Annotated in this window: 52 protein-coding genes, 1 pseudogene and 3 riboswitches (2 of these 56 only partly in view); of the genes and pseudogenes, 40 read left to right on the forward strand and 13 right to left on the reverse strand. The window is 30.3% G+C overall.

Annotated features, from left to right (window positions below; all coding sequences use genetic code 11):
- Positions 1-50: the 5' portion of an NUDIX hydrolase gene (locus tag BR69_RS0115490; RefSeq protein WP_034850010.1), read on the reverse strand. The gene continues 655 nt to the left of window position 1, outside the view; only the first 50 of its 705 coding nucleotides appear in the window; the start codon lies at positions 48-50; the stop codon falls past the left edge of the window.
- Positions 51-412: 362 nt separating this feature from the next.
- Positions 413-586, forward strand: a riboswitch (Lysine riboswitch).
- Positions 587-752: 166 nt separating this feature from the next.
- On the opposite strand from BR69_RS0115490, the pseudogene BR69_RS20690 reads away from it, so the two are divergent.
- The 5 genes and pseudogenes from BR69_RS20690 (at position 753) to BR69_RS0115515 (ending at position 8,527) form a co-directional block, all read left to right on the forward strand.
- A pseudogene (locus BR69_RS20690) lies at positions 753-2,193 on the forward strand (amino acid permease).
- A gap of 718 nt (positions 2,194-2,911) precedes the next feature.
- Complete coding sequence (locus BR69_RS0115500; RefSeq protein WP_027634000.1) at positions 2,912-4,918, forward strand: sigma-54 interaction domain-containing protein; 2,007 nt, start codon at positions 2,912-2,914, stop codon at positions 4,916-4,918.
- Between the two features lie 245 nt (positions 4,919-5,163).
- A complete protein-coding gene (locus BR69_RS0115505; RefSeq protein ID WP_027634001.1) occupies positions 5,164-5,898 on the forward strand; it encodes a gamma-glutamyl-gamma-aminobutyrate hydrolase family protein in 735 nt (244 codons plus the stop codon).
- A gap of 28 nt (positions 5,899-5,926) precedes the next feature.
- Positions 5,927-7,225 carry an APC family permease gene (locus BR69_RS0115510; RefSeq protein WP_027634002.1) on the forward strand — a complete coding sequence of 433 codons (1,299 nt, stop codon included), beginning with the start codon at positions 5,927-5,929 and terminating at the stop codon, positions 7,223-7,225.
- 27 nt (positions 7,226-7,252) lie between these two features.
- Positions 7,253-8,527, forward strand: a complete 1,275-nt coding sequence (locus tag BR69_RS0115515; protein WP_027634003.1) for an L-cysteine desulfidase family protein — start codon at positions 7,253-7,255, stop codon at positions 8,525-8,527.
- Between the two features lie 234 nt (positions 8,528-8,761).
- On the opposite strand, the gene BR69_RS0115520 is transcribed toward BR69_RS0115515, so the two are convergent.
- Both BR69_RS0115520 and BR69_RS0115525 read right to left on the reverse strand, forming a co-directional pair.
- Entirely contained in the window at positions 8,762-9,151 is a 390-nt protein-coding gene (locus tag BR69_RS0115520; RefSeq protein WP_027634004.1) for a DUF1284 domain-containing protein, read from the reverse strand.
- 12 nt (positions 9,152-9,163) lie between these two features.
- Positions 9,164-9,715, reverse strand: coding sequence for a biotin transporter BioY (locus tag BR69_RS0115525; RefSeq protein ID WP_027634005.1), 552 nt, complete (start codon positions 9,713-9,715; stop codon positions 9,164-9,166).
- Between the two features lie 447 nt (positions 9,716-10,162).
- On the opposite strand from BR69_RS0115525, the gene BR69_RS0115530 reads away from it, so the two are divergent.
- Together BR69_RS0115530 and BR69_RS0115535 are read left to right on the forward strand one after the other, a co-directional pair.
- The gene (locus BR69_RS0115530; RefSeq protein WP_027634006.1) at positions 10,163-13,399 is read left to right on the forward strand and encodes a ligand-binding sensor domain-containing protein; all 3,237 of its coding nucleotides are present in this window, start codon (positions 10,163-10,165) and stop codon (positions 13,397-13,399) included.
- A 409-nt stretch (positions 13,400-13,808) separates the two neighbouring features.
- A complete protein-coding gene (locus tag BR69_RS0115535; RefSeq protein ID WP_027634007.1) occupies positions 13,809-14,159 on the forward strand; it encodes a RidA family protein in 351 nt (116 codons plus the stop codon).
- A 55-nt stretch (positions 14,160-14,214) separates the two neighbouring features.
- On the opposite strand, the gene BR69_RS0115540 is transcribed toward BR69_RS0115535, so the two are convergent.
- From BR69_RS0115540 to BR69_RS0115560, 5 genes are read right to left on the reverse strand one after another with little or no spacing between them, the layout of a single operon-like run.
- On the reverse strand, positions 14,215-15,261 hold the full coding sequence (locus BR69_RS0115540) for an ABC transporter substrate-binding protein (RefSeq protein ID WP_027634008.1): 1,047 nt from the start codon (positions 15,259-15,261) through the stop codon (positions 14,215-14,217).
- Entirely contained in the window at positions 15,254-16,060 is an 807-nt protein-coding gene (locus tag BR69_RS0115545) for an ABC transporter permease (RefSeq protein ID WP_027634009.1), read from the reverse strand. The genes BR69_RS0115540 and BR69_RS0115545 overlap by 8 nt, the downstream gene beginning before the upstream one ends.
- Entirely contained in the window at positions 16,054-16,896 is an 843-nt protein-coding gene (locus BR69_RS0115550) for an ABC transporter permease (RefSeq protein WP_027634010.1), read from the reverse strand. The genes BR69_RS0115545 and BR69_RS0115550 overlap by 7 nt, the downstream gene beginning before the upstream one ends.
- Positions 16,897-17,943, reverse strand: coding sequence for a spermidine/putrescine ABC transporter ATP-binding protein (gene potA, locus BR69_RS0115555; RefSeq protein ID WP_027634011.1), 1,047 nt, complete (start codon positions 17,941-17,943; stop codon positions 16,897-16,899). It abuts the gene before it with no gap.
- Positions 17,944-17,966: 23 nt separating this feature from the next.
- Positions 17,967-18,506: a helix-turn-helix domain-containing protein gene (locus BR69_RS0115560; protein WP_027634012.1), complete on the reverse strand. Its 540-nt coding sequence runs from the start codon at positions 18,504-18,506 to the stop codon at positions 17,967-17,969.
- A 782-nt stretch (positions 18,507-19,288) separates the two neighbouring features.
- Positions 19,289-19,477, forward strand: a riboswitch (cobalamin riboswitch).
- A gap of 501 nt (positions 19,478-19,978) precedes the next feature.
- Between BR69_RS0115560 and BR69_RS0115565 the strand changes: the two genes are divergently transcribed.
- From BR69_RS0115565 to BR69_RS0115665, 21 genes are all read left to right on the forward strand, one after another.
- Positions 19,979-21,118, forward strand: a complete 1,140-nt coding sequence (locus BR69_RS0115565; protein WP_027634013.1) for a 1-propanol dehydrogenase PduQ — start codon at positions 19,979-19,981, stop codon at positions 21,116-21,118.
- A gap of 182 nt (positions 21,119-21,300) precedes the next feature.
- On the forward strand, positions 21,301-21,648 hold the full coding sequence (locus BR69_RS0115570) for a BMC domain-containing protein (RefSeq protein ID WP_027634014.1): 348 nt from the start codon (positions 21,301-21,303) through the stop codon (positions 21,646-21,648).
- A 9-nt stretch (positions 21,649-21,657) separates the two neighbouring features.
- Positions 21,658-22,092, forward strand: coding sequence for a EutP/PduV family microcompartment system protein (locus BR69_RS0115575; RefSeq protein ID WP_027634015.1), 435 nt, complete (start codon positions 21,658-21,660; stop codon positions 22,090-22,092).
- Positions 22,093-22,110: 18 nt separating this feature from the next.
- Entirely contained in the window at positions 22,111-22,683 is a 573-nt protein-coding gene (locus tag BR69_RS0115580) for an ANTAR domain-containing response regulator (protein ID WP_027634016.1), read from the forward strand.
- Entirely contained in the window at positions 22,676-24,097 is a 1,422-nt protein-coding gene (locus BR69_RS0115585; protein WP_034850011.1) for a sensor histidine kinase, read from the forward strand. Before BR69_RS0115580 ends, BR69_RS0115585 begins: the two co-directional genes overlap by 8 nt.
- Before the next feature lie 120 nt (positions 24,098-24,217).
- The gene (eutA, locus tag BR69_RS0115590; RefSeq protein ID WP_027634018.1) at positions 24,218-25,651 is read left to right on the forward strand and encodes an ethanolamine ammonia-lyase reactivating factor EutA; all 1,434 of its coding nucleotides are present in this window, start codon (positions 24,218-24,220) and stop codon (positions 25,649-25,651) included.
- Positions 25,652-25,669: 18 nt separating this feature from the next.
- Positions 25,670-27,034, forward strand: coding sequence for an ethanolamine ammonia-lyase subunit EutB (locus BR69_RS0115595; protein WP_027634019.1), 1,365 nt, complete (start codon positions 25,670-25,672; stop codon positions 27,032-27,034).
- 14 nt (positions 27,035-27,048) lie between these two features.
- Complete coding sequence (eutC, locus tag BR69_RS0115600) at positions 27,049-27,933, forward strand: ethanolamine ammonia-lyase subunit EutC (RefSeq protein ID WP_027634020.1); 885 nt, start codon at positions 27,049-27,051, stop codon at positions 27,931-27,933.
- A 16-nt stretch (positions 27,934-27,949) separates the two neighbouring features.
- Complete coding sequence (gene eutL / locus BR69_RS0115605) at positions 27,950-28,603, forward strand: ethanolamine utilization microcompartment protein EutL (RefSeq protein WP_027634021.1); 654 nt, start codon at positions 27,950-27,952, stop codon at positions 28,601-28,603.
- A 12-nt stretch (positions 28,604-28,615) separates the two neighbouring features.
- Positions 28,616-29,275, forward strand: a complete 660-nt coding sequence (locus BR69_RS22325; protein ID WP_027634022.1) for a BMC domain-containing protein — start codon at positions 28,616-28,618, stop codon at positions 29,273-29,275.
- Positions 29,275-30,750: an acetaldehyde dehydrogenase (acetylating) gene (locus BR69_RS20695; protein ID WP_051623643.1), complete on the forward strand. Its 1,476-nt coding sequence runs from the start codon at positions 29,275-29,277 to the stop codon at positions 30,748-30,750. Before BR69_RS22325 ends, BR69_RS20695 begins: the two co-directional genes overlap by 1 nt.
- A 60-nt stretch (positions 30,751-30,810) precedes the next feature.
- On the forward strand, positions 30,811-31,095 hold the full coding sequence (gene eutM, locus BR69_RS0115620; RefSeq protein ID WP_027634023.1) for an ethanolamine utilization microcompartment protein EutM: 285 nt from the start codon (positions 30,811-30,813) through the stop codon (positions 31,093-31,095).
- Positions 31,096-31,159: 64 nt separating this feature from the next.
- Positions 31,160-31,918, forward strand: coding sequence for an ethanolamine utilization cobalamin adenosyltransferase (locus BR69_RS0115625; protein WP_027634024.1), 759 nt, complete (start codon positions 31,160-31,162; stop codon positions 31,916-31,918).
- A 10-nt stretch (positions 31,919-31,928) separates the two neighbouring features.
- On the forward strand, positions 31,929-32,555 hold the full coding sequence (eutD, locus tag BR69_RS0115630) for an ethanolamine utilization phosphate acetyltransferase EutD (protein ID WP_027634025.1): 627 nt from the start codon (positions 31,929-31,931) through the stop codon (positions 32,553-32,555).
- Positions 32,556-32,577: 22 nt separating this feature from the next.
- The gene (locus BR69_RS0115635) at positions 32,578-33,258 is read left to right on the forward strand and encodes a TIGR02536 family ethanolamine utilization protein (RefSeq protein WP_027634026.1); all 681 of its coding nucleotides are present in this window, start codon (positions 32,578-32,580) and stop codon (positions 33,256-33,258) included.
- Positions 33,259-33,274: 16 nt separating this feature from the next.
- Positions 33,275-33,547 carry a EutN/CcmL family microcompartment protein gene (locus BR69_RS0115640; RefSeq protein WP_027634027.1) on the forward strand — a complete coding sequence of 91 codons (273 nt, stop codon included), beginning with the start codon at positions 33,275-33,277 and terminating at the stop codon, positions 33,545-33,547.
- Positions 33,540-34,088, forward strand: coding sequence for a BMC domain-containing protein (locus tag BR69_RS0115645; protein WP_027634028.1), 549 nt, complete (start codon positions 33,540-33,542; stop codon positions 34,086-34,088). Before BR69_RS0115640 ends, BR69_RS0115645 begins: the two co-directional genes overlap by 8 nt.
- A gap of 24 nt (positions 34,089-34,112) precedes the next feature.
- Positions 34,113-35,201 (forward strand): ethanolamine utilization protein EutH, encoded by a 1,089-nt coding sequence (eutH, locus tag BR69_RS0115650; protein WP_027634029.1) that lies wholly within the window; start codon positions 34,113-34,115, stop codon positions 35,199-35,201.
- 3 nt (positions 35,202-35,204) lie between these two features.
- Positions 35,205-35,678, forward strand: a complete 474-nt coding sequence (locus BR69_RS0115655) for a cupin domain-containing protein (protein WP_027634030.1) — start codon at positions 35,205-35,207, stop codon at positions 35,676-35,678.
- A 318-nt stretch (positions 35,679-35,996) separates the two neighbouring features.
- A complete protein-coding gene (locus BR69_RS0115660) occupies positions 35,997-37,445 on the forward strand; it encodes a TldD/PmbA family protein (protein WP_027634031.1) in 1,449 nt (482 codons plus the stop codon).
- Positions 37,435-38,766, forward strand: coding sequence for a TldD/PmbA family protein (locus tag BR69_RS0115665; protein WP_027634032.1), 1,332 nt, complete (start codon positions 37,435-37,437; stop codon positions 38,764-38,766). Before BR69_RS0115660 ends, BR69_RS0115665 begins: the two co-directional genes overlap by 11 nt.
- A 78-nt stretch (positions 38,767-38,844) precedes the next feature.
- Here the strand turns inward: BR69_RS0115665 and BR69_RS0115670 are convergent, their stop codons facing one another.
- Positions 38,845-39,204, reverse strand: a complete 360-nt coding sequence (locus BR69_RS0115670; protein ID WP_051623644.1) for an SdpI family protein — start codon at positions 39,202-39,204, stop codon at positions 38,845-38,847.
- Positions 39,205-39,698: 494 nt separating this feature from the next.
- Here BR69_RS0115670 and BR69_RS0115675 point away from each other — a divergent pair, with 494 nt between their 5' ends.
- The 4 genes from BR69_RS0115675 to BR69_RS0115690 all read left to right on the forward strand — a co-directional run bounded on the left by BR69_RS0115675 (position 39,699) and on the right by BR69_RS0115690 (position 42,825).
- Positions 39,699-40,649, forward strand: coding sequence for a hypothetical protein (locus BR69_RS0115675; RefSeq protein ID WP_027634034.1), 951 nt, complete (start codon positions 39,699-39,701; stop codon positions 40,647-40,649).
- Between the two features lie 113 nt (positions 40,650-40,762).
- Positions 40,763-41,320: a hypothetical protein gene (locus BR69_RS0115680; RefSeq protein ID WP_027634035.1), complete on the forward strand. Its 558-nt coding sequence runs from the start codon at positions 40,763-40,765 to the stop codon at positions 41,318-41,320.
- A gap of 151 nt (positions 41,321-41,471) precedes the next feature.
- Positions 41,472-41,993: an ECF transporter S component gene (locus BR69_RS20700; protein ID WP_034850013.1), complete on the forward strand. Its 522-nt coding sequence runs from the start codon at positions 41,472-41,474 to the stop codon at positions 41,991-41,993.
- A complete protein-coding gene (locus BR69_RS0115690; protein ID WP_027634036.1) occupies positions 41,986-42,825 on the forward strand; it encodes a pyridoxamine kinase in 840 nt (279 codons plus the stop codon). The genes BR69_RS20700 and BR69_RS0115690 overlap by 8 nt, the downstream gene beginning before the upstream one ends.
- A gap of 284 nt (positions 42,826-43,109) precedes the next feature.
- On the opposite strand, the gene uvsE is transcribed toward BR69_RS0115690, so the two are convergent.
- Together uvsE and BR69_RS0115700 are read right to left on the reverse strand one after the other, a co-directional pair.
- Complete coding sequence (gene uvsE / locus BR69_RS0115695) at positions 43,110-44,069, reverse strand: UV DNA damage repair endonuclease UvsE (protein ID WP_027634037.1); 960 nt, start codon at positions 44,067-44,069, stop codon at positions 43,110-43,112.
- A gap of 284 nt (positions 44,070-44,353) precedes the next feature.
- Entirely contained in the window at positions 44,354-45,208 is an 855-nt protein-coding gene (locus BR69_RS0115700) for a YkgJ family cysteine cluster protein (RefSeq protein WP_027634038.1), read from the reverse strand.
- 236 nt (positions 45,209-45,444) lie between these two features.
- On the opposite strand from BR69_RS0115700, the gene BR69_RS0115705 reads away from it, so the two are divergent.
- The 7 genes from BR69_RS0115705 to BR69_RS0115735 all read left to right on the forward strand — a co-directional run bounded on the left by BR69_RS0115705 (position 45,445) and on the right by BR69_RS0115735 (position 55,081).
- Positions 45,445-47,922 (forward strand): ABC transporter substrate-binding protein, encoded by a 2,478-nt coding sequence (locus tag BR69_RS0115705; protein WP_027634039.1) that lies wholly within the window; start codon positions 45,445-45,447, stop codon positions 47,920-47,922.
- Between the two features lie 440 nt (positions 47,923-48,362).
- Entirely contained in the window at positions 48,363-50,381 is a 2,019-nt protein-coding gene (locus BR69_RS0115710) for a methyl-accepting chemotaxis protein (protein ID WP_027634040.1), read from the forward strand.
- A gap of 63 nt (positions 50,382-50,444) precedes the next feature.
- The gene (locus BR69_RS0115715; protein ID WP_027634041.1) at positions 50,445-51,452 is read left to right on the forward strand and encodes a pyruvate kinase; all 1,008 of its coding nucleotides are present in this window, start codon (positions 50,445-50,447) and stop codon (positions 51,450-51,452) included.
- Between the two features lie 110 nt (positions 51,453-51,562).
- Positions 51,563-51,741: riboswitch (cobalamin riboswitch) on the forward strand.
- A gap of 148 nt (positions 51,742-51,889) precedes the next feature.
- Complete coding sequence (locus BR69_RS0115720) at positions 51,890-52,822, forward strand: ABC transporter substrate-binding protein (RefSeq protein ID WP_027634042.1); 933 nt, start codon at positions 51,890-51,892, stop codon at positions 52,820-52,822.
- 173 nt (positions 52,823-52,995) lie between these two features.
- Entirely contained in the window at positions 52,996-54,045 is a 1,050-nt protein-coding gene (locus tag BR69_RS0115725) for a FecCD family ABC transporter permease (RefSeq protein ID WP_051623646.1), read from the forward strand.
- Between the two features lies 1 nt (position 54,046).
- On the forward strand, positions 54,047-54,832 hold the full coding sequence (locus tag BR69_RS0115730; protein WP_027634044.1) for an ABC transporter ATP-binding protein: 786 nt from the start codon (positions 54,047-54,049) through the stop codon (positions 54,830-54,832).
- Positions 54,833-54,859: 27 nt separating this feature from the next.
- A complete protein-coding gene (locus tag BR69_RS0115735; RefSeq protein ID WP_027634045.1) occupies positions 54,860-55,081 on the forward strand; it encodes a hypothetical protein in 222 nt (73 codons plus the stop codon).
- A 207-nt stretch (positions 55,082-55,288) separates the two neighbouring features.
- On the opposite strand, the gene BR69_RS0115740 is transcribed toward BR69_RS0115735, so the two are convergent.
- A complete protein-coding gene (locus tag BR69_RS0115740; protein ID WP_027634046.1) occupies positions 55,289-56,095 on the reverse strand; it encodes a DUF368 domain-containing protein in 807 nt (268 codons plus the stop codon).
- Between the two features lie 91 nt (positions 56,096-56,186).
- Positions 56,187-57,248, reverse strand: coding sequence for a 4Fe-4S dicluster domain-containing protein (locus BR69_RS0115745; RefSeq protein ID WP_027634047.1), 1,062 nt, complete (start codon positions 57,246-57,248; stop codon positions 56,187-56,189).
- A gap of 219 nt (positions 57,249-57,467) precedes the next feature.
- Here BR69_RS0115745 and msrA point away from each other — a divergent pair, with 219 nt between their 5' ends.
- Positions 57,468-57,671 carry the 5' portion of a peptide-methionine (S)-S-oxide reductase MsrA gene (gene msrA / locus BR69_RS0115750; RefSeq protein WP_027634048.1) on the forward strand. Its footprint extends 330 nt past the window's final position, so only the first 204 of its 534 coding nucleotides appear in the window; its start codon is at positions 57,468-57,470; its stop codon lies off the right edge, out of view.

Consider the following 57,671-nt stretch of genomic DNA (forward strand, 5'->3'; position numbering starts at 1 on the left):
TCATATGAATCTCTTTCCTTTATTATTTCTTGTAAATTCTTTTTATTCATTGTCATCAGTCTCCAATTTGTTTTTAATTTTATATTGATCTTACTTTTAAATAGTTAGAATAGGCTATATTAAGTTTATTGTAGGATTATTTTACATACAATAGAATAAACAAACCTATATAGTTTCAAAGAGTTAGCAATCCTATAAAGAATAAAGATATATTTTTATATAAGATTAAAGGAATGAAAAAATATTTTTTATATAAAACTATTGAAGTTTTAGTGTATTAGTAGTTCTTTTATTCTATATACATTATACTGTAAATGGGAAATGTTTACATATATATTTATGTTTATAGTCCTATAAATAAAGACTTTACATATATAATTTATAGGAGTATAATCTTAAATCATAAGTGAATAACTGGGATAGAGGTGCGAAATTTAAGATTACTATTGCAGAGGTAAGCACGTTGAAGTAATAGGAAAGGAAATTTCGCCGAAGTATATAATTAATGCTTTAATATTATATACTGGTTTTGCATATAACATATGTAGGACTGTCACAAGTAGTTTTGTGGAGGGCTATCATTCTTGAATAATAAGTGGGATTAATATAAATCCTGTTTTTAACTCTGAATGTATTTCTTCAGGGTTTTTTATTTTGCCTTTATTATTTATTTAAAATTAGTTCTGTTCATGGAAAAGTTATATTATCTTGGTTATAGCTTATCGGAAATAATACCGATAAGGGGGAGAAAAATGTTAAATACATCAGAAAAAAATGAGAAGATACAAGAGACGAGAGAACTTAAGAGAAGCTTAAGTGCTAGACACTTAAATATGATTGCTATGGGGGGATCCATAGGAACAGGTATATTTTTATCCTTGGGAGATACTATTAAAGAGGCAGGGCCAGGAGGAGCTTTAGTTGCTTATGGATGTATAGGAATTATGGTATATTTTTTAATAACTAGCCTTGGAGAAATGGCTACATTTATGCCGGTAACAGGATCCTTTGAGACTTATGCAACTAAGTTTATAGATCCATCTTTAGGGTTTGCTTTAGGATGGAATTACTGGTATAACTGTGGCAGCAGAGATGGTAGCTAGTGGTCTTGTAATGAAGTTTTGGTTCCCTAACGTACCAGCAATAGTATGGAGTATAGTTTTTTTAATGCTAATAGTTATATTAAACTTATTATCTACAAAGGCCTATGGAGAATCAGAGTATTGGTTTGCAAGTATTAAGGTTATTACTGTAATTATATTTATAGTAATTGGACTAGCTAATATAATTGGTATTATGGGAGGAGAAGCAGTAGGGTTTAAGAATTTCACCATAGGAGATGCACCATTTGTAGGAGGTGCTAAATCTATATTTATGATTTTTTTAATAGCTGGTTTTTCTTTTCAAGGTACTGAATTAGTGGGAATAGCTGCTGGAGAGAGTGAACATCCAGAAAAGACTATACCAAAGGCAATTAAAACAATATTTTGGAGAATTTTATTGTTTTATCTAGGCACAATATTTGTAGTGGGAGCCTTAGTACCTTATACTGAAGCGGGGGTTGAAACAAGTCCTTTTACTATGGTATTTGAGAGAGTAGGTATATCTTTTGCAGCCTCTTTAATGAATGGAGTAATATTAACCTCTATTCTATCCTGTGGAAATTCAGGCATGTATGCTTCAACTAGAATGTTATATGCTATGGATAAAGATGGGAAAGCACCTAAGTTTTTATCAAAGGTTAATAAAAGAGGGGTTCCTGTAAATTCACTAATAGCAACAACCTTAGTTGCATCAGCTTGCTTCTTAACTGGAGTTTGTGCAGAGAATACTGTTTATGTATGGCTAGTGGCAGCCTCAGGTCTTGCAGGATTTATATCTTGGTTAGGTATAGCAGTATGCCATTACCGTTTTCGTAAGGCTTACATATATCAAGGAATGGATTTAAACAAATTAAAATATAAGGCAAAACTTTTTCCGCTAGGACCTATTTTAGCATTTATATTATGTATAGTTGTGGTATTAGGACAAGGTCTTAGCTACTTACAACAAGAAACCATAGATATAAGTGGGTTAATAGCTGCATATATAGGTATTCCTATCTTTATAGTGCTATGGATAGTATATAAGGTTAAACATAAAACTAAAATGGTTTCCCTTGAAGATGTAGATTTAAATACTAATCATAAGTAATATAGTTTTTTAATTCATATATGAGTTAACTTTTGAAAGTTGTAGGTTTTAAAATTTGTATAAAACAAGTTTTTAGGCATAAGCACTATATCTAGGGATTTTAAATATCTATTTTATAAAAATAATAATAATTCCTAGTTTTTGGTTAAAAAGGCTTTATCATAATATAAACTATGATGAAGCCTTTTGTAAGATTAAATTTAATTAAAATGTAGTTTTACTTAAATGAAGTATGGTTAAAAAGTTTAAAACGAAACCATATTTAAGAATAGAGTTCATTAGTAGGTACTTTATATCCCCATCTCTTGTACATGGAGCAGAACTTAATTCAAGGAGTTCTATTTAGGGATTTTATTAGAGTTAGAATGTCTTTAGAATCAAAGTTTGTTGAAAGTCAAGCATTAAAGGATTTTCTACATAATTCAATGGCTTTCTATAAATAAGAGTCTTTTAGTGAAGGAGTTACTATTTCAACGGCTATTTTAATCATTTGAATGTTATTATTATATATTTAGACTAACAATTTACTATTGTTCTCTTATTTAATTATAGCATGCAAAATTATTTATGGAATATTTGAGATAAATATATAAATATTACTTTTAGCTTAAAACCCTTATATATTAGGGTATAATGTAAAAATGGTATAATGGATTTTAAAGAGAAAAATATAAATATAATTTATAGGTTTAAACATAATAGGATTTTTGGAGGAAATATGAAGTCTATAGGAATAATAACAGATAGAGTGGGTTATCTTACTAAATTTCTAGAATGTAATATAAAAGAGGTGCTTGGTGATGATATAGAAATTAATAGCTATTTCCTAGATCATTTAAATGAAGGAGATTTAATAGAAGATAAGGTTGTCCTTGTTATGATAAGAGAAAGAGCTTATGAAATAAAAAAATATGTAAGTGTAAAAAGTAAAATAATAGTAGTAAATAGAACTTTTCAAGAAAAGGATATATATAAAGTATTTTCTATTCCAGAAGGAACTGATGTATTGGTAGTTAATGATAATGAACAAACTACCTATGAAACAGTATCCTTATTTTATGAGATAGGAGTAAATCACTTAAATCTTATAGCCTATATAGACGGAGAGGATTATTCTAATATCAATATAGCTCTTACCCCGGGGGTTAGTGAGAGGATTCCAAGATATATAAGGGAAACTATAGATTTAGGAAATAGATATATAGATATATCTACATTTATACAAATAATAAGTGTTCTTGATATAGATACTATTGATATAGGAAAAAGGCTTATTAAGTATTCAGAGAAAATAATAAGTCTAGATGGGGGCATTAGAGATAAATATAAGGAGTTATTTTTAAAAATAGAAGAACTTGACGCCATATTAAATATATCAAGGGATGGTATAGTATTCACCAATGAAAAGGGGATAATAAAAGTTTTTAATGAAAGCTTTAAAAACATTTTAGATTTAAAGGGAGATCTTCAAGAGTTTTCAGTAGAGGACATATTTAAAGAAGATCTTGAAAAAATTATAAAGGAAGAAGAAGTTTTAGATGAGGTTTTCCAGTTTAAAGACAAATATATAAATGTTAAGAAAACTAGTATATATAACTTAGGAATAAAAAAAGGAAGTTATTATAATATTCAAGAGATAACTTACATAAAACAGTTAGAGCAAAATCTTACAAGGCAGATAAAAGCAAAGGGACAAATTGCTAGGTATTATTTTCATCACATAAAAACTAGTTGTCCTTCTATGATTCAATGTATAAATCTTTCTAAGAAAATATCTAAGTCAGATCTTACAGTATTAATAATAGGAGAAAGTGGAACAGGAAAAGAACTTTTAGCTCAGTCCATGCATAATGAATCAGAAAGAAGTAAGCAGCCTTTTGTAGCTGTAAACTGTGCAGCTATGCCAGAGAATCTTTTAGAAAGTGAATTATTTGGTTATGAAAAAGGGGCATTTACAGGAGCATTGAAGGATGGGAAAAAGGGTCTTTTTGAAGTTGCTAATAATGGAACCATATTCTTAGATGAGATAGGAGATATGCCACTTCTTCTTCAAACAAAGTTATTGAGAGTTTTACAAGAAAGGCAAATAATGCCGGTAGGGTCTGAAAAAATTATAAATATAAATGTAAGAGTTATAGCAGCTACTAATAAGAACATTCTTAAGATGATAAAAGAGGGGAAGTTTAGGGAGGATTTATATTATAGACTTAATGTACTTCCTGTAAGTGTTCCACCTCTTAGGGAAAGAAGAGAAGATATAATAACTCTTTTAAATCATTTTATTGGAAGAGATATAGAAATAGAGGAAAAAGCAAAGCAGAGCTTACTTTCTCATAGATGGCCAGGAAATATAAGAGAACTTCAAAATGTAGCATCTTATATTTCTTTAATGTGTGAGGAAAAGGTTAGAGCTTCAGATTTACCTCTTACCATAGAAAAGGAAGAGAGAAACTACAATTATGAGGAGGATATTTTAAGAAATAAATGTGATTTCTATAAATCCTTAGATATTCTTAAGGTAATAAATAACTTTAATGATAGAAATGAAACTCTAGGTAGAGAGCGGATAATAAGTATATTTAATCAAAGAAATATGAAACTTTCTGAGGGAGAGGCTAAGAAAATTTTAGTTATTTTAAAAGAATTAGAACTTATAACTTCTTCAGTGGGGAGAAAGGGAAGTGAAATAACTGATAAAGGAAAAGAATTTATAGCTTTTTATTAAGAGTATAATAGAGTAGAAATAGGTTTATTAATAGGAACGATATATCCTGTTAATAAACCTATTTATTTTTAAAAAGGTTTATTAAATAAAAAATAATAGGATATAGAAAAACACAACCCTTGATAATGTTTACAAAACAAAGGTTTTAAAAATTTTTATTAAAAAAATAAAATATAAGTTAATTTTGGCATGACCATTGCTGATTATAATAATTACACATATGTGATTATATTAGGAGGTAAACTATGAAGAGAAAAGCTAGAATAGGTATATCAGGTAGCATAATTGTAGATGAGGGAGGAATGTTCCCAGGTTATGAAAGAGCCTATGTTAATGATGACTATGTTAAGTCTGTTATAAAGGCAGGAGGAATTCCAGTAATACTACCACTAATAAAAGATGAGGAGGATATAAAAGCACAGCTTGAAATGGTAGATGGAATTATAATGTCAGGAGGACATGATGTAAATCCTTTATTATATGGAGAGGAACCTTCTCAAAAACTTGGAGGAATATTACCAAAAAGAGATGACTTTGATATGAAGTTAATAAAGGTTGCTATGGAAATGAAAAAACCTCTTCTAGGAATTTGTAGAGGACATCAAATACTAAATGTAGCAAATGGAGGAACCTTGTATCAAGATTTATCTTTTATAGATGGATGTTATGTAAAGCATAATCAAGGATCTCTTCCAAGTATAGCAACTCACACTGTTAATATGAAAGAGGGAACAAAGCTAAGAGGTATTTTAGGAGAAGAAACTCATATTAATAGTTTTCACCATTTAGCAATTAAGGATGTGGCAGAAGGATTTATACCATGTGCTTTTGCAAAGGATGGAGTAGTAGAAGCTATAGAAAAAGTAGGGGAAGAATTTATAATGGGAATACAATGGCATCCAGAAATGATGTCAGGAGAAAGTGAGAATATGGCTTTAATATTTAAAAGACTTATAGAGGAAGCTACAAAGAAAATTTAGAATTTATTTGGGGGAAAGGAGATTTCTTATGGATAATAAGAAAAAATTAGGTTTTTGGAGTATTGTACTTTTAGGGATAAATGCAATTATAGGATCGGGTATATTTTTATTACCTAATCAAGCTATGATGTTAATAGGACCAGCAAGTATGCTAGTAATAGTATTTGATATGTTACTTGTTGTTAGTATTGCAATGTGTTTTGCAGAAGTGGGAGGAATGTTTAAGAAAAATGGTGGACCTTATGTTTATGCTAAGGAAGCCTTTGGTGATTTTATAGGATTTGAAGTGGGATTTATGAAATGGGCCATAAGTATAATAGCTTGGGCAGCTATGGCTGTAGCCTTTGCCACAGCTTTAGGTAAGGTATGGCCAGTAGCCACTGATAAGACAGTAAGTAATGTCATAGTAGTTTGTATTTTACTAGGACTTGGAATAATAAATATATTAGGCGTAAATATATCTAAGGCATTAAATAATATAATAACTATGGGGAAATTAATACCTCTTGTAATGTTTGTAGCCATTGGGATATTTTATATAAAGGGAAGTAATTTTACACCGATTTTTCCAAGTGGTCAATATGAGGCAGGATCTTTTGGAGCGGCAGCACTTTTAATTTTTTATGCATTTACAGGATTTGAGTCTATAGCAGTAGCTGCTGAGGATATGGATAATCCAGAAAAAAATGTGCCAAAAGCAATAATAACAGTTATGATAATAGTTTCATTATTTTATTTATTAATACAAGGTGTATCCATAGGGATATTAGGAGAAGGATTAGCTAAGACTCAAACACCAGTGGCAGATGCAGCAACCTTGTTTTTAGGATCTTTTGGAGGAGCTATAGTTAGTGCGGGTACATTAATATCAATAGGTGGAATAAATATAGCAGCATCTTTTATAACTCCAAGAAGTGGAGTAGCTTTAGCAGAAGATGGCTTACTTCCAAAGGTTATAGCTAAGAAAGGAACTAGGGGAACACCTTATGTTGCTATAATTATAACAGTAGCTTTAGCTATACCGATAGCTTTATCAGGAAGCTTTACAAAGCTTGCAGCTATAAGTGTTGTTTCAAGATTTGCTCAATATGTACCAACTTGTCTTTCTGTAATAGTTTTAAGGAAGAAGAGACCAGAGCTTAAAAGCTCATTTAGAGTTCCTTTTGGTCCAGTAATACCAATAATTGCAGTTGTGGTAAGTGGATGGCTTCTTGTACAATCATCTATGGAAAAAATATTATGGGGACTTGGCGGATTAGTAATTGGAATACCTATATATTTTATAATGAAAAGTTATAATGAAAAACAAAATAGAACCATAGGATAAAGCAAGAGATTAGAAAGGAGAGGTACTTTGGATAAGAATGGATATATTAAACTTTTAAGGGAAGAGGTTGTACCAGCTTTAGGATGCACAGAGCCTATAGCTATAGCCTATGCCACTTCTAAATGCAAGGATTTATTAGATGATACAATAGAAAGCATAGAATTATTTTTAAGTGCAAACATAATAAAAAATGCTTTAGGTGTTGGAATCCCTGGGACAGGAATGATAGGGATTGATATAGCAGCAGCCTTAGGATATATAGGTGGAGATTCTAAACTAGAGCTTCAGGTATTAAATAAGATTACTAAAGAAGACTTAGAGAAGGCAAAAGCTATGGTTAATGAGGGGATAGTAAAGACTACCATAAAGGAAAATTGTGATAAGCTTTATATAGAAGTTCACTGTAAATCTAAAAAGCACTTAGCTAAGGTAATTATAAGTGGAAATCATAGCAATATAGTTAAAATAGAACTGGATAATAATATTATTTTAGATAATGAGACTAAAAATGGTAAAAATGAAGAAAAGAATATAGAAAGAAAAATTACCATAGATAAAATTTATGATTTTATAACTACAGTAGACTTTCATAGTATTAAATTTCTCTTAGAAGGAGCTGCTATGAATAAGATTGTATCAGAAGAAGGATTAAAAGGAGACTATGGTCTTAATGTAGGTAAAAAGCTTTTAAACCCTAAAACTTTAGTTTTAGGGGGAGAAACACTACAAAATAAAATTGTAGCTAGTACTGCTGCAGCATCTGATGCTAGAATGTCTGGATGTACTATGTCCATAATGACTACAGCAGGAAGTGGAAATCAAGGCATAACTGCTACAGTACCTTCTGTTATTTTAAGTGAGGAATTAGGTAAGAGTGATGAAGATTTAGCAAGAGCTTTAGCCCTTAGCAACCTTGTAACTATACATGTTAAATCCTTTATTGGAAGATTATCACCCTTATGTGGTGCTGGTATAGCAGCCTCAATAGGGTCATGTACAGCTATCACTTATCTTCTGGGTGGGGAACTTAAAAACATAAATTATGCTATAAAAAATATGATAGGTGATATTTCAGGAATTATTTGTGATGGGGCAAAAACCACCTGTGCTTTGAAAATTGCTACTGGAATTAATGCAGCTATACAATGTGCAACCTTAGCATTAAATGATATAGAGCCAAGAGAAAGTGATGGTATAGTCCATAAGGATGTTGAGGAGACTATAAAGAATTTAGGTACCCTTGGTATAAGGGGAATGGAAAGTACGGATAAAGTTATCTTAAATATGATGTTAGAAAAATAATTAAATGGTTTATTAATGGTGTATGACAAAACTTAATTAAAATAGTATTATGGGCTTAAATATAAACAGTAGATAGGTTTGGGTAAAAACAAATTTATCTACTGTTTTTTATAAAATATTAGTGAATTTAGGAAAACCTACTTATTTTAAGATAAAAAAATATTACTGGAGAATTTTGCTTCCAGCAATATTTATAGTTTAAATATATAAATAATACAGAAGTAAATATTTAGGCTAACTAAATATTTTTTCTCTGCATATTCCAAGTTTATACCATTCACAACTTTTACAAATACTTTCAAAAACATCAGATGTAATTTCGTCTTTTATAAATCTTATAGTATCATGAAAGTTATAAATTTTATCAGGCTCTAAATTAAAGAAGGAAATAACCTTATTATCCATAGCCATTATTTTTTCATCAGCAATACAGTTAAAATCATTTATTTTGTTAGGACAGCACTTGCATATAGAATCATTATGAGCTTTTAATTGAAATAATATTGAGGAATCTGAATTTAACTCATTATAAATCTTGTCCATATTTTCAGTAAAAGTTTTATCGTAACCATTTCCTATATATGCTTGAAGGCATAAAAGGTGATGAGCTCTTAGTTTAATCATTTACTCTCTCCTTTAGCTTAACTTTAAAGATAGAGATTTTACTAATCTTTTTCTTATTTGGAGTCCTAAGAATGCAGCTAAAAATACCATGACAATGTCCTTAGCTATAAAAGGATAGAAACCATATACTAATGCTGTGGATAGAGAAAGATTAGAAATATAAGATAACTGAATAACTCCAAAGGCATAATCTATAAGAACACCTATAAATGCTAAGACAAAGAATAATATATTATTCTTTTTTTCAACACCAAAGCCAATTAAGTAACACATAATAGGGAAGCCGATTAAGTAACCACCAGTAGGTCCTACAATTGCTCCTAGACCACTAGACATTCCAGAAAATACAGGGATACCTATGGCACCTAGTAAAAGGTAAATTATAAGAGATAAAAACCCTAATTTTCTGCCAAGTATAGTTCCTATTAAGACTACACCGAAAACCTGAAGTGTAATAGGAACAGAAGTAAATGGTAATGGAATAGATATTTGAGATAACACTGCCATTATGGCAGCAAAAAGTCCAACTATTATAATTTCATTTAAAGTAAGTTTATTATTCATGTTAATCCTCCCATGTAAACTTTATAATAAAAGTAAGTTTACATTAATTTTATAAAGTTTAAACCATATTGTCAACTTAAATTTAAAATGGATTTACAATATAGTTAAGAGGATAATTATTTAAAATTTATATAAAAAAATTAAAGGAATTATTTAAATTTATATAGAAGTTTCCTATAAGAATATTATTAATAAGGGAAAATAATCATTATAAGAAGAGGATTTATGAAACCTTATAATGGTTTAAGGGGGGTTACTGACTAATATTGTTGTAAATTTAACAATTATCATTATATGCATAGGGATATAGTAGGATTAATTTTATATAATAATATGAAATTAAAAAGTATACAAGAAAAAAATACTCTTTTTCTTGTATATATTGATAAAATATGACAATATAATTATATATATAATTTTTAAGATAAAATAGAAGGTGGAGGACAAATGGGAAAGGCTGTTAGGAAGATAAATAAAGTTCTACTTTTTATATTAATATTTAATTTAATGTTTTCAATTAAGAGTGTAAAAGCTAAACCTATTAATAAGGACTTTATATTTAATAGAATAACTTTAGAAGATGGTATATCCCAAGGATCCATAGAAGATATTATTCAAGATAGACATGGATATCTTTGGTTTGGTACTGCAGATGGATTAAATAGATACAATGGATATGAATTTAAGGTGTATAAATATAAAGAGGATGATAATAATAGTCTTACCTCAAGTTATATAGGTGCCTTAATAGAGGATAAAGAAGGATTCCTATGGGTTGGAACTAACCAAGGATTAAATAGATTAGATACTTATGATGATACCATAAAGAGATTTGTAACTTCTCATAAAGAAGAAAATAGTATATCTAACAATAATATAATATCTTTGCTAGAGGATAGCAAAGGAAATATATGGATTGGAACTGAGAAGGGATTAAATAAATACAATAAAAAAGAAGAAAGGTTTACAAGATATTTAGAAGAAAACAGTAATTTAAGTAATGACTTTATTAATTCCATATATGAAGATAAGGATGGATTTATATGGATAGGTACTAAGAATGGATTAAATAGATTAGATACTAAAAATAATGTTATAGAAAATTATTATAGTGGACAAGACAACAATGGTTTAAATGGAAACTATATAAATAAAATATATGAAGATAGATCAGGTTATATATGGATAGGTACCATGGATCATGGATTAAATAGATATGATAAAAAAAATAAAAGTTTCAAAAACTATTATAGTTATAGAAAGGATGAAGATAGTATTTCTTCTAATATAATACAAGATATCTATGAGGATTCTAGTGGAGATATATGGATTGGAACTAAAGGTGGACTTAATAAATATAATAGGGGAAAAGATAGCTTTACTAGATATAAATCTATTAATTATGATAATAAAAGTTTAGTAGATAATAATGTAATGAGTATATACGAGGATAGAACAGGTCTTATATGGATAGGTACTTATAATGGTATAAGTTATTTTAATCCTCATTCATTATTTAGAAATTATAATAAGTCTGAGAATGATGATAATTCCCTAAGTGACAATATGATAAGTGGAATATACGAAGATAAAGAGGGCATACTTTGGATTGGTACCATAAGCCAAGGGCTTAATGAAATGGATAGAGATAAGGGAAAGGTAACAAGGTATAGGTATGACAGAAGAGATGATTATAGTATAAGTGATGATAGAATACTTGGGATTACAGGGGATAAAGAGGATAATATATGGATTGCTACTAATTATGGGCTTAATAAATATGATAAGAAAACAAATAAATTTAAAAGGTTTTTGTATAATAAAGATGAAGAAAACTCTATTGTAAATAATGAACTAAGATATTTATATGTAGATAATAAAAATGTCTTATGGATTGGAACACGTCATGGACTGTCTTCCTTAGACATAGGCACAGAAAAGTTTACAACATATAATAATATATTAAAGGATGCAGGGGTAGAAGATTTACATATAGTATCTATACATGAAGATAGGGAAGGGGTTTTATGGCTAGGAGCTGCTACTGATGGAGGACTTATAAAATTTAATAGAAATAACAATAAGGTAGAGAGTTATAAATATAAAAAGGATGATGATAGAACCCTAAGTTCTAGCAGTATAAGAGGAATAAATGAAGATAAAGAAGGAAATCTTTGGATAGCTACAAGTCATGGAGTTAACCGGTTTAAAAAGGAAACAGGGGAAGTTAAAAGATTTACTGAAGATAGTGGACTTATCAATAATTATAGCTATGGAATTCTTATGGATGAGGAGGATAATCCGTGGATAAGTACAAATTATGGCTTAGCTAAATATGATAAGGATAAGGATAGGTTTATAAATTTTACAGCAGCAGATGGTCTTCAAAGTAACGAGTTTAATGTATATGCTTTTTTTAAGAATAAAAATCAAGAGATGTTTTTTGGAGGAATAAATGGATTAAGTAGTTTTTTTCCAAAAGATATTTTAAGTAGTGTAGAGAATAATAAAGTAGTTATAGAGGAATTTTTAGTTAACGGAGAGGCTAGACCTATTAATAACGCCGTGAAATTAGGGTATAATGAAAATTATTTTTCTATAGACTTTTTTATTCCAAGTTACAATAAGCTTAGAAAAACCCAATATGCTTATATGTTAGAAGGTATGGATAAGAAGTGGGTTTATACTGATGACAGACATTTTGCTTCCTATACTAATGTTCCAGGTGGGGAGTATACGTTTAAAATAAAAGCTATGAATAAGGATGGAAGCTGGTCAGAGGAAACAGAACTTAAAATTCATATAGGAACTCCTCCCTGGAAGTCATGGTGGGCATATAGTATATATATTTTAGTAATAGTTATAATTATATATTTAATATGGAATTATGTTAAAATACTAGAAGGCTTAGTTGGTATTAGAACAAAGGAGTTAAATAATAAATTAGAGGAAAATAGTATTCTTTATAGTAAGCTTTTAGAAAATGAGCAGTGTAAAAATGATTATTTTCTAAATCTTTCTCATGAACTTAAAACACCATTAAATGTTATCTTATCCACTATACAACTTATAAATAGTAAAATTGATATAAATAATCTTACTAAGAATGATATAGCTAAGTATATGGGGATTTTAGGTAGGAATTCAACCAGGCTTCTTAGAACAATTAATGATATTATAGACACCTCTAAGATAGAGGCTGGAAGCTACAAAATAAACCCCCAAAAGCAAGATATTGTTTATATGGTGGAGGAAGTGGCTCTATCTATGAAATCATATATAGAAAGCAATGGAATTAACCTTGTAATAGATCCTTATGTAGAGGAAAAGTTTTTATACTTTGATGCTACAGAAATGGAGAGATGTATTGTTAATCTAATCTCTAATGCAGTAAAGTTTACTAACAAAGATGGATATATATATCTTTATATATATGATGAAGGTGATCAAGTTAAAATATCTGTAAAGGATACAGGGATTGGTATATCAGAAGAGAATCAAAAGATAATATTTAATAGATTTGTTCAAGTTATGGACAATGGGATTAGTGTTAAAAAAGGTAGTGGAATAGGTCTTACATTAGTGAAATCTTTAGTGGAGTTACATAATGGAACAATAGAGGTTAAAAGTGAGATCAATAAGGGCAGTGAGTTTATAATTACCCTACCTAGTGAAGCGTCTTAGGAAAACTATCTTAACTATGTAAATATAAATTTTTATAATTATAAAAGGGGTATAGTGATATTAAAGTTCTTCTAAGAGAGGATTAGAATTAATTCTTAAGCTTAGGAGAACTTTATTTTTAATATTAAAAAGTATGCAGCGTAGTTGTAAAAATTATGGATTTTACATAGGGGTTTGAAAACCATTTCTTAAACTGTTATAATAAAAAAGTAAAAATATATAAGAGTATTCCAAAAGTTATAAAGAATACTTGGGGATTAAAGTAAAACTTAATTTATACAAGATTTTATTCTGTATAAGTTAAACTGCTCCAAGAACTTTATAATCCTTGTTTTTATCTTTAGTTCCTATAGAGTATTAGGGGAGTAAGGCAAGGAAATAAATTTAGAGAAAATTAGGGGGAAGAAATATGACAGTAGAAAGATATGAAGGAACAGGAAGAATGAGTAGGGTTGTAGTTCACAATGGAACTATGTATTTATGTGGACAAACATCTGGGGAGAAGGACCAAGACATAAAGGCTCAAACAAGTGCAGTACTTAAAAAAGTGGAAGATCTTTTAGATAAATATGGATCAGATAAAAAACACATATTATCCACTACAATATACATAAAGGAAATGAGTTTATTTAGTGAAATGAATGAAGTTTGGGATAGTTGGGTAGAGAAGGGTTTTGAGCCAGCTAGAGCGTGTGTAGAAGCTAAAATGGCTAGAGAAGAGATTCTAGTTGAAATGTCTGTTATAGCAGCAGTTAAATAAAGGATAAATTAATTAGGCTGGAGTTTTACTCCAGCCTAATTTTATATAATTTCTATTATTTAGATTTAACCTTTATCCAAGCTTCTTCATATTTTTTTATATCATCCTTTAAATAAGAATAATACTCTAATCCTTTTAATGATTCCTCATCAGGGTAAGCTACCTTATCCTCTTGTTTTTCTTTATCTAATAAATCAAAAGCAGCTTTATTAGTTGTAGAGTAGCCTATATATTCAGAGTTTTGTTTTGCATTCTCTCCATCAAGTAAAAAGTTTATAAGTTTTTCTGCATCTTCTTTATGAGGAGCTCCCTTAGGAATACACATAGCATCTATCCATATATTGCTATGTTTAGGAATTACATATTTAATGTTAGGATTCTTATCCTTGATTAAAACTGCATCTCCAGACCAAGCTACAGCAAGAGCTGCTTCTCCTGCAGCCATTCTTTCCTTCATTTCATCTATCATATAAGCTCTAACTAAAGGCTTTTGCTTTATTAGTTCTTCTTCAGCCTTTTTAATTTCTTCATCTTTTATAGAATTTAGAGAATATCCAAGCTTCTGAAGAGCAATTCCCATGGACTCTCTCATAGAATCATACATTATAATTTGGTTTTCATATTTAGAATTCCATAATATGTCCCAATCATTTACGGGTTCCTTAACTTTAGTTGAATCATATAAAATACCTACAGTACCCCACATATAAGGAGCAGTATACTCATCATTCTTATCATGAGGAAGCTTATGGAACTTAGTATCTATATTTTTTATATTAGGGATATTATCGTAGTTTAGTTTTTCCATCATATCTTCACCAATCATTCTTTGAATCATGTAGTCTGATGGAATTACCAAATCGTATGAGTTAGCTCCTGATTTAAGTTTTTGATACATTTGTTCGTTAGTATCAAAGCTCTCATAGTTTACCTTTATACCAGTTTCCTTTTCAAACTTTTTTAATAGGTCTTCATCAATATAGTCTCCTTGATTTAAAAAGTTTATTGTAGCTCCTGAAGACTTTTTATTACATCCTATAAAAATAGAAGTTATCATAACTGTACTTAGGGCAACAGCCACTAATTTTTTTATTTTATTCAATAGAACCACTCCTTACAATAGAATCCTTTTTATTTATAAATAATAATAGTATAAGTACCAATAAGAACATTATAGTTGATAAAGCGTTTATTTCAGGTTTTATACCACGTCTTGCCATGGAATAGATCTCTATAGATAAATTAGTAACTCCAGGACCAGTGGTGAAAAAGCTTATTACAAAGTCATCTATTGACATAGTAAAGGCTATTAAAAAACCAGAAATAATACCAGGTTTTATTTGAGGAAGTATTATTTTTCTCATGGCATAACTTGGAGTAGCTCCAAGATCTAGGGCAGCATCCTCTAAGTTTAAAGGAAGTTGTTTTAATTTAGGTAGTACTGATAAAATTACATAAGGTATATTAAATGTTATATGTGCTAAAAGCATGGTTAAAAGTCCAAAGCTTATATTCATAAATCCTCTTAAGAATATAAATAGACACATTAAAGATATACCAGTAACGATATCTGGGTTTAAAACAGGAATATAGTTTATATTTAATAATAGTTTTTTCCTAAAACCCTTACTTTTATGAATACCTATGGCACTTATTGTACCAATAATAGTAGCTATTATTGATGATACAAGGGCTATGCCTAATGTATAGTATAGTGCTGTTAATATTCTATCGTTGTTTAAGAGCTCGCTATACCATTTAAGGGTAAAGCCATTCCAAGTAGCCATAGACTTAGAATCATTGAAAGAAAACACTATAAGTACAGCTATAGGAGCATATAGAAAGAAAAAGATTAGTCCTATATAGGCTTTTGTGCCTATTTTTTCAAGTTTTCTTAGCATATGTTCCCACCACCTTCCTTAGAGTCTTTATCGTATTTAGACATTATTGCCATAGAAATTAATATAATTATTATCATAAATATAGATAGGGCAGAACCGAAATTCCAATCATCCATAGTAGTAAATTGCTGTTCTATAAGGTTACCTACTAGCATATATTGCCCTCCACCTAAGAGTCTAGAGATTACAAAGGTAGTAACTGCTGGCATAAATACCATAGTAATACCAGATGCTATTCCAGGAACAGAAAGAGGAAGAATAATTTTTTTAAATGTTTGCCATCTAGTAGCTCCAAGATCAGAAGCAGCATTTATTAAGTCTTTGTCCATTTTTATAAGCACTGTATAAATAGGTAGTATCATAAAAGGCAAAAAGTTATAAATCATACCAAGTAGTACTGCACCATTATTATAAAGTAGATTAAGTTTAGATAAACCTATTTTAGAAAGAAGAGTATTTATTATACCGTTATTTCCTAGTATGGCCATCCAAGAATAGGTTCTAAGTAGAAAGTTCATCCACATAGGAAGTATCATTAAAGTTATAATAAGATTTCTTCTTTTTTCTCCAAGCTTTGAAACAAAGTAAGCTAAAGGATAGCCTATTAATAGACATAAAAATGTTGATATTGCTGCAAGGTATAAGGATAGCCCAAAAACCTTCATATAAGTAATATCAAAGAGCCTTTCAAAGTTTGCAAAAGTAAAACTATAAGAATCTCCAGTTTTTTGTGTGAAGCTAAAAAATAATACTATAAGTAATGGAAAAATTATAAATATAAGACTCCATACAAGGTATGGAGATGAGTATAGGATACTTTGATTTTTCTTTTTCATCTATACATCACTCTCTTTATTTATAATGTGAAGGTCAGATGGAGTGATATCCATTCCTATTTCTGTTTGAGCTTCCACACACTTAGTATTATGAAGTATCCATTTAACTCCATCAACTTCAACTTCAATTTCATAATGAACTCCTTTAAATATAACAGAAGAAACTCTTCCTTTTACCATTCCTTTATCTGGTTCCACAATTTTTATGTCTTCAGGTCTTATGACTACTTGGACAGGAGTGTTGTTTCCAAAACCTTTATCCACACATTGGAATAACTTGCCTGAGAATTTAACTTTAAAATCCTCTAGCATAATTCCAGATAGAATGTTGCTCTCTCCTATAAAGTTTGCTACAAAAGCATTAGAAGGTTCGTTATATATATCTTCTGGGGTACCCATTTGTTGTATCTTTCCATTATTCATAACTATTATGGTATCAGACATGGTTAAGGCTTCTTCCTGATCATGGGTAACAAATACAAAGGTTATTCCTAATTTCTTTTGTATTTTTTTAAGCTCCAATTGCATCTCTTTCCTAAGCTTTAAGTCAAGAGCTCCTAAAGGTTCATCTAATAGTAAAACCTTTGGTTCATTAACAAGAGCACGAGCAATGGCAATTCTTTGTTGCTGTCCTCCGCTTAAGGAATCTATTTTTCTTTTTTCAAATCCTTCTAAGGAAACTAGTTTAAGCATTTCCTTTACTTTTTTGTCTATTAAATCCTTAGAAACCTTTTTTATTTTAAGTCCAAAGGCTATATTTTCATAAACATTCAGATGAGGAAATAGAGCATACTTTTGAAAAACTGTATTTAAAGCTCGCGCGTAAGGCGGAACAGAGCTTATATCAGTGTTTTCAAATATAACATTACCACTATCAGAAGTCTCAAAGCCTGCTAAGATTTTTAAAGTTGTGGTTTTACCACATCCAGATGGACCAAGCAAGGTCAAAAATTCATTTCTCTTTATTTCTAGGTTTAAATTATCTAAAACCGTATTATCTCCATAGGCTTTAGATATATTTTTTAACTCAATAATGTTTTCATTCAAAATAAACACCTCTTTCAATTAAGCTAAAATGTAGGTGGAGTACTTATCCATATTACTTTTGCAGGAGTTCGTCCACTATTAGATATATAATGATTAGCCTTAGGCTTAAAGTAAAAACTTTCACCTTTTTTCACCTTTACAATTTTTTCTCCTAAGTGTAGATATATACTTCCAGACAGTACATAGCCGAATTCCTCTCCCTCATGGGGATTATCTTCTGCAAACTTTCCACCAGGCTCTAGAGTAACCATTATTGGCTCCATTTCATTCTTTTGAGCGTTAGGTACCAGCCACATTATATGGTATTTAAGCTCTGCATTATCTGTTTCAAACATATCTTCTTCAGAAAAAGCTATTTTTTCTGTTTGATGGTCACTAAAAAATTCTTGAAGATTTGTTCCGAGAATATCTAGTAAATCTATTAAAGTAGCAATAGATGGAGAAGTAAGGTCGTTTTCAAGTTGCGATATAAATCCCTTTGAAAGTTCACACCTATTTGCTAGTTCTTCTTGAGTTAGCTGTTTTTCGATTCTTAGCCTTCTTATCTTATCACCAATTTGCAAATCTCACACCTTCTAAAACATATATTTTTACAATCAATATTTCTAAACTTTTAGTTTAAAATTTCTAAACAACAAGAAATATTATATATATTTTAGAAGAAAAAATCAATATTTTTATAAAAAAATATTTTTAATAAATTATGCTGTAATCCTATATTAATAAGGTGTTAAGGTAGAAGCTTAAAGGCTGGGGTTTATAAAAAAAGTAACTGCAGTTTAGTATAAGTAATCACAATTGTTTTTAGTAATTAAAATTACAAAATGCAGCTACTAAGAATTTAGTTTACATATACTAAGAATAAAAAAGGCTATAACTACGGTTATTGTATATTTAAAATAGTTTTTACCATGGAAGTTAAAGCTTTAAAAGAAAAGCTGTAAAAAACAGTGTTATAATGAGTATAGTATATAAGTAATAAAAAATTTAGTATAATTTAACTTAATTTAAGATATTTTAAGTTAATTTAAAGAAATTCCTTTGTTAAACTAAATAAAGGAATAAAACTATTTGTAAACTTTTTAAATATAGATCTCTTTAATTAAAGGACTAACAATATAGGTTTTATGATTTTTTAAAATATAGACAACCTATTGAAGAGTATAGAAAAAAATATAATACTGTATAAGGATAACATATAATAATATGATGAGTTTAGACAAGATAATTTAATTAATAAATGATACTAATATATAATTAAGATAGATAAAAAATCATTGAACTATTGTCTGATAAAGATTAAAAATAAAATTACAGATTATTGTTGAATAAATAACATTACTTTGATATAATCACATTGTAAGATAAATATAAATGAATATGTACTATTTATATAAGGAATATGGTGAGAAACCATAGCAGCCCCCGCTACTGTAATCGTGGACGAGGAGTTATAACCACTGGAATATTTTCTGGGAAGGAACTCTAAGGTTGAAACGAAAGCCAGGATACTTATTAAGTAGTGTGACTTGAGAAAGCTTTTCTTCGGAGGGAGGACTAAGCATAATATTGTTATGTATATTATGCATTCCACAGAGGGTTTCTGTGGAATTTTTATTTTAATTAGACCTAAAATAGTACATTGTTCTATTCTACTATATAAATATAATCAATGAAGATTTATAAAATCAATGGAGATTTTAATGGTAGAATAAGTGGTCTCATGTATATATCAAGGGTGATATATACATGTTGACAATACTTTTTTTAAATAGTATATTAAGATTAAACACAATGAAGTGGATGAGCAAGGGTGCTCCATAGATATCTATGGAGCACCCTTTTTTTATCTTACAGAATATGTTTTATAAAATGAGACTTAATTTGGTTCTAGTTTTTACTCTGTATGAATTGTAGTTAAATTAGGTTATATACTGTGCAATTTTTATTTTCAGCTCTAAAAATATAGTTGTTAGAATTGCAGAGTATAGGATAAATAAAATTATTTTAATAATTTGAGGAAAGGGGATAAAGAATGAATAATTTTAGTATAAAAACTAAGGTGTATTTTGGACAAGGAGCTTTGGAAGTTTTACATACTATAAAGGAAAAGAAAGTATTTATAGTTACAGATCCTTTCATGGTAAAGTCAGGAATGATAGACAATATTGTAAATCCTTTAGAAAGCAATAAGGTAGAATACTCTATATTTAGTGATATAGTACCAGACCCTCCTATTGAAACTGTTGTTAAGGGTATAGAGGAAATGTCGAAAATTAATCCGGACATTTTAATAGCTCTTGGAGGGGGATCTGCCATAGATGCTGCCAAGGCAATAAAGGATTTTTCATTAAAAATAGCTAATACTAAGGAAGTTGAGTTTATTGCAATACCAACTACTAGTGGAACAGGATCAGAGGTTACAGCTTTCTCTGTTATTACAGATAAGGAAAAGGGTGCTAAATATCCTCTAGTTTCTGATGACTTAGTTCCAGAAGTGGCAATACTAGATCCAGAACTTGTTAAAAGTGTACCAAACTTTATAACAGCAGATACAGGTATGGATGTACTAACTCATGCTTTAGAAGCTTATGTATCCACTAAAGCTAATGACTTTACAGATGCTTTAGCAGAGAAGGCTATAAAACTTGTGTTTGAAAACCTAGTAGAGGCATATAACAATGGTGGAAACTTAGTTGCAAGAGAAAAAATGCATAACGCATCATGCTTAGCTGGTATGGCATTTAACATGGCATCTCTTGGAGTAAATCATGGTATAGCTCATGCTATTGGTGGAAAACTTCACATACCTCATGGAAGAACTAATGCTATACTTCTTCCTCATGTAGTTGAATATAATGCTGACATTAAAGGCTACAATGATGTTAAGTATTCAGAGGCTGCAAAGAAGTATGCAGAGGTTTCAAAACTTTTAAACCTTCCAGCAGGAAATGTAAGATCAGCTGTTAAAAGTTTAATTAGTGCTATAGAAAAGCTTCAAAAGGATATGAAGATGCCAAAAACTTTAGCTGATTGCAAAGTTCAAGAGGCTGACTTTAGTAAAGTAAAAGAGGAGATAGCTGAAATGGCACTTAAGGATGCATGTACAGCTACTAATCCTAAAAATCCTACTAAAGAAGATGTTATTAAAATTTTATTAAAAATAAGAAAATAAATTTAATAAAATTCATAGACAAATATATTGACTAAAAACAAAAAAAAATGTATAATTTGATTATGCACAAGGGAGTGCATATGAATTAATTATTGGATAGCAATGAGGCTACTTGAAAATGAGTTTTTATAACTTTATTTTTAAGAGCCTCTTTTATTTTACTATAAAGGTAGTTGATAGTTATGAAGGACGAAAAGCAGAGAGTAATTCAGGAATATGTTCCTGGAAAACAGGTTACTTTAGCTCATATAATAGCAAACCCTAATGAGGAGCTTTATAAGAAACTAGGTCTAGTTTCTAATGAAAGAAATGCAATTGGAATATTAACTATAACTCCTGGGGAAGCTTCTATAATAGCTGCGGATATAGCTACAAAGGCTGCAGGGATTTCTTTAGGTTTTGTAGATAGATTCAGTGGTTCAGTGGTTTTAACAGGGGATGTATCTTCAGTGGAATCAGCTCTAAAGGAAGTTACAGAGGTGCTTGAAAACCTTTTGAGTTTTTCTTCTACAAAAATATCAAGAACTTAGGAGAAAGCTATGAAAAAACTCATATTAATAGGAAGAACCGAAAGTGGGAAGACTACTCTTTGTCAGAAGCTTCATGATATAAAAATCGAATATAAGAAGACGCAAGCTGTAGAAGGTTATGAAAATGCTATTGATACTCCAGGAGAGTATATAGAAAATAGATTCTATTATCAGGCTCTTATGGTAACATCTGCTGATGCTGATGTTATAGGTCTTGTTCAAGATGTAACAGATGATAGAAGTTATTTCCCTCCAGGGTTTGGTGCTAGTTTTTCAAAGCCTATTATAGGAATACTTACAAAGGTTGATCTTGTAGATGATGAAGATATTTTAAAGGAAAGAGAACAATATTTAATTGATGCTGGAGCAGAAAAAATATTCAGGGTCTCGCCAAAAGAGGATATAGGCACTCAGGAATTAGAGAAATTCTTAAATGGAATTTAGCAGAGGTGAATGCTTAAAATGAAAAAAACTATTGTAATAGTCGATGATGAACCTATTACTAGAATGGATATAAGAGATATTTTAGAGGCAGAAGGCTACGAAGTAGTAGGAGAAGCTTCCGATGGTTTTGATGCCATTGAGTTATGTAGAAAATATTCACCAGACTTAGTTATAATGGATATACAGATGCCTATCTTAGATGGGCTTAAAGCAAGCAAAAAGATAAATATGGAGAACCTAGCAGGAGGAATTATACTTCTTACTGCATTTAATGACAAAGGTTTTGTTGAGAAAGCAAAAAATGTTGGGGCCTTCGGATATTTGGTTAAACCCTTAGACGAAAAATCTTTTATACCTACCATTGAGATGTGTCTATCAAGGGGAGAAGAATTTAAAAGTCTAAAGGTGGAACTTAAAAAAGCAACAAAAAAGCTAGATGAGAGAAAAGTTATAGAAAAGGCAAAAGGAATTCTAATGAAGGAACTTAAAATTACAGAGGATGAGGCATACAGTAAGCTAAGAAGTTTAAGTATGGATAAGAGATGTTCTATGATTAATATTGCAGAGACTATAATAATTACCTATGATTAATGAAGATATATATATTCTTTCAAAGAAATATACAGATTTAAATCAAGATGAAATAAATAAAATCATAGATGTATCAAAATCTCTGAATCTTATGGCTGACTTTTATGATTGTGACATTTTTATAGATGTGTTATCAAAATATAAAGAAGAGGCTATAGTACTTGTTCATGGAATACCTTCAAGTGGTAAATCCTTATACTCATCTACAGTAGTTGGAAAAGTAGCATCAAAGGAAAGAGAGCCAGGGGTTTTAAAAACTTTTGAAACTGGATTACCATCCAAGGATATAAAGGCAATAACCCAAGAAAACAAGTTTGTTAAACAAAGAATAGTACCAATAGATCATTTAGGTAAGACTATAGGAGTTCTAATTCTTGAGCAAGATATAAGTAGTGAAATAACTAAGGACTTTAATTTAGAGAATAACTCTAAGTATGAAGAGTCACTTATGACTACATTTAATAGTTTAAACAACTTAAGTTTTTCTTTAACTAACTTTTTAGATGATGCAATACTAATATTCAATAATGAAGGACTTTTAAAAGTGAAAAATTTCAAGGCAGAAACCTATTATAAAAATCTAGGATATGATTTATCGAGCTACAATATTCATTATGATGACTTACTTATAGGCAGTGAAAGTTTTATTACTGTATTAGAAGAATTAATATCTAAGGAAAATAGTATAATATCCAAGGAAGCACAGGTTAATGAATCTTACTTTAGCTTTAAAACAATTCTTTTAAATCATAAAGAATTAATTTTAGTTGTGATTATAAAGGATATAACAGATATAAAAGAAAAAGAAGCTCAAATTGTTTCTAAGTCTGTTGCATTAAGGGAAATACATCATAGGGTTAAAAATAATCTTCAAACTATAGCTTCTCTTTTAAGACTTCAAAGTAGAAGGTGTGAAAGTGAAGAGGCAAAAAACTGTTTGAAGGAAAGTGTAAGTAGAATACTTGCAATAGCATCGACCCATGAGTTGCTATCCCAAGAAGTATCAGATAATGTGAATATTATAGAAGTTATAACTGCTATAACAAACAATATAAAAAGAAGTTTTAATAATAGTAGTAAGATTATAGATATCAATGTTATTGGAGAAGATTTTCAAATAGACAGTGATAGAGCAACATCTATATCCCTTATAATAAATGAACTTATTCAAAATTCTTATGACCATGGGTTTAAGGATAAGGAAAAAGGTCATATATATGTAATAGTTGAGGGAAATAGTGATAAAAAGCAGATGGCTGTAATTGACAATGGAGTAGGGTTTAAAGAAGATACAAGTAGTAAAAGTCTTGGACTTACCATTGTGAAAAGCTATGTGAAGGACAAATTAAGAGGTGAAATATCCATAGACTCTAGTGATAGAGGAACAAAAGTGAAAATAGACTTTAAAATGTAACTAGGCTACGTTGTAGTGGCTAAGATTTAAGCAAAGAGGCTTAAGGTTATAACAAAAGGGAGAGTTAAAACCCCTTTACTAAGTTATAACTTTAAGCCTTTTTAGTTTGGAGGTGTAAAAATGAGAGAGGAACTTTTAAGTGTTGGTATCGATATTGGTACTTCAACAACTCAGTTAGTTTTTTCAAAGTTAATAGTGGAAAATACAGCCTCTAGCTTCTCAGTACCTAGAATTTCAATAGTTGATAAGGAAATTATATATAGAAGTGAGGTATACTTTACTCCATTAATTTCTAATACAGAAATTGATGCCTTAAAGGTTAAGGAGATAGTAGAACTTGAATATAAAAAAGCTTCTATAGATAAAGATGAAATAAAGACAGGAGCAGTTATTATAACAGGAGAAACTGCAAGAAAAGAAAATGCCAATGAGGTTTTACATACCTTAAGTGGTTTTGCAGGAGATTTTGTTGTGGCAACAGCAGGACCTGATCTTGAAAGCATTATTTCTGGAAAGGGTGCAGGAGCACACATTTATTCAAAGGAAAGGTCCACTACTGTTGTTAATATTGACATTGGTGGAGGAACAAGTAACTTAGCTGTATTTAACAGAGGAGATGTAAGAGAAACAGGATGCCTTGATGTAGGTGGAAGACTTATTAAGGTAGACAAGGCTTCAAAGAAAATAACTTACATATCCCCAAAGATTGAAAAAATCATAAAGGATAAAAACTTCAATATAAACCTTGGAGATATAGCTACAAAAGAAAACTTAATGCCAATTATAAATGAAATGGTAACATATCTTGAAGCCAGTGTTGGTCTTGCAAAACAGGATGACTATTTCAATTATATAGTAACAAATAAATCTATAGCATTAAAAGAGAAAATAATATGCATATCCTTCTCAGGAGGAGTTGCAGATTATATATATAATGAGCATCCTATTACTGATTATTTTCAGTATGGGGATGTGGGGATTCTACTGGGAGAAGCTATTAAGAAGTCTAGGTTATGTAGTGACTTAAAACTTTTAAAGTCCCTAGAAACTATAAGAGCCACAGTGGTAGGAGCTGGTTCTCACACCACAGAAATAAGTGGAAGCACCATAACTTATACTCAAGATAGCTTCCCTATGAAGAACTTACCAATTATAAAACTATCTCTAGAGGATGAATCTCAAGGGGTGGAAGAATTTAAATTAGCCATAAAAGAAAAGCTACAATGGTTTAAGCTAGAGAATGACCTTCAGAAGGTAGCCTTAGGACTTAAGGGACAGAAAAATCCTAGTTTTAAGGATATTCAGAAATATGCTGAAGGTATATGTAAGGGACTTGAAGAGGTTATCTCAAGAGAACTTCCTTTAGTGATTGTTGTAGAAAGTGATATGGCAAAGGTTCTTGGACAAGCTATTTACTCCTTAATGGATTTCAAAAAGGATGTAATATGCATAGATAGTATAAAGGTAGAAAATGGAGATTATATCGACATTGGAAAACCAATTGCTGAAGGAAAAGTTTTACCTGTAGTTGTAAAAACATTAGTTTTCAACTAATTGGAAGGAGGATACAAAGTGATTTTAAAGACAAGGCTATTTGGACGTGTTTATGAATTTAAGACAATAAACGAAGTAATGGCAAAAGCTAATGAAGAAAAATCAGGAGATAAATTAGCGAGGGTGGCTGCAGAATCAGCAGAAGAAAGAGTAGCAGCAAAGGTTGTTTTATCAAACCTTACTCTAGCAGATTTAAGAAATAATCCAGCTGTACCTTATGAAATAGATGAGGTAACAAGAATAATACAAGACTCAGTAAATGAAAAGATTTATGGAGAAATAAAGGGCTGGACAGTATCAGATTTTAGAGAGTGGATATTAGATGAAAATACAACAGGGGCAGATATAAGAAGAGTATCTAGAGGATTAACTTCTGAAATGGTAGCTGCTGTAGCTAAGATAATGTCTAACTTAGACTTAATATATGGAGCAAAGAAGATAAAGGTAACAGCTCACTGTAATACTACTATAGGAGAAACAGGAACTTTATCTGCAAGACTTCAACCAAACCACCCAACAGATGACCCAGATGGAATATTAGCTTCATTAATGGAAGGTTTAACTTTTGGAATAGGTGATGCTCTTCTTGGACTAAACCCAGTTGATGACTCTGTTGAAAGTGTAACTAAGGTCTTAAAGAGATTTGAAGAGTTTAAGCAAAAGTGGGAAATACCAACTCAAACTTGTGTACTTGCTCACGTTACAACACAAATGGAAGCTATTAAGAAAGGTGCACCATCAGACTTAATATTCCAATCTATAGCAGGATCACAGAAGGGTAATGAAGCCTTTGGATTTACTGCAGACACAATAGAAGAAGCTAGACAACTTGCATTAAAACATGGAACTGCATCAGGTCCAAACGTAATGTACTTTGAAACAGGACAAGGTTCTGAGCTTTCTTCAGAAGCACACCATGGTGTGGACCAAGTAACAATGGAAGCTAGATGTTATGGATTTGCAAAGAAATTTGATCCATTCTTAGTAAACACTGTTGTTGGATTTATAGGACCAGAGTATTTATATGATGCTAAGGAAGTTACAAGAGCAGGTCTTGAAGACCACTTCATGGGTAAACTTACAGGAATACCAATGGGATGTGATGCTTGTTACACAAACCACATGAAAGCTGACCAAAATGATATAGAGAATCTATCAGTACTACTTTCTACAGCAGGATGTACTTACTTTATGGGAATTCCTCATGGAGACGACGTAATGCTTAACTATCAAACAACTGGATACCATGAGACAGCAGCTTTAAGAGAACTTTTAGGATTAAAACCTACAAAGGAATTCGAAAGCTGGATGGAAAAAATGGGATTTGTTGAAAATGGTAAGCTTACAAGCAAGGCTGGAGATGCATCCATATTCTTAGGATAGGAGGACTGTAATTTATGAATGAAAATCAATTAAAAGAAATGGTAGAAAAACTATTAACAGAAATGGTTGGAGAAACCAATAAAGAAACTATAGAAAAAGCTACTAAACAATGTGCTGAATCTTTAGTAAACAGCGATGAGTGTCTTCCAGACATTACAGAAATAGATTTAAAGAAACAGCTTCTTGTTGAAAATCCAAAGGATGAAGAAGGATATCTTAAGATGAAGGCTAAAACTCCAGCAAGACTTGGAGTTGGAAGAGCAGGTGCTAGATATAAGACTATAACTGCATTAAGAGTTAGAGCAGACCATGCAGCAGCACAAGACTCAGTTTTCTCTTATGTTTCTGAAGACTTTGTTAAGAAGAACAACTTAATATCAGTTGAAACTCTATGTAAGGATAAGGATGAATACATAACTCGTCCTGACCTTGGAAGAAAGTTTTCAGAGGAAACTCTTAAAACTATAAAAGAGAAGTGTGGAACTGGTAAAAAGGTTCAAGTAATGGTTGGAGATGGATTAAGCTCCGCTGCTATAGAAGCAAACCTTGAAGACATACTTCCAGCTATAAAGCAAGGACTTAAGGTTTATGGTCTTGAAATGGGAGAAATCTTATTTGTAAAACACTGTAGAGTACCTGCTATGGACCCTGTAGGTGAAGTTACAGGAGCAGACGTTGTTTGTCTTCTAGTAGGAGAAAGACCAGGTCTTGTAACTGCAGAGTCTATGAGTGCATATATAGCATATAAGCCAACAGTTAATATGCCAGAAGCTAGAAGAACTGTTATATCAAACATCCATAGTGGTGGAACTACAGCAGTTGAAGCTGGAGCTCACGTAGCAGAACTTATAAAGACTATGATAGATAAAAAGGCATCTGGAATAGATTTAAAACTTTAAGGATGGAGGGAAACATATGAAACATCAAGCAATTACCCCAGCTGTTCTAGGCGTAAAACTAATATCAAATGTAAGCCCAGAAATGGCAGAAAAATTAGAACTTGAACCACATCATAAAAGTCTTGGGTTAATAACTGCTGACTGTGATGATGTTACTTATACAGCTTTAGATGAAGCAACAAAGGCTGCTGATGTAGAGGTTGTTTATGCAAAATCTATGTATGGTGGAGCAGGAAACGCATCCACAAAGCTAGCTGGAGAAGTTATAGGAATAATTGCAGGACCTAACCCAGCAGAAGTTAGAAGTGGAATGAATGCAGTACTTGATTTTATGGAAAATGGATCTCATTTTATAAGTGCAAATGAAGATGGATCTATACCATATTATGCACACTGTGTATCTAGAACAGGTTCTTATCTTTCTAAGGTAGCAGGTATAAACGAAGGAGAAGCCTTAGCTTATTTAATAGCTCCTCCACTTGAAGCAATGTATGCTTTAGATGCAGCTTTAAAGGCAGCAGATGTTAGAATGGCTACTTTATTTGGACCTCCATCAGAAACTAACTTTGGAGGAGCCCTACTTACAGGAAGCCAATCAGCATGTAAGGCAGCTTGTGATGCTTTTGCAGATGCTGTACAATTTGTTGCTGAAAATCCAACAAACTATTAATAAGGATAGCTAATGGATATAAAAGCTTTAGGATTAATTGAAGTAATAGGATACTTAGGAGCTATTGAAGCAGCAGATTCTGCTTTAAAGGCTGCTAATGTAGAACTTATAGGCTGTGAAAAGATAAAAGGTGGTATAGTTACCGTTAAAATAACAGGAGATGTTGGAGCTGTACAATCAGCAGTAGATGCAGGAGCTAAGGCATCAGAAAAACTTCAAGTATTCCGTCACAGTCATGTAATCCCAAGATTACATGAGGACACATTAAAGATACTTTTAAAAGATAAGAAAGATAGTGAAGATAAAAATGGTCATATAGATATGGCAGATAATAGTTCTAAGGATTCTTTTAAAGAAGAATTAGAGGAGATAAAATCCTTAGATAAAGAAGATACCTTAACTACAGAAGCCGTAGTTAATAAGGCTACTCCTGAAGAAGTGAATAAGGCAGAAATAATCTTGACATCTAAGGATGAAACAGACATGAAGGATTCTTCAAATAATATAGATAAGATTCCTTCCATAGAAGAACTTAAGGATTTAAAGGTTAAAGATCTTAGAAGACTAGCCTCAAAACTTAAGATTTCATCTATGACAAATAAGCAAATTAAATTTGCGAAAAAAGATATGCTGATAGAAAAGATATCGGATTTTCTTAAGGAGGAAAGCTAATGGAATTATTAGATAAAGATCTTGTTTCTATACAAGAGGTAAGAAACTTAATAGCTAGAGCTAAGAAGGCTCAAAAAGAACTTGCTAAAATGAGCCAAGAGCAATTAGATAAAATAACAAAGGCTATATCTGATGCAGGATATGAAAATGCAGTTAAACTTGCTAAAATGGCAAATGAAGAAACTGGATTTGGTAAGTGGGAAGATAAGGTAATAAAAAATACATTTGCATCTAAATCAGTATATGAGTCTATGAAAGATTTAAAAACTGTTGGTATTTTAAGTGATGATAAGGAAAAGAAGGTAATGGAAGTTGGAGTTCCAATGGGAGTTGTAGCTGGATTAATACCTTCAACTAACCCTACATCTACAGCTATATATAAAGCTATGATATCAATAAAAACAGGAAATACTATAGTATTTTCTCCACACCCAGGTGCTAAGAACTGTATATTAGAAACAGTTAAAGTAATAAGTGAAGCAGCAGAAAAAGCTGGATGTCCAAAAGACGCTATATTATGTATAACTGTACCTACTATGCAAGCTACTGATGTATTAATGAAGCATAATGATGTATCAGTAATATTAGCTACAGGTGGTTCAGCAATGGTTAAGGCTGCTTATTCTTCAGGAACACCAGCTATAGGAGTTGGTCCAGGAAATGGTCCAGCATTTATAGAAAAGAGTGCTAATGTTTCTTTAGCAGTTAAGAGAATATTAGATTCTAAAACTTTTGATAATGGAACAATCTGTGCATCAGAGCAATCCATAATAGTTGAAGAATGTATGGAAGAGACTGTAGTTAATGAGCTTAAAAAGCAAGGAGCATACTTCTTAACTAAGGAGCAGAGTGTTCAGCTTTCTAAATATATAATGAGAGCTAATGGAACAATGAATCCTCAAATAGTTGGTAAGAGTGTTGAAACAATAGCAAAACTTGCAAACATTGATGTTCCAAAGGGAGCAAGAGTGTTAATTGCTTATGAAACAGAAGTTGGACCTAAGGCACCATACTCAAGAGAAAAACTTGCACCAATCTTAGCATTCTATGTAGAAAAGAACTTAGAAAATGCTATTGAAAGATGTGTAGAAGTATTAAACAATGAGGGTGCAGGACATACTTGTGGAATTCACTCTGAAAACCAAGAAGTAATAAGAGAATTTGGACTTAGAGTTCCAGTTTCAAGAGTACTTGTTAATACTCCAGGAACTTTAGGTGGAATAGGAGCTTCAACTAACATAGTACCAGCTCTTACTCTAGGATGTGGAGCTGTTGGTGGAAGTTCAACTTCTGACAACATAGGACCACTAAACTTAATTAACATTAAGAGAATAACTTATGGAGTTCGTGAAATAGAGGACCTAAGAGGAGATAAGGTTGAAGAAGTTAAGACTTCAGAAACTTTAGGAAATGTTTCTCAAAATGAAGAGCTAATAAACTTATTAGTAAAGAAAATATTAGCTGAATTAAAATAGTAAATCAAAATAATTAAAATAAAAAAATAAATTTATTTAATCTTAAGGAGGAATTTTATTATGGCAAGCGCAAACGCATTAGGAATGATAGAAACTAAAGGATTAGTAGGAGCAATAGAGGCAGCAGACGCAATGGTTAAGGCTGCTAACGTAACACTTGTTGGAAAAGAGCAAGTAGGAGGCGGACTAGTAACAGTTATGGTAAGAGGAGATGTAGGAGCTGTTAAGGCTGCTACAGATGCAGGAGCAGCAGCTGCTGAAAGAGTTGGAGAATTAGTATCTGTTCACGTAATACCAAGACCACACTTTGAAGTAGACGCTATACTACCAAAGGTTACTGAATAATATTTTAAAATAGATGTGCTGAAATTTTCAGCACATCTATACATCTAGTAAGGGATGTGAGACAATGAGCCTTATTACAGAAAGTGAACTCAGAAAACGATTGAAGAAAGATAACTTAAAAGAGTTAAAAGAACTTCAAGTTTTAAAAAAAGACATAGTTACCCCTTCTGCTAAATCCTTTTTAACAGAGCATAACATAGAATTAAAATATGTGGATGTAATAGAAGAAAAAAAGGATGAAAAAGAAGAAAAGGTAATTATTGATGAATATAAATATGAAACAATATTTGGAGCTCATCTTAAGGAAAAGCCTGAACATATGACCCACCTAAAAGGAAATACATTGGTTTTTAAAGATCATAATAGAATATTATTTAGGGGAAAAGTAGATACTTTAGAGAGTAAAATACTTGAAACTCAAATATTATGTAATAAATTAGGTGAGGCTTTAGTTATTAAAGATCTTCAGGAAATACTAGACTTTGTCCGTAGAATTTTAAGATGTGAAGTTCTTGAAGAAGAACTTTTAGAATTTAACCTTCAGGGAATGACAAAGGAAGAATTAAGAGAAAAATCTCATTATCCCGAAAAATATTTTGGAATGTCTCATTTTACCCCAGATTATACTATGGGTGAAGTAGTTATAGCCCTAAATTCTTTAAGGACTTTAACGAGGGAAGTAGAACTTAGTGCATTAAAAGCCTTTAAGAATGAGTATGGTATGGTAGAAAGAGTAGATATAATAAGAGCCTTAAATAGGCTATCATCTTTATTTTGGATAATGATGTTCAAATATAGAACAATGAAGTATAAACAAAAGTAGGAGGTAAAAGATGGATAATCTTTTATTAGAGAACTTAGTGAAGGAAGTTGTAAAGAAGGTAAAGGAAGAAGCTTTTATAGAAGTTGAAGCCTCTGGAAGACATATTCACTTAAGTAGAAAAGACATAGATGCCTTATTTGGTGAAGGATATGAACTTACAAAGATAAAGGATCTTTCTCAACCAGGACAATATGCTTGTAAGGAAAGAGTTACTATAATTGGACCTAAGGGATCTATAAGTAATGTAGTTGTTTTAGGACCAGAAAGAAAAGAAACTCAAGTTGAGGTATCTTTAACAGACTCTTTAGCTTTAGGAATAAAAGCACCAGTTAGAGAGAGTGGAGATATAGAAGGAACTCCTTCAGTTATAATTGTAGTTGGAGATAAGGTGATTAAAAAAGATAAGGGAGTAATCGCAGCAAAGAGACATATACACATTACTCCAGAAGATGCTAAGAAGTTTAATGTTTCTAATAAGGAAATAGTTAAGGTTAAAATACTTAGCAGTAGACCGCTAATCTTTGATGATGTAGTTATTAGAGTAAGTGAAAACTTTAGAACATATATGCATATAGACTATGATGAAGCTAATGCTTGTGGTTTCTCAAAGGGAACTTTAGCAAAAATTATTAAATAAATTCACCAAGGAGGTTATCTCAGTGGATTTTGAAAAATTAGTTGATATGATAACTAAGGAAGTAGCTAAAAGGATAAGTGATTTAAACAATAAGGAAGAAATCAATAATAAGGAAAAGGTAGTAATACTAGCTACAACACCTTATAAAGATATAGAGGAAAAGTTAAATCATAAGTATAGTATCCAATATTTTAGCGAAGATCTTAGAGACTGTGATAAGATCATAATTCCAAGAACTTGTATAAAGCTTCTTTCAAACCTAGCTAATGGAATTTGTAGTGAGGAATCTCATAAGTTCCTATCTATAATGTTATTAAAAGGCAAGAAGGTTTATATGTTAGAAGATGGAATAGAATATAAAAAGTATAAAGGAAGAGCACCAGAAGCTCTTTGGAATATGTATAGAGGTTTTGAAGAAAAAATAAAAACCTTTGGAATAAATATAATTTCCTCTCTAGATGAAATAGAAGGAAAGTCAAATAATGAATCATTAAATAAAATTGAAGAAAAAACTTCTAATTTAGATAATGAGAAGAGTGCAGAAGATTTTCTATTTAAAGGTAAAAAGCTTATCACTGAATCAGATTTAAGAAAGATGTATATGAAGGGTACAAAAGAAGTTGTAATATCTAAAAAGTCTTTAGTAACCCCTCTAGCAGTGGACTTTGTAAGAATTCATCAATTAAAACTTAAAAGAGTTTAATAGGAGTAAAATTATTATGATAATAGGAAAAGTTGTAGGTAATGTATGGGCTACTAGAAAAGATGAAAAGTTATGTGGTCAAAAATTTCTAGTTGTAAAAAGAATGGAAAGTAAATCTAAGGAAAAAGATGAACTTCTTGTAGCTGCTGACAATGTAGGAGCAGGACATGGTGATTATGTACTTATTACTACAGGTAGTGCAGCTAGAGTTTCAATTGAAAATGAAAATGTACCAGTGGATGCAGCAATTGTTGGAATAATAGATTCCATAGATGTTAGTGATGACTAAAGCCATAGGGGGCATTGAATTTAGAAGCTTAAGTAAGGGAATAGAGGTATGTGACTTAATGGTTAAAAAATCTTATGTTACTATACTCATTTCAAGACCCATATGTCCCGGAAAGTTTCTTGTCATAATAAGTGGTGATTCTGAAGAGGTGTATGAAGCTATAAGCACTGGAAAAGAGAGTGGACATGGTTTTATATCAGATACCTTTCTTATAAATGGAATAGATGAGAGAATAGTAGGATTTTTAAAGGGAAAAAGAGAAAAGCCAGAGGAAATAGAGGCGCTTGGAACCTTTGAAACCACTAATGTATCTATGGGAATAGTAGCCTTAGATAAGGCGCTGAAATTTTCTAATATTGATATTTTAAAAATAAATATGGCTTTTGGTATAGGCGGAAAGCTGATTTTTATTGTTTCAGGTTCAGTAAGTGATGTGGAGGAAGGGATAAAAGAGGCTTTAAAATCTATTGATAGTAAGAAGCTTATTCATTATTCAATTATCCCTTCTCCAAGTTCTTTAGTAATAGATAGTATATTATAAGTCTAATTTGAAGGGAGATTATTCATGGGAATAAACGATATTATAATTTATTTAATGGTTATATTCATGGTATTAGGTGCTATAGATAAGTGCTTAGATAATAAGTTTGGCTTAGGAGAAAAGATGGAGGAAGGATTTATGGCAATGGGATCCTTAACTCTTGCCATGGTAGGAGTTATATGTCTTGCTCCAGTACTTTCTAATGTGTTAAAGCCAATAGTAGTACCATTTTACAATGCTTTAGGAGCAGACCCAGCTATGTTTGCAACGACTTTACTTGCAAATGATATGGGTGGATTCCAATTAGCTGTAGAGCTTGCAAATACTCCAGAAGCTGGTATGTTTGCAGGGGTTATATTAGGAGCTATGATGGGACCAACTATAGTGTTCACAATACCAGTAGCTCTTGGAATCATAAAGAAAGAAGATCATAAGTTCTTAGCTACAGGAGTACTTGCAGGAATAATTACAATACCTCTTGGAGCAATAGCTGGAGGATTAACAGCAGGATATTCTATAGTTATGATATTAAAGAATTTAGTACCAATAATATTATTTGCAGCATTAATTGCAATAGGTCTTTGGAAGATTCCAGATAAGATAATAAAAGGATTTACATACTTCGGAAAATTTGTAGTAATTATAATAACTTTAGGACTTGCATCAGCAGTTGTTGAAAAGTTAACTGGAATAGTAATAATACCAGGAATGGCACCTATATCAGAAGGATTCCACGTAGTTTCAGATATAGCAGTAGTATTAGCAGGAGCATTCCCAATGGTATATGTTATAACTAAGGTATTTAAGAAACCTTTAATGAAGCTTGGACAATTATTAGGAATGAATGATGTAGCAGCAGCTGGAATGGTAGCATCCCTTGCAAACAGTATCCCAATGTTTGGAATGATGAAGGACATGAACGCTAAAGGAAAGATAATAAACGTTGCTTTTGCAGTTTCAGCATCCTTTGTATTTGGAGATCACTTAGGATTCGTTGCAGGAGTTGCAAAGGACATGATATTCCCTATGATAGTTGGAAAACTTGTAGCGGGTGTTACAGCAGTAGTAGTAGCTGTATTTATAGCTAATAAGATGGTAGGAAAGGAGGCATAATATATGAACTTAGATTCTAATGTAATAGAGCAATTAGTAAGAAAAATAATAGAAGAGAAATTAAATGAAGCTAAAGGTGGCTCAGCACATGATTTTGTATGTGACAGAGATATAAGCGGAATAACTTCAGTTAAGCTAAATACAGTTAAGGTGGATGAGTCTAATAGATTAGACACAGGAAATCCTAATGATGTAGTTTACACAAAAGATTTATTTACACTAGAGGAAAGCCCAAGACTTGGATGTGGAATCATGGAAATGAAAGAAACAACTTTTGATTGGACTTTAAACTATGATGAAATAGACTATGTTATAGAAGGACACCTAGACATAATAATAGATGGAAGAAAAGTGTCAGCAGATGCAGGTGAACTTATCTTAATTCCTAAGGGAAGCAAGATACAATTTTCAGTTCCAAACTCTGCAAGATTTATATATGTAACATACCCAGCAGACTGGGCATCACAAAACGATTAATAGAAGGAATCTTCCTTCAGTTGATGGTACATTTAGTAGCCATCATATAAATAACCCTTAAACAACACAACACAAAATCTTTCTCATTACTATATATATGGAGAGCAAGGCGTTAGCCTTGCTCTTTTTGGTTTCTATTAATAATGTTAGATATAGTAATTTTAAAATATAAATATTATAAGAGTATTTAGTTTAAAGATTTAGTTTTAAAAGTGTTACGTATAAGAAAATTACTATAATGGAATAAATTTGTAGAAAAGTGTGAATAAAAAATGATATAATCATTTAAATAATAACATATTATAGGGGGGCTAGATTTTGAAAGAAAAAATTTTAGAAGTACTTGAGTATCTAAAGAATCAGGAAGTAGATTATGCAGATATTAGAGTAGTAGATAGAACTGTTGAAAGAATAAGTACAGAGAATTTAAAGGTGACTTCATTATTAAACTCTAGAAGTAAAGGAATTGGGGTTAGAGTTATTTATGATGGTTCTTTAGGTTTTGCAAGTACACAAGATTTAGAAAATATAAAAGATATAGCTAAGAAGGCATTAGATATTGCAAAGAGTAGTAGGACTCTTCAAAAGGAAAAGATTAGATTATCAGAAAAGGAGTCCTATGTGGATCATTATGAAACACCTATAGAGGTGGATCCTTTTAAGGTATCTAAAAAAGAAAAAATAGATCTTTTAATTAAGGCAGAAGAAGAGATGAGAAGGGGCACTAATCTTAAAAGAACAGAGGGATCTATGGATTTTCAAAAGGAGGAAAAGATATTTGCAGATACAGAAGGCAGCTATATAACTCAGACTCTTTATGAATCTGGAGCTGGAATAGTAGCTATCGCCTCAAATGACTCTGACATGCAAATTAGAAGTTATCCAAACTCCTTTAGGGGAAATCATGGTACAGCAGGATATGAATATATACTTAATATGGATTTAGTAGGTAATGCTAATAAGATAGCTAAAGAAGCAGAAGCTCTATTAGAAGCAGAGGAATGTCCAAATGGAGAACTTGACTTAGTTATAGATTCAGGACAATTAACCCTTCAAATTCATGAAAGCATAGGACATCCCATTGAATTAGATAGAATATTTGGATCAGAGGCTGCTTATGCAGGCATGAGCTTTGTTACTGTAGATAAGCTTAAAGAAGAGTTTAAGTATGGATCAGAGCATGTAACTATTGTGGCAGATGCAACAATAAAAGGAGCTTTAGGAACCTTTGGATATGATGACGATGGAGTTAAGGCCCAGAAAACAGTAATAATTGATAAAGGAATACTTAAAGATTTTCTATCATCTAGAGATACTGCTATAAAAATAGGAAGAAAATCTAATGGAACTAATAGGGCAGATGGATGGTATAACATGCCCATTGTTAGAATGACTAATATAAGTCTAATGCCAGGAAATTTTGAGTTTGATGAGTTAATAAAAGGCATAGACTATGGATTATATTTATGTACAAATAAGAGTTGGAGTATAGATGATAAAAGAGTAAACTTCCAATTTTCCACAGAGATAGCCTACGAAATAAAAGATGGAAAGCTTACAGGAAAAATATTTAAGAATCCAATATATACAGGAATAACACCAAAATTCTGGGGAAGCTGTGATGGCGTAAGTAATGAAAAGTATTGGAAGGTATATGGAACTCCTAACTGTGGAAAGGGACAACCAGGACAAGTAGCCCATGTAGCTCATGGCTCATCCCCAGCAAGATTTAGAAAAGTAAAGGTAGGTGTTAAAGATGTTAAATAAGGATAAGTGCTACCAAGTTATAGATAAGATATTAGAGCAGGCAAGATATTTTACCTTAATTAAAATAAATGTAGAAGAAGAGGGGCTAACCCGTTTTGCTAACTCTGAGATACATCAAAATGTATATAGTAATAACACAACTGTAAATATAACAGTTATAGATGGTAAGAAGATATGCAAGGTATCTACTAACCTATTAGAAGAAGATGAGCTAATAAATGCTCTAAAAGAGGCAGAATTAAATATAGAATTTTTACCAGAAGGAGAATATGAATTTTCTTCTCCAATAGAGCCCTTATTTTTAGAGGATGAGGGAATAGATGAAGGTTTAAAAGAAAGGTTTTCTATCCCTAATAGGGCAAAACTTATAGGACAATGTGTAGAAAACTTAGAGGAAGGATATAAAATAGCTGGCTCTCTATCTTTAAATACAGGGTTTGTAGCTCTTGGAAATTCGAATGGAATTAAAAGATATAAAGATATATTAACTGTAAACTTTAATGTGGTTGTAATTCATGAAGATGGAGCCTCAGGGTATGGGGAAGTCACAGCTAGTAAAGATGAAGATATGGACGTTTTAGCTATATTCAATAGAGCTTATGAAAAGGCTAGAATGGGAAGAAAACCGAGATCTATAGAGCCTGGATATTATGATGTTATATTAGAACCTTTAGCAGTGGGAGACCTTATAGATTTCATGAATTTTACAGGATTTAGTGCAGAAGATTTAAGGGAGGGATTTTCTTTCTTAAGCGGAAAGATTGGAGAGAAGGTATTTAATGATAAGATAACAATAAAAGATGATTTAAATCACAATGATACCCATAGAATACCTTTTGATTTCGAAGGATTTGAAAGACTTCCAGTAACCATTATAGAAAAGGGAGTATTTAAGGGAACTGTATATGATAGTAAAAACTCCATTCTTTGTAATGAAAAGAATACAGGTCATTCCTTTGGATATGGAGGGGGAGCTTTTCCTATTAATATAATAGTAGGGGAAGGAGAAGAAAGTATTAAAGAAATAATAAAGAAAAGTAAGAAGGCATTATTAATAACAAGATTCCATTATATGAATGTAGTAGATTCAAGACAAGGCCTATTAACCGGACTTACTAGAGATGGAGTATTCATGGTAGAGAATGGAGAAATAAAATATCCAGTTAAAAATATGAGATTTACGGAAACATTATTAAATGCTTTTAATAATGTAGAATATGTTTCAAAGGAGAGAGAAAAGGTACCATCATTTTTCGTATCACAACTTGTGCCTTATATGAAAATAAATAATTTCCATATAACAGGAAAAACAGAGGTTTAAAATAAATTAATGGGTTAAAACTAGTATATTAGTTTTAACCCATTAATTTTATTTATATGATATTGTATAAGAAGATTTTTAATACTTAGATTTTAAGTGTCCATCATTATGAAATACTCGTCTAAGATGTACTTCTGTGTAGAAAACACTGAATAAACATATAAATGCTGTAAAATATATAGTATATTGAAAAAGAGAATTTTTAAATATATACAAAACTAAAGTTAACATAGAGGACAATATACCAGAAAGCTCTAACATTTCTCCACAGAACCTGTTTCCTTCTAGCCAAGTATTATTATTTAGTGTAGAGAATTCTGTTATATAACCTACAGTAAATTCAGGATATTGAGAATGTTTAGTTCTTATATACCATCCCATAAAAATAAAAAGTATTGGAAAGAGCTCTGTAACTACTAACCAAAGAAAATGAAACATTTAGAGATCACTCCTTGATAAACATTAAATATAAATACATGAGATAAACTTTATTTATCTTAAATTATAGGAAAATAGAAAGAGTATAGTATAACTTAAGTTTATCATAGGAATATATCGATAAAGTATAAGAAATTTATATGTAATATAAGAAATTTTTATAATTAAAAAAGTTAATTACTTGTATGAGATAATTAAAATAAATATAGATATAAGTCAAATAATGGTTGATATAATTTGTTATTTAATGTATAATTTATATTAAAAGCATATAAATGTTATAATTTGTTTAATTAAGATTTAGGGAACAATATTTAATTTTTAATTATAGGATTAGGAAGAGAAAAAGAACTACTTATTATGGGTAGTTCTTTTTTATTTTTTGTTAAATTAAATCAATTAACTTCAATGCTTAAATATTAAGAATAAAAGGAAGATTTTTTGAATATTTATTAAGAGAGATAGATTTAATAAGTCAAAGGGGAGGAATAGGGTTGAGTAAGCTTGTATTATTCTTTCACCCAGGGAGTGAGAGAGAAGTTATTAAACATAAGGATGGATTTTGCCCATTACCTAAGGAAAGGGCACATACAAGAAAGTATATAATATCAAGAGGAAAAATACTAAAAGATAAAGAAGAGGAAAAAGTTTTAGGATTTTGGGGAGAGTGGGAAGGAACCTCAAAGTTTACCATGGTAAAAGAAATTCTAAAGAAAGAAAATCATCCAAGTGCTCTTCATCATACCTTAATTAAAAATTTTAATAAGGATGATACAGAATTAAAAATAAGTACGGATCCTTTAATAATGGGTAATATGTTTTTATATTCTAATTGTCAGCAGGATTATATAGAAGAATTGAAAACATTAGATCCAGGCGATGTATTATTATTTGGAACAGGAAGAAAGTCAGAGACTAGTAAAACTAAAAGGAAAAAAATATATGATACCTTTATATGTGATACTGTGTTCATAGTAAGGTATAGGATAGATAACATAAAAACTAGTAGCAAAGATGATTTTGAGAAGTCAGTTATAAGTTATTTAAAGAAGCATAAGGCACCTAAGAGTTATATTGATAACTTTGAAAGATTAAAGGAATGGTATTATTATAATTCCATAGAAAGTTTAGAGGATAATAAATATAGTCTTTATATTGGAGCTACTTATGAAGACAGTTATAAGGGAATGTATAGTTTTGTACCTAGTGTGGAAGTAGATTTACTTAGTCACCATATAGGATTTGAAAGACCAGATATATCTCCTTTACTAATTGAACTTCCGTGTTTTAATTATGTAAAAGAGGGGATAAAAGGTTTTGGAAATCAAAATGTAAATATAAACACAATAGCTAGTGGGAAAAAGTTATTTAATTCCTTAGTAGAGTTTATAAAAAATCAGAAGCTAGAAATAGGTATATCTTGTGATTTTTATCATGAAGAGTAAGTTAAATAAGTAAATTGTTTATAAATTAATCTACGTATATATTTAATTACCCTGGAATAACTGGTATAATAAGTAAAAGTATAAAGTATTAGCTGGAAATGAGGAGGGGTAATATGAATTTTTTAAAAATTGATGAGTTAAGATGGATAAATAATTATCTAGGTTTTAGCCCCACATTAGACAAGGAAGATTTAGAGCAGCTGAAACTCTTTACCTTCATGTGGGATATGTTTGAGGCAAAGGCATGTAAGGGTGTAAGCAAAGGACAGAACATTGCGGATTTTGTTCTTCATGAGCTTAAGATAGAGAGCTTAAATAGATCAGATAGTTTTGTTGATGCTTATTATAATTATTTTAAAAAGCGATATATTGAAAGTAATAAAACCAATGAGATTTTTAAAAGACTTACTATGAATGCAGATGAGACTTTCAAAAATGGTAATAATGAATTTGTAATTAAAGATTTTATAGAAAATGTATTATTAGAAGAGAATCCAACAGAGAAAAATAGACTGTTAGCTTCTTTATTAATAGTATATAAGTTAAGATGTAACTTCTTTTTAAGATCAAAAAATATAATAAATGTACATTCACAGTATAGAAACTTTACTGTGGCCAATCATCTAATTGCTAGCATATTAGATAAGTATAAAAAACAGGATTTAAAATAATATATAATTGTAAGTGTTGCCATAACCTTAAGGAAAGGGGATGGCAACACTTTTTTGTATGGATACATTTTACTTTGTATCCATACATTTTGGGAATTCATATTTAAATTATATAATTACAAAAGAAGATGATGTTAGGGGGATATTTATTATGAAAACTAAAAGAATAATTTTAATAGGGTTATTTTCAGCCTTGTGCTATATAGGAACAATTTTAGGAATAACCTTCTATATAGGAGGAAGTCCAACTATGGTACATTTAGGAACCACAGCAATATTTCTAAGTGCAATTTTAATTGGGAAGGATGCTGGATTTGCTGGAGCTATAGGATGTGCATTGTTTGATCTTTTAGATCCTAAATATGTATTATTTACTATACCAACATTTATAATTAAGGGCTTAACAGGATATGTGGCAGGTAAAGTAGCCTTTAGTATGGGAAAGGAAGGGAATAATCATATTTTAAATATAATTGGATTTATATTAGGGGGAGTAGTATCCTTAGGTGGATACTTCTTAGTAAACTGGTTTGTATTTTATGGATTTCATGTTGCTGTTTTAAAGCTAAGCTCATCTCTTATAACTACTTCCTTAGGAATAGCTATAACAATACCTATATCCTTAGTAATAAAACCATTGCTTAAGAAGGGGAAAATTAAAATTTATGAATAATATAGTTAAAAATTGCGCAGTGATTCATGATATATGCGGAATAGGAAGAGCAGCTTTAAGTACCATAATGCCAATTATGTCTATTATGGGATGTGAAGTATCATTTCTTCCTACTATGATTTTGTCTTCTCATACTGGAGGTTTTGGAACTCCAGCTAAAATGGAGTCTAGTGAATATATGAAAAATCACATAAATCACTGGAAGGATATAAATCCTTATTTTAATGGCATATATGTAGGGTATATACCCTCTCTCAACCATGGAGAAATAATTAAAGAGTTTATAGATAATTTTAATAAAAAAGACACAGTGTTATTAGTAGATCCTATATTAGGGGATGGGGGAAAACTTTACAGTAGTTTTACTGAGGAAAATATAGACATGATGAAGGAAATTATAAAGGGAGCTAATATAATCACCCCTAATTATACAGAAGCAACCCTCCTCTTAGGAGAAAAATATAAAACCACCATTTCTCTTAAGGAGGTTATATATTTAGGAGAGAGGCTTATAGGAAATAATATAGATAATGTAGTAATAACTAGTGTTCCTTTAGAAGATGAAAATAACAAGGCTAATGTATTTGTTATGGATAATAAGGGAGAGTATAAGATTATATCTACCCCATATATAGGAGGATCATATCCCGGTACTGGAGATGCTTTTACTTCAATACTTTTGGCATGGGTTCTTAGGAATGGTAGCCTTTATGAAGGTGCACATAAGGCAATGAATTTTATATATGAAATAATAAAAGATATGGAATCCTTAGAAGGTTATGATTCAAGAAGAGGTATTCCTATAGAAAAGTATTTAAGAAATTTAATTTAATAAGAAATATAAAAGGAATCTATCAATAAGTTTTGAAAAATAAATTGGTAGATTCCTTATTTTTATATGGACAATTAAATTTTTAAATTAATATATATAATAATACAAGATTAATTAAAAGTATTTTTAATAAATAAACTAAGATTTCATATTAAAAGACTATATAGGATTTTAATATAAATAATTAACTTATCCATTGAAATATCCTTAATTTATAAGGATTTAGTCAGAGGTATAAATTAAATTTTAAACTTAAATACTTATATTGAAATTTTCATGATAAGTTATATAACTAAGGTACTTGAATCTTCCCATACCCAATTAGGTCTTAGTTTTTTTATATCCTCAACAAGTTTATATAAAGCTAAATCCTTTTTCTTTGATTCTAGCATAATATCAAAATCTCTATCTATAACTTTACACATATCTAAAAACTCTATAAAGGATTCTGCATCTATAAAGTCAGCATGCTTTCTATCATTATCATAATCCCTAGGAGAGGAGAAATGGATTTTAGGAGGAAGAGATTCATTGTTCCAGGTATTAAAAATATCCTCAATAAAATCTTTTAAGTTTTCTCCAGAGTTATTGCAATTATGATGATGGACATCTAGGACCATGGGAAGACTTAAATCCTTACATAGACTTAAAACTTCAAGAATGTTAAAAGTTTTATCATCATTTTCTATTATTAATTTATTACTTATTTCCTGGGGAATTTTAGAGGTTATATTATCTTTGAATCTTTTAAGGGCAATATCTTTACCCCCTTTAGAACTACCTACATGTATAACCATTTTTCCTTTGGGATAATTTAAATCTTCAAATAGATGAACATGGGGCCAAAGATTTCTTATAGTATTATGGACCACCTCTGGACGAATACTATTTATTACGTTAAATTCATTAGGATGAGTATCTACCCTCATATTAGTACTGTTAATTAATTTCCCTACTTTTTCAAAGTCTTTTTTGAATATATTTCTATAATTAAATTCTACTTCAGGATGGGTAGAAAGAGGTATAAGGGTAGAGGTTATCCTATAAAAATGAATATTATTTTCTATGTTATATTCTAATATGGTGTGTAAGTCTTCTAAATTAGAAAGTCCAACTTTTTTTAATTTATTAAGTTTATTCTCTTCTCCTTGAATTTTATTATAGTTAGTAAAGGTAACAGTACTTGATGTTGTAACCTTTGGAAGATTTAAGGCTATAGCTACATATCCAAGTCTTATTTTCAATTTATTCACCTGCTTTTTTAGTAATTAAAAAATATATTATAAACTTATATCTTATTAATTTAATATTAAAATAGATGTATGGGAAAAACTTATTTTAATATTTAAAAGAATTTAATAAAAACATTAGATTAATAAGCTTATTTTACCTAGTAATAGTAGATATAATTCACAGAAAATAGTTTTATTTTTATAATAAGCATATAGTGTGGTACTTTTTATAAAACATAGAAATAAAGCTACTATTACTTATTGATTTTATCAATATCATAATAGTAGCTTTATTTTTATTCAATAGTTCTATCTATAGAATCTAATCCCTTATTAAACCATTGAAGAAGACATCTTTTTATAGGTTTAGCTTCATTATTTTCATTTACATAAGTTAGACTTTTATATCTTCCAACCTTCATAGAGAGATGTTCTATAGCTAAATTCCCTATGTATATAGGGGGAAGCTTTGGTGTTACAATTTCCTTAGTTAAAGAACACTTATCAGAAGATGTAAATACTATAAATCCTCTACATCTTAAAGGTCTTGTAGTATAAATACCACAAGATTTATCTTCCTTTAGGAACATACAAGGAGTGTCTTCCTTTAAATAGTTATAATACATATCATGAAGAGTAGTATGCTCTAAATCATGAGGAGATTTAGTAGTCTCCATCTTTTCCTTCATAGTAGTTATGTAAACTTCAATTTCTTTAATCTCTTCTTCAGTTTTAGTGGACTTTATATGACGTCTTATAGCCTCAGCTTCTATAGCAGTACATTCTAAATATAAGCTACAACAGCGGCTACAACCCTTGGTGCAAGGGGCATAAGTTTCAAATTGAGATATTCCCTCATCCACCATGGAATATATATTATGTATAAGTTCTTCACCTTTACTTATAGTTATATATTCATATTCTTTTAGGGAAAAAATATTTTCTAAGGCAAAATTTGATATTTTATCATAGGTTTCCATGTTCATGGAGTTGTTAAATACAATATTAACTCCTTTATGATTTTTACCTAGAGTCATATATTCATGGTTTTTATTTTTACAACAATCACCATAATTCTTTCCACTATTACAAGGACAATCCTCATTTATTCCTATATTCACCTTAATTTCTTTTGAGAAAATGTTTTCCATTAAAATCCTCCTATATAATAATGTCCAGCCTTAAGGGCATTTAGAGATTATTATAACATAGGATTAGAAAAATGACAAAGACAATAGTAAGAAGGTAAAACTTTGTATAAACATAATAGATGATAAAGTTATGTGGCAAGAAAATAGGAAATTTGGTATAATATAGGGTATGGGTTTGGGGTAAATATTGAAAGAGTAGAAGAGGAGGAAGTATATTTCTTAAGAGGGGGATTATTATGTGGTTTGAAAGGAAAAACAAAGGAGAAGTACAAAACACAAGTTTTTTAAATGAGGAAGGGGAAGAGAATAAGGAGATTGAGGGAGAGGGAATTAATATAATAAAACATAATCAAGAGATATCCATGGGAAAGCTGATAAATAGAGTAGAAGATGTTACATCTACCATAGATGGTTTATTATATTCAATAAATCAAATTTCTAATACTGTGGATAATCAATTTTTATTTGTCTCTAGAATTATAGAAGAAATAAAAGGACATACATCCCTATGGCATAAACTAAATGATAATATATTAGGATCAAGTGAAGAGGCAAATAAAACCATAAAAGTTGTAGAAGAGGGTAATTCTACCATACTTAATTCTTTAAATTCCATGAAAGAGATAATTGATAGTGTTACTTATATAAAGAATCAGGTGTTAGACTTAAATGATAAGTTTCAAAGTATAAATATGATATCTGATGCTATAAAGACAATATCTAATCAAACTAATCTTTTAGCTTTAAATGCAGCTATAGAAGCAGCAAGAGCAGGAGAATATGGACGAAGTTTTAGTGTAGTCGCAGGAGAGGTTAAAAAATTATCAGAACAGAGTAAAGATTTTGCTAATAATATAAGTGATATATTAAAGGATGTAAACTTTAGCGTTGAAAACACTTTAAATGCTATAAAAGAAAGTGATGATAAAATTAATATAGGAATAGAATTATCTACAAAAACAAAGAGTACTTTTAGTGGAATATCTTCAGCAGTAGAAAAGACTAAGGGCATAATAGGAGATATGAATGAATTAATAGAAGGACAGCTGTCATCAGTAGAATCTTTAAATACAATATCAGAGGATATAAATGAATATGCAGAAAAGAGCTTGTCTATTGTTGAAACTTCTTTAATGAGTGCTGAATTTGTTAAGAGTGCTTTAAAATCTCTAAAAGACTTTTCTATAGAACTTAAGGAAGAAAATAATATTTTATTAGAAACTTTAAATAGTATTAAGAATAAAAGCTATAGTGTAAATACCTCTTTAAATATTGGAGAAAATGCTCTAAGAACATTAGATCCTGTTTATGCGTTTCAGTTAGGAGAGGTTATATTATATCAGAGTATATATTCTACTTTAGTGGTTCAAAAGTATTCTCCAGATGTATTTCCTGGAATAGCTAAAAGTTGGTATTTAGAAGAAGATAATTTAACTTGGATATTTAAATTAAGAAAAAATATTAAGTTTCATGATGGAAGTGTTTTAAAAGCAAAAGATGTTAAGTTTTCTTTTGAGAGAGTTTTAAATCCTAAAACTAAGTGTAATGATTCTTCAGTATTAGATTCTATTAATGGGGCAGATAGATATATGGAAGGGAAGGATAACCATATAGAGGGCATAACGGTTATAGATGATTATACCTTAAAGATAACCTTATCCTATTGTTATCCAGAGTTTCTTATGAATTTAGCTCAACCTAGTTGTGCCATATTTAGTGAAAACGCTTATAAGACTAAAGGAGTTCTTACAAGCTGTGGAGCCTATAAGCTAGAAAAGATAGATGATAGAATAATAACCATTAAGGGTTTTGAAGAATATTATGGAGGAAAACCATACATAGATACTATAAATATAGATACGAAGGAGTTTGACTTAAAAGAAGTATTAAAAGCTGAAAAGTTTGATTTTTTAAGAAGTACAGGAGATTGGGAAGTCTTAAAAGAATATGAAGACAATGATGATTATAATATAGTATATTACAATAACTTAAGTACTAGATTGGGCTTTCTTAATCTTAATCGAAACAATATATTCTCTAGGGATAAGAGAGTTAGACAAGCTATAAATTATTGTATTAATAAAAATAATATTATAACAAAATGTCTTTTAGGCTTTGGAACTAAGTGTACATCCATATTTCCAAGAGGTATGTATAAAAGTGAAAATGTAGTATATGAGTATAATGTAGATATGGCTAAAAAATTACTTAAAGAAAGTGGCTATAATTCGTCTTGTGATATTTTTCAAATAGGGGTCAAGGAAGGATATAAGGATGATGATAGGGATATAGTCACAAATATAATAAAAGATATAGAATCCACAGGAATAAGGGTGGAGAAAGTAGAAATACCTAAAGCTAAATACTTAACTAATGAAGGTTTTTCAAAGGTGGATATGATAATAGTAAGTTGGACAGCTGATACTGGCGGCTTAGATAACTTTACACAAGCCTTATTTAATATGAGTACAAGCTATTTTAAAACTGGATATTTTAATGAATCTGTAGTAGAACTTATGAAGGAAGCAAGAAGAACTGTTAATCCTAAAAAGAGAATGGATATATATGAAAAAATGAATAAGGATATATTAGAGGATGCACCATTTTTATTTATAGCAAATATAAAGTCAGCTTTAATTTATAGTAATAAATTAAAAGAATTAACAATAAGCACCTTAGATAGATTTGTATTTGATGACATATCTTTAAAATAAGAAAAACATAAATTTTAATAAAATTTTGTACTTTGATTTTAGGATAAAGGTTAATTTTATAAATTATAAAGACTTTAAATATTGTATAGTGGAAAAGAGGCTTGTAGATAAGATATATCTACAAGCCTTATAAGAGAGTAATAGGCAAGGTATAGAGTTTAGGGGAAATACATTTAATAAGATTAGTATATCTAAGGTATTAGTAAGGTTACATAAAGGGTGAAAACTCTAAGGAATATGCTTATTCATATATCTATTTTTATTAGGATTATATAGGATCTAGTAATTTATATTAGGAATGATTATATTAAAATTCTTAGTGTAATTAAGATTTACTATACAATTTATAAGATAAAAAGATTGCATTACATATAACATTAGAAATATAATAAAAAGCTTATTATTTAAATAAGATAATATGAAAATTGGGGGAAATAATTATGGAAAGAAATAATAAAGTTAGGGGTAGAGGTATAAAAACAGAACTTCTACTAAAGCTTATTCCTTTAATACTGTTAGTATCAATAGCAATAGGGGGATTAAGTTACATAAGAGCTAAAAATACTTTAATGGATACTACAAATAAATATTTAAAAGAGGTTACAAAGCAATCCTCAAGTGTTATGAAGGGCGTAAAAGATAAATATACTTATATGGTTAAGTCTTTAGCCAGCTTAAATTCTATAGCTGATCCTAAAGTTCCAATTAGTGAAAAATTAGAGGTCCTAAAAAGTAATATGGAACAAGAAGAGCATGTGGAAGTCCTTCTTATGGACAAGGAAGGAAATGCAATAGATGCTAAGGGAAATACATTTCAAGTTGGAGAGAGAGAATATTATAAAGAATCATTAAAGGGAAAGGTATACGGAACTAATCCTTATTATTCTAAGTTTATAGACGATGTTGAAATAGCTTACTCAGCTCCTATAATATATAAAGGAGAAATTCAAGGAGTTTTAGCAGTAATAAGAAGTAAAAGTGATATTGATAATGTAATAAACAGTACGAATATAGGGGATACAGGAGTTTCGCTTTTAATAGATAAAAAAGGGAGTATAGTGTCAGATACAGATATTAACCTTTTAGAAAGAGAAGTTAGTGTTTTCGAAGCAGTAAAAGAGAATAAAAAGTTAGAGGGATATAAGGAAGCCATTGAAAAAGTTATATCAGGGAAAATAGATACCCTTGAATATGAGTATAATGGAAATATGTATTTTGGATCCTATGCACCAGTAGATGATAATAGTTTTATATTTGTATCCATTGAGGAAAATGAAGTTCTAGGACCTATAAATGGAATTATGACTATGTCTATAATTGTTACTAGTATAGCTATGTTACTAGGAGTAATAGTTATATATATAGTAGCTTTTAACATAAGTAAAAGATTATCAGGTCTAAATTTTTATATGGAGAAGATAAGTACAGGGGACTTTACAGGAGATATATCAGAAAAGGAATTAAATAGAAAGGATGAAATATCATCAATATATAGGGCACTTAAAAGGACAAAAGAAGATATAGGACATATGATATATGGAATAAAGGAAGAGTCTAAGGCTGTGGATATTCAATCTAATAATCTATCCTCTGTATCTAGTGAATTATCTTCATCATCAGAAGAAATATCTGGAGCTATTAATGAGGTGGCAAAAGGGGTAGGTGATGAGAATAGTAAATTAAATGATATACTTTTAGTATGTGAGGAGTTTGGAGAAAAAATAAACTCTATGAAGGGATATATTCAAGAAATTAATAAAATGTCTTCAGATGTAGATTTAAGTGCAAAGGAAAGCACCAAGGATATGGGTAAATTAAGAAAAGAAATACATGAGTTTAATGATAACTTTTATAGGTTTAGTAGTACTATACATAATATGAGCACAACTATTAAACAGATTAACAATATAACAAGTCTTATAAATAATATATCAGAACAAACCAATTTGCTTTCTTTAAATGCAGCTATTGAAGCTTCAAGAGCAGGGGAAGCAGGACGTGGATTTGCAGTAGTGGCAGAGGAAATAAGAAAACTTTCAGAACAGAGCAAAGAATCTTCAGGAAGTATATATAACTTAGTAACTTCTATAGTGAGTGAAATAGACATGATAGTAAATGAGACTAAATCTATGAATGAAGAGCTCAAATCTCAAGGAGAAGTGGTTGAGAAGTCTATGGAATCTTTTGATTATATTTCTTCAGCTATAAATAATATAACTCCTAAAATAGATAATGTAAGTAATTATTCTACAGAAATATATTTGAAAAAGAATCATATTATAGATAAAATTGAAGAATTGTCCTCTATATCTCAAGAAGTATCAGCTGCTTCAGAGGAGATATCAGCATCATCAGAAGAGCTTAGTGCATCATCAGAAGAGGTTTATAATTCTGCTTACACCCTTCAATTATCTGTTAATAAGATGAAGGAAGAAATAGAAAAGTTTAAAATTAATTAGTAATAATATAGACTCCTTTAAAATATTCTACATTGTAGAGTTTTTTTAAGGGGGTTTTTAATTTTGCATATAATATCTACAGTAGGACCTAACCTTTTAAATAACTGTAGTATTGATAATTTTATATTAGAAGGAACAACAGGCTTTAGATTTAATCTTTCCCATGGAAACATAGATAAGGTAAAAGAGCAAATAACATATATAAAGGATAATTATGAGGGGATATTAACTATGATAGATCTCCAAGGGAGTAAATTAAGGGTATCAAGGCTTTACAATAAAGTTGAAAAGGCTGAGAAAGATCATATTATATATTTTTGCTCAGAGGAGTTTTATAAGAGTGAGAATAAAAAGGACAACCTGCTTCCCATATATGTGCCAGGTGGATTTAAAAGATTAAGTTACACTAAATATATATCTATGAAAGATGGCACCATGAATTTTAAGGTGTTAGAGTTTGAAGAGGGAAAGTTTTTTAAAACTAAGTGTTTAGATGGAGGGATTATAAGAAAAGAGAAGGGCGTAAATATTTCCTCAATGAATAGGGAGGGGATAGGACTTACCCTAATGGATAAAAATAATTTAAGGGAGGTTTTAAAAGCAGAACCTGATATAATTCTTATGTCCTATACAAATTCTAGAAACATAATTGTAGAGCTTAGGGAATATTTAAGGGATATACCATACAAAAGTACATTGATATGGAGTAAGGTAGAGTGTAATGAAGGGATAAAAAATATAGAGGAAATTATAAAAATATCTGATGGGGTGGTCATAGGTAGGGGAGACTTAGTAGCAGAAATAGATATTAAGAATATACCCCTCATTGAAGATAATATAATAAGTATTAGTAAAAAACACAATAAAGATATAATAATAGCCACATATATATTATCTAGTATGAAAAGTTCAATAAAACCTAATCTTAATGAAGTTGAATGTATATATAATTTTATAATTAAAAGGGTAACTGGATTTATGATGACATCAGAGGTAAGCGTTGGGAAGTATCCTTTAGACTCCATAAGAACTTTAAAGTTTCTTATAAAAAATACGCTAGACAAGAGTTAAAAATAATAAACATTAATAATAAATGTTTTATAAGAAATTTATTTAAGAAAATAAAATACTTATAATTATACTATTGAAAAAATAAATTTATTAATATATAATGAAGAGGAATTAAAATAGCAATTTATGGTGCTCATTTTAGAGCTTAAAAGGGAAAGTGGTTTAAATCCACTACAGCCCCCGCTACTGTAAATGGTGACGAATCTTAATAACCACTGGTCTTTAGGCCGGGAAGGTAAGAGGAGAATGATCCATAAGTCAGGAGACCTGCCTTAAATTTATAAGCTAATTCCTTCGGAGGGAAGGGGAGTGGCGTTTGTAGTATCCTTTATTATAGTAATTTATTAGGATAATTATAAACTCATACCTTCTTTGGTATGAGTTTTTTTACTGCCCTTTCTTCAAGGTTTAAAAATAATTTAGAGAGGAAGAAGAAAATGAAAGGTTTTAAAAAGATTCTAGGATCAGTGTTAATATTTATGCTAGCATTTACCATGATGGCTTGTGGTAAAACTGCAGAAGAAAAAAAATCAACAGATAAGCAAGGGGTTACATATCCCTTAACAATAAAAGATTCTTATAATAGGGAGGTAACACTTTCTAAGGAACCAGAAAGAATAGTATCTATTGCTCCAAGTATAACGGAGATAGTAGCAGCTCTTGGAAAAGAAGATAAATTAGTTGGAAGAACAACTTTTTGTACTTATCCTGAATCTATAAAAAAGGTAGAAACTATAGGGGGATTACAGGATCCTAATATAGAAAAGATAGTAGAACTTAAGCCAGATGTTGTTATTGCCTCAACTCACTTTAAAGAGGACGTACTTAAAAAGTTAGAAGACTTAAATATAAAAGTTATAGTTTTATATGGAGAAGAAAGCTTTGAAGGAGTTTATGATACCATAGATAAAGTAGCAACAGTTTTAAATGCTAAAGATAAAGGCAATGAAATAGTAGATGGAATGAAAAAGAAAGTAGAAGATGTTAAGAAAAAGGTAGAAGGAAAAGATAAGAAAAAGACTTATTATGTTGTAGGATATGGTAAGGGCGGAGACTTCACTTCTGGAGGAGATACCTTTATCGGACAAATGATAAATATGGCTGGAGGAGAAAATTCAGCAAAGGATCTTAAGGGTTGGAAGTATAGCCTTGAGAAAGTAGTAGAGAGTAATCCAGACCTTATGGTTGTAGCAGAGGGAATGGGTGCTAAAGAAGGACTTAAACAAACTAATGGATATAAGGATTTAAAAGCAGTTAAGGAAGATAAGATTTATGAAATTGATCAAAATATTTTAAATCTTCAAGGACCAAGACTAGCTGATGGTTTATATGAACTTGCAAAAATAATACATCCAGAAGCTTTTAAATAAGAAGCTTTATAAATTATTTAAATAGTAGAAATCATAGATATATATTAAAATATGTTTTTAATCTTAAAATTTTAATATTAAAGTTATGTATATAATACAGTATTTTTTAAACTTTTGCTTTATGAGTTAGATGTTTTAAGGAAGAAACAGATTTTAAGATGAAAGAGGGAAAAATGAAGAAATTTATTAAGGACCATTTTAGTTTAGTATTTATTTCACTAATACTATTACTAGTTTTAACTATGATAATATCAGTGGCTTTAGGTGCCAGTGATGTATCTATAAAAGATGGAGCCTTAATACTATTAAAAAGACTACCCATAATAAATAATTATATAGATGACTCTTATATAAAAGAGACCACAAAAATAATACTACTAAACATAAGGATGCCAAGAGTACTCATGGCATCCTTGTGTGGTTCTATCCTTTCAGTGGTTGGAGGAACATTCCAAGGGATTTTTAGAAATCCAATGGCTGACCCTTATGTCCTAGGGTTATCTTCAGGAGCGGCCCTTGGGGCAAGTATTGCTATAATTCTTGGACTTGATAAATATATCTTAGGTATGGGATTAGTAAGTATTATAGCTTTTATATTTTCTTTAATAACTGCCTTTGTAGTATATAACTTATCTAGGGTAGGAAGAAAAATACCTACAGTTAATTTATTATTGTCAGGTATAGCAGTATCTTTTTTTATGTCATCTATAATGTCCTTAATTATGATTCTTAATAGAGATAAGATGGAAAAAATAGTATTTTGGACCATGGGAAGTTTAAATGGAGCTAGTATTAAGGAAGTAATAATGCTTTTTATAGTTGGTCTTATAGGAACAGCTGTGATAATTATATATTCAAAAGACTTAAATATAATTACTGTTGGAGAAGAAGGAGCTGTAAACCTTGGAGTTAATACAGAACGAGTAAAAACAATTCTTATAGTTTGTTGTGCCCTTATGGTATCGTTCTGTGTGTCTTTTACAGGAGTTATAGGTTTTGTAGGCTTAATAATTCCTCATATAGTAAGGATTATAAGTGGACCTAATCATAAAACATTAACATTACTTTCTGCAGTATTAGGAGGAATATTCTTAGTTATTTGTGATACCTTATCAAGAATAGTAATTCCTCCAACAGAAATTCCAGTAGGAGTTATAACAGCTTTATTTGGAGCACCGTTTTTTATATATTTACTTAATAAAGATAAAAGAAAGGGGCTGTAACATGAAAGAAATAATAGGAGTGAAAGACTTAAGTTGCATCCTTTCAGAAAAGAACATACTAAATAATATTAATTTGAATTTTGAAGAGAAGAAGTTGTATACCATAGTAGGGCCTAATGGATCTGGAAAAACTACTCTTCTTAAGCATATATGCAAAATATTAGATGTGAATCAAGGAGACATATATATTGAAGGGAAAAGTATAGGAAGATTTTCAGGAAGAGATCTTTCTAAGAACTTATCCTCAGTACCTCAAAATACACATACTAATTTTTCTTATAATGTTTTTGATATAGTCCTTATGGGAAGAAATCCTCATATAGGAAGATTTCAAAAAGAGAGTAAAGCGGATATAGAAATAGCAGAAAAAGCCATGAAAATTACAGGAACCTATGACCTACGTAATGAAGATATAGATGTGTTAAGTGGGGGAGAAAGGCAGAGGGTTATAATAGCTAGAGCATTAACCCAAGAAACTCCTATAATGCTTTTAGATGAACCTATATCTCAATTAGATATACACCATCAAATTCAAATTATGAATATATTAAAAGAGTTAGTGGAGAAGTTTAATAAAACAGTAATTTGCGTTCTTCATGATCTAAATATAGCAGCCCAATATAGTGATGAGATAATATTACTAGACAAAGGAAAAGTTTTTAGAAAAGGTCATCCTTCTCAGGTTATAACTAAGGAGATATTAAGAGAAGTTTATGGCATGGAGTTTCATATTATGGAAAATCCCATTAACTCCAGTCCTTTAATTTTACCCTATAATAATATATAATCTAGGGTAAAGAGGAGGATTAAGCTTATGATAACATTATTATCAATTATCCTTGCATTAGTAATTTTCTTAACATTAACCTCTATTGTAAATCTTACTACTTGGGGATTAAAAACTATAATGTTTTTTGGGGTGATATCATTAATGATAGCCTTTACATTAGCTAAGATGGTATTTTTTGCTGTGAAGTGGATAATAGTAATTGGAATTATAGTTTTTATAATAGATAAAATTAGGGACAAGCAATAAAGTAAGTCTATAATAAAAAGAAGATTTTTATCTGATGGCTAGGAGCTGTAACATCCCCATCCTCTAAAAGGTGGGGGGGAACAGCTCCTAGCCCCTAGATTACCTCATATAACCTTCAGATGGTGGAAAGAACACACCATCTGAAGGTTATATGAGGTCTATAGGAGTTATATTTTGTACCTCTTATAAAAATCTTCTTTTATATATTTATATCTTCTCTCTTTTAGTTAGGCTATGAATAAGGAAGAATCCAATAATTAAAGATAAAAGACAATATACCATATTAATTCCTGTAGGCATTCCAGGGAATACAGCTACTAAGGAGCCAGAAACAAAGCCTAAAATTAACATATAGGTTTTGCTTGGATATTTATTAAGTAAGTTTTCAATTATTTTTGTTGTGATTAAGGTTCCTAAAATTACCCCTAAAGAAAGAGGAATTAAAAATGGAATATTTAAGGTGTTTATAGCATTTAAAGTAGTATCATACAAACCTAAGGTTAAAAGTAGGAATGAACCACTTATTCCAGGAAGTATCAAGGCCACAGCTATAATTATGCCAGCAAAAAAAAGAAAAATCATACTAGATAATCCATTAGAAGTAGCTAAGGTAGATACAGCACTGGGTTTTAGAGACATTGCTATAACAAGAATAAATCCTAATAATGCAAAGGTAAAATCCTTATTATTTCTTTTTTCCTTAGTAGATTTTTTATATAATACTGGTATTCCGCCTAATATAATACCAATAAATAAAAAGCTCATTAAAAATGGGAATTTAGATAAAGCACTTTCTAATATTCTACTAAATAATAAAAGAGCAGCAAATGCGCCGGCACCAATTTGAAGCAGAAAAATAGAAGACTTTTTCCAATTATTAAAGAATGAGCTAATAGAATGTATTAAATCATCATAAACATTTAATACTATAGACATGGTACCACCACTGACTCCAGGTACTAAGGTAGCAATTCCAATAGCCATGCCTTTTAAGAAATTATGTAATCCCTTCATGTAATCCTCCTAATATTAAAAACAAATTATATGGAATTATATAATATATAAGAGAACTTAACAAGAGATTTATTGTTAAATTTTATGTATATTATTTTAACCATAAAGGAGGATCTTTTATATATGGCCTTATTTTATGAGTTTCTCTAAAAGAGTTTAAAATGTTTTTAATAGCTTCCCTATTATTTTCAAAGGTTTTTATATTCTCCATATCTACTCCTTGAGAAAAAGGACAGCTACTTATACATATCCCGCAATCGGTTCCAAGACTTCTCCATCTGTCATAACAGTTCTCTTGATTAATCTGCCATCTTAAATCATTATTGATTAAAGTTTTATCTCCTTTTTCTATGGCTTTTCCAGGACAAACTATGCTACAATTTCTGCAAAGATTACAAAAATGGTCTAAGCCAAAGGTGTCCTTAGGATCTTGGTTAAGAGGCATATTAGTAGTTACAACTCCTAGTCTAACCCTAGAACCATATTTTCTGGTAGTTATAATACCATTTCTACCTATATCACCTATACCACCATCTAAAGCAACTAGAGGGGCCACAACTAAATAATTAGCATCCATGTGATTACGAGCTTCGTAACCTAAAGACCTTATGTAATAGGAGATAATCATTCCAATAATGGATACATCCACATAAGCCTTTGAAGTTTCTATTATTTCTGATACCTGAGGTCCTCTATTTATCATATCTTTATCCATTTCTACAGCAAAGACAACTCCATAGGGATGCAGAGACTTAATTTCTTCACCATAGCTATTATCTTGTCTTCCTCTATGAGAATAATAATGATAGTCCTTCATTTCTAATGTATTAGAAAGACAAGCTCCATAATGGATGGCAAGTCCTTTTAATCTTTTTGATATGGTATCCTTATTAACTTCAACCTTATCTCTAGAAGGAGTTTTTTCTGCTAAGCCATGAATATCCTGTAAAAACATAAAGGCAGCTTCTGCCATAGGGGAATTTATAGGATCATAAGACATTGTTCCAGGACTACATAAATTAGGCTTTTTTCTTATTTCATCATCTAGAGTTTTTTTATCCTTATTTTTTTCGTAGTAATCTTCATATTGATAGGTACCCTCTTTATAATTCATTCGAGCAAACATAGTGTGACGCTCATCTATTCTGTTCATAAATACCTCCATAACCTTATAGTATTACTATATATTATAATTATTTTAAATAGCTATTGTAAAGTATTGAAAAGGAACAGTTGTAACTATATACTTATATTAATATTTATAGATGTAATTTTATAATAAGAGATAAGAACTTATTATTACATAAATTAATTTTTTAAGTTGAAAGATTATTCTTAATAAAATATTATAAGAAAAAGGAGAGGGGAAGGTATGGATAATTTTAAGATAGCAACCTTTGCTGGAGGATGTTTCTGGTGTATTGTAGAAAAGTTTAAAAGCTATGAAGGAGTTTTAGATACAAGGGTAGGATATACAGGAGGGGATATAAGTAATCCTACATATAAGGAGGTAAAGTCTCAAGAAAGTGGACATTATGAAGCTATACAAATAGCTTATAATCCAGAAAAAATAGAT

Source organism: Clostridium hydrogeniformans DSM 21757 (assembly GCF_000686705.1).
Lineage (GTDB): Bacteria > Bacillota > Clostridia > Clostridiales > Clostridiaceae > Clostridium_Z > Clostridium_Z hydrogeniformans.

What these genes read in the sequence shown, in the direction of transcription:
- BR69_RS20700 (WP_034850013.1), top strand. Translation starts at nt 41,472, where the DNA reads ATGAAAACTAAAAGAATAATTTTAATAGGGTTATTTTCAGCCTTGTGC.
- BR69_RS20695 (WP_051623643.1), top strand. Translation starts at nt 29,275, where the DNA reads ATGGAATTATTAGATAAAGATCTTGTTTCTATACAAGAGGTAAGAAAC.
- BR69_RS0115655 (WP_027634030.1), top strand. Translation starts at nt 35,205, where the DNA reads ATGAACTTAGATTCTAATGTAATAGAGCAATTAGTAAGAAAAATAATA.
- BR69_RS0115520 (WP_027634004.1), bottom strand. Translation starts at nt 9,151, where the DNA reads ATGATTAAACTAAGAGCTCATCACCTTTTATGCCTTCAAGCATATATA.
- BR69_RS0115735 (WP_027634045.1), top strand. Translation starts at nt 54,860, where the DNA reads ATGATAACATTATTATCAATTATCCTTGCATTAGTAATTTTCTTAACA.
- BR69_RS0115665 (WP_027634032.1), top strand. Translation starts at nt 37,435, where the DNA reads ATGTTAAATAAGGATAAGTGCTACCAAGTTATAGATAAGATATTAGAG.
- BR69_RS0115745 (WP_027634047.1), bottom strand. Translation starts at nt 57,248, where the DNA reads ATGAACAGAATAGATGAGCGTCACACTATGTTTGCTCGAATGAATTAT.
- eutM (WP_027634023.1), top strand. Translation starts at nt 30,811, where the DNA reads ATGGCAAGCGCAAACGCATTAGGAATGATAGAAACTAAAGGATTAGTA.
- BR69_RS0115740 (WP_027634046.1), bottom strand. Translation starts at nt 56,095, where the DNA reads ATGAAGGGATTACATAATTTCTTAAAAGGCATGGCTATTGGAATTGCT.
- BR69_RS0115530 (WP_027634006.1), top strand. Translation starts at nt 10,163, where the DNA reads ATGGGAAAGGCTGTTAGGAAGATAAATAAAGTTCTACTTTTTATATTA.
- BR69_RS0115720 (WP_027634042.1), top strand. Translation starts at nt 51,890, where the DNA reads ATGAAAGGTTTTAAAAAGATTCTAGGATCAGTGTTAATATTTATGCTA.
- BR69_RS0115700 (WP_027634038.1), bottom strand. Translation starts at nt 45,208, where the DNA reads ATGGAAAACATTTTCTCAAAAGAAATTAAGGTGAATATAGGAATAAAT.
- BR69_RS0115680 (WP_027634035.1), top strand. Translation starts at nt 40,763, where the DNA reads ATGAATTTTTTAAAAATTGATGAGTTAAGATGGATAAATAATTATCTA.
- BR69_RS0115670 (WP_051623644.1), bottom strand. Translation starts at nt 39,204, where the DNA reads ATGTTTCATTTTCTTTGGTTAGTAGTTACAGAGCTCTTTCCAATACTT.
- BR69_RS0115645 (WP_027634028.1), top strand. Translation starts at nt 33,540, where the DNA reads ATGACTAAAGCCATAGGGGGCATTGAATTTAGAAGCTTAAGTAAGGGA.
- BR69_RS0115580 (WP_027634016.1), top strand. Translation starts at nt 22,111, where the DNA reads ATGAAAAAAACTATTGTAATAGTCGATGATGAACCTATTACTAGAATG.
- eutL (WP_027634021.1), top strand. Translation starts at nt 27,950, where the DNA reads ATGAAACATCAAGCAATTACCCCAGCTGTTCTAGGCGTAAAACTAATA.
- BR69_RS0115550 (WP_027634010.1), bottom strand. Translation starts at nt 16,896, where the DNA reads ATGAAAAAGAAAAATCAAAGTATCCTATACTCATCTCCATACCTTGTA.
- BR69_RS0115545 (WP_027634009.1), bottom strand. Translation starts at nt 16,060, where the DNA reads ATGCTAAGAAAACTTGAAAAAATAGGCACAAAAGCCTATATAGGACTA.
- BR69_RS0115725 (WP_051623646.1), top strand. Translation starts at nt 52,996, where the DNA reads ATGAAGAAATTTATTAAGGACCATTTTAGTTTAGTATTTATTTCACTA.
- BR69_RS0115705 (WP_027634039.1), top strand. Translation starts at nt 45,445, where the DNA reads ATGTGGTTTGAAAGGAAAAACAAAGGAGAAGTACAAAACACAAGTTTT.
- BR69_RS0115730 (WP_027634044.1), top strand. Translation starts at nt 54,047, where the DNA reads ATGAAAGAAATAATAGGAGTGAAAGACTTAAGTTGCATCCTTTCAGAA.
- BR69_RS0115570 (WP_027634014.1), top strand. Translation starts at nt 21,301, where the DNA reads ATGAAGGACGAAAAGCAGAGAGTAATTCAGGAATATGTTCCTGGAAAA.
- eutC (WP_027634020.1), top strand. Translation starts at nt 27,049, where the DNA reads ATGAATGAAAATCAATTAAAAGAAATGGTAGAAAAACTATTAACAGAA.
- BR69_RS0115585 (WP_034850011.1), top strand. Translation starts at nt 22,676, where the DNA reads ATGATTAATGAAGATATATATATTCTTTCAAAGAAATATACAGATTTA.
- BR69_RS0115575 (WP_027634015.1), top strand. Translation starts at nt 21,658, where the DNA reads ATGAAAAAACTCATATTAATAGGAAGAACCGAAAGTGGGAAGACTACT.
- BR69_RS0115535 (WP_027634007.1), top strand. Translation starts at nt 13,809, where the DNA reads ATGACAGTAGAAAGATATGAAGGAACAGGAAGAATGAGTAGGGTTGTA.
- eutH (WP_027634029.1), top strand. Translation starts at nt 34,113, where the DNA reads ATGGGAATAAACGATATTATAATTTATTTAATGGTTATATTCATGGTA.
- BR69_RS0115690 (WP_027634036.1), top strand. Translation starts at nt 41,986, where the DNA reads ATGAATAATATAGTTAAAAATTGCGCAGTGATTCATGATATATGCGGA.
- eutA (WP_027634018.1), top strand. Translation starts at nt 24,218, where the DNA reads ATGAGAGAGGAACTTTTAAGTGTTGGTATCGATATTGGTACTTCAACA.
- BR69_RS0115505 (WP_027634001.1), top strand. Translation starts at nt 5,164, where the DNA reads ATGAAGAGAAAAGCTAGAATAGGTATATCAGGTAGCATAATTGTAGAT.
- BR69_RS0115710 (WP_027634040.1), top strand. Translation starts at nt 48,363, where the DNA reads ATGGAAAGAAATAATAAAGTTAGGGGTAGAGGTATAAAAACAGAACTT.
- BR69_RS0115500 (WP_027634000.1), top strand. Translation starts at nt 2,912, where the DNA reads ATGAAGTCTATAGGAATAATAACAGATAGAGTGGGTTATCTTACTAAA.
- BR69_RS0115565 (WP_027634013.1), top strand. Translation starts at nt 19,979, where the DNA reads ATGAATAATTTTAGTATAAAAACTAAGGTGTATTTTGGACAAGGAGCT.
- BR69_RS22325 (WP_027634022.1), top strand. Translation starts at nt 28,616, where the DNA reads ATGGATATAAAAGCTTTAGGATTAATTGAAGTAATAGGATACTTAGGA.
- BR69_RS0115510 (WP_027634002.1), top strand. Translation starts at nt 5,927, where the DNA reads ATGGATAATAAGAAAAAATTAGGTTTTTGGAGTATTGTACTTTTAGGG.
- eutD (WP_027634025.1), top strand. Translation starts at nt 31,929, where the DNA reads ATGGATAATCTTTTATTAGAGAACTTAGTGAAGGAAGTTGTAAAGAAG.
- BR69_RS0115640 (WP_027634027.1), top strand. Translation starts at nt 33,275, where the DNA reads ATGATAATAGGAAAAGTTGTAGGTAATGTATGGGCTACTAGAAAAGAT.
- BR69_RS0115525 (WP_027634005.1), bottom strand. Translation starts at nt 9,715, where the DNA reads ATGAATAATAAACTTACTTTAAATGAAATTATAATAGTTGGACTTTTT.
- BR69_RS0115625 (WP_027634024.1), top strand. Translation starts at nt 31,160, where the DNA reads ATGAGCCTTATTACAGAAAGTGAACTCAGAAAACGATTGAAGAAAGAT.